We start from the raw sequence: 56,677 nt of genomic DNA, 5'->3' as shown, positions 1-56,677 counted from the left end.
CCGTCGGGCACGGCCGGGGACAGGTCGGCCAGGACGTCGACCGTCATGCGCCACGGGCCCGCGGCGGTGCGTTCGTGGCCGACGGCCAGCAACCTGCGGTTGCCGTCCGCGACCACGACCCGGTCCTGCTCGTCGAGGTAGCCGTAGACCCCGCCGAGCAGCGCACCCTTGGCCAACTGCACCTCGGCGAGCACCGCGGCGGTGTCGGGGTGGAAGAGCTTGACGGTCGGCGCGAGCGGGGTCGGCGGAGTGAGCCCGACGTACGAGGTGCACAGCGCGACGGGCATGCCGTCGGTCCCGATGAACACCGTCGAGCACGTGGCGCCGGTGAGCGCGCCGACGACGGCGGGGGTCGCCCCCGGCCCGCGGCCGGGCAGCGTGTCGGTCGAGGCCACGTCGCCGTGGACCGTAGCGGTGCCGGCGGGCCCGAGGCCGGGCGGGGACGCCGATCGAGCTGCCGCGGGGGCGGACGCCAGAACCGTGCTCGCGGCGAGGAGCACCGCCGCCGAGGCCATGACCGCCGTGGTGGGTCGGTTTGTCGAGCGCATGGGGCTGATTCCATCACCGCCGACCCCGCCGTGTCCCCGGATCCACGAGCCCGGCGAGCCGGCCGGGCGGTGCTGCGGGCCGGGATCGTCGTGAGACGATTCACCCCGTGACGCCGTCGCACGGGCAGGGATCGGGGTGGTCGGGCAGATGAACCGACCCACGGCCCCGCCGCGCACCCCGTCCCGCCGAGCGCCGAGCGTCGGCCAGGTCGCCGGTGAACTGCTGCTCACCCTCGGCGCGATCCTGCTGCTGTACGTGTTCTACGAGGCGTTCTGGACCAATCTGGCCTCGGACCGGCTGCAGGCGGACGCCACCGCCGGACTCGAAGAACTCTGGAATGGCGCCCCCTCCCCCGGCCCGGCCGACGCGGCGATACCACCGCCCGTGCCGACGCTCGGCCAACCCTTCGCCCGCATCCACCTGCCGACGCTCGGTGAGGACGCGGTCTACGCCGTGGTGGAGGGCGTCCGGGCCGAGGACCTGCGCACCGGCCCCGGCCACTACCCCGGAACCCAGATGCCCGGCCAACCGGGGAACACCGCGCTCGCGGGTCACCGCAACGGCTCGGGCGCCGTCTTCGAGCACCTCGACCGGCTGGACTCGTGCGATGCGATCGTCATCGAGACCGGGACCCAGTGGCAGACCTACCGACTCCTGCCGGTGGAGCCGGGCGGCCCGGAGCGGCTCGCGGCGGCTCGCGAGTGCCTCACCCCGCGGCAGGTCGAGCGCGCCACCGGCGGCGACTACGCCCACGTGGCGGGGCTGCACATCACGACGCCGGACGCGGTCGAGGTGATCGCCCCGGTGCCCGGGGCTGCGGACACCGGCGCGGCGAACACCGGCGAGGCCGGGGCCGCGACCGGCGGCGCGGGCGCAGGCGAGGCCCCCGAGCGGTTGCTCACCCTGACCACTTGCCACCCGATGTACTCCAACGCCGAGCGGCTCATCGTGCACGCCGCGCTCGTGGAGACCACCGCCAAGACCGCCGGCCGCCCGGCCGCACTGGAGGATTGACCAGATGTACGCCTACCTGTGGCGGTCGCTGCCCGGCCCCCGGCCGGTGAAGATCGTGCTCGTCCTCATCCTGCTGGCGGCGGTGTTCCTGCTGCTCATGGAGGTCGTGTTCCCGTGGGTGGCCGAGCAGCTGCCGAACACCGACGTCACCGTGTAGGCGGCGTCACCCCGGACCGCGCGGACCGCTGGCCCCGCCGGACGGATGCGACCGCCTAGATGTGGACGGTCACGTCCGCGCCGGAACGCAGCTTCTGCGACAGTTCCTCCATCGCACCGGCCTCCTTCTCGGCCCGTACCTGCTCGGCGACCTGGTCACGGACCTGCTCCAACGGCGGCACCCCGCCACCACCGGCCGCGCCGCCCCCGGACATGGCCTGCTGCTGGGCGACCTGCTCGTAGGCGGCCTCGACCTCGGCGTCGGACGCCTCGAACTCCCCGTACTCCTCAGCGATGAGCTTCTGTACGCGCAACTGCTTGTCGATCTGGTCCAGCACGGCCTCGCGGTCCAGGCCCTGTCCGCCCATCGACTCGATGAACTCGTCGGTGCTGACCTGGTTGCGCTCGGCGAACCCGGCGAGCTCGGCCTGGATCTCGTCGTCCGAGACCTCGATCCCGCGCTTGGTGGCCTCCTGCGTGAGCAGTTCGGTCCCGATCAGCCCGTCGGTGGTCAGCTTTCTCAGCTGTGCCTCGTCGACGGGCTGGCCCGTCATCTGGGCCTGCATGCTCATCTGTTGGTACTGGTTCTCGAACACCGACAGGAATTCGTCGCGCGAGATCTCGGTACCGTTCACCTCGGCCACCGGGTCGGGGATGTCGGACGTGTCGGGCCCGTCCGCGGACTGTTCACCGTCCGGTCCGGGCTCAGCCGACTGGCCTGACTGTTCGGCCGCCGCCTGCGTCTCCGCGGCGCCGCCCTCGTCGTCGTCGCCCCCGGCACCGCACCCCGCGAGCACCAGCACCGCTCCCGCGGCGGCGACCGCCGACCGCCATGCCGTCGGCCTCCTCGTCGCCGATCTCCCTGTCCCTGTGCGCACTCGATCTCCTCACGTTGTTCGTGTGCGTGAAGACGCCGACGGTACACACGTGAGTTAGGCGTGAGCTGTGCACGACGCGCGCGGGGGCGCGGGTGCGGCGCCGACGCGCGTCGCACCCGCCCGCTCCCGGCAGGTCAGAACCGCAGGATCGCGCCCTCCGCGACGTCCTTCGGCAGCGATTCCGCCACGATCACCGAGCCGGATGTGGCCAGCACGTGTCCGACCGCGGCGTCGAGATCGTCGGGCCCGTGATCGGCCGTGCAGCGGCGGCGGGAGACCAGCAGGGTGGCGACGCGTCCCTCTCGCGCGGCGCGCAGGATGTCCGACCCGCCGCCGGCCAGCCCGCGACCGGCACCGATCGCGTCACCGAAGCGCTCCGCGACCGCGGCGGCCCGCCGCTGCATCGCCGGCCGGACCACCGCCCACGCCCGCTCGTGCACTTCTGCGGGGGACAGCGCGTCCGGGTTGCCGGCGGCGACCTCGTCCACCAGGTGCTCGTAGTTCAGGTAGCCGCGGAACTGTGGGAGGTGCTCGCCCACCGCCGCGAGGACGAGGGGGCGCCGGTCGTTCGGCCGGAGCGCCTCCTGCAACCCCTGGGCGACCTGCCGCAGGAACTTCTCCAGCTGCACGTCTCCGACCTCGGCACCCGTGCCGTGACCGTGCACCACGCCCCCGCCACCACCGGTGCCCGGGCCCGCACTGAACCGCTGCTGCTGGTGCGGCGGCGGCTGCGTGTCGCCGGCCATGTCCTCGATCGAGGACGGGATCGACCCGAGGTCGAGTTCGCGGATGGTGGCGGCGGTGCCCTCGAAGAGGCGGACCTTGTTCTGACTGCCGGCGAGCACCACGAACTCGCCGTCGCCGACCGCGGCCGGGACGAGCGGCCGGACGGCGAACCGGTCGCTCACGTGGACGGCCTCGGGGAAGGCCGTGGCCACCCGGTACGCGCGCCAGAACCCGGCCGAGGCGAACAGCGCGAGACCGTCCGAGAGACGCTGCCAGTACGCGTCGTCCTCGAGCAGCGCGACCAGCGGGCCGAGGATCTCGTCGGACTCCCCCTGCCCCACGCCGTGTGCCCTGAGCTGGGCCTCGGCCTCCTTGATGAGGGACTTGACGCGGATGGGGTTCTCGCGGACCTCTGCGCCGGCGCGGGCGGTGGGCAGGAAGATCGACACGGCCCGGCCGGTGGCGGTTCCCAGCTCGGCGAGGTCGGTCATGGGGATCGGATCGACTTCTGCGGTTCGTGTGACATCAGCCATAGCCTGACGCTACTGATCGGGGCCGTCCCCGTATAGGCCGTGACGGGGTTGTTGCCGGGCCGTGACCTCGGCGCGGCTGCGGCGGACCGTGGATACCATCGCGGAAGTGACCGACGAGCCCCTGACCCCCGCGACGCCCCGGCCGGTGAGCACCGCCCGGGTCCTCACCACCCTGATGGTCCCGATGTTCATGGCGCTGCTCGCGCTGTCGGTGATCAACGTGGCGCTGCCGGTGATCGGCACCGCCCTGGACTCGGACTCGCGCGGGCTGCAGTGGGTGGTGTCCGGGTACGCGCTGGCGTTCGGGCTGCTACTCGTGCCGTCGGGGCGGCTGGGCGACGCGACCGGACGCAAGCGCCTGTTCCTGGCGGGCGTGGCGGTGTTCGTGGGCGGTGCGGTGGTCGCCGGCTTCGCCCAGTCGATCGAGATGCTCAACCTGGCGCGCCTCATCCAGGGCGTGGGGTCGGGGATGCTCAACCCGCAGACGTTCGGCCTCATCCAGAAGTACTTCCGCGGCGCGGCCCGGGCGCGGGCGTTCGCCACCCTGGCCACCACGGTCTCCATCGCCACCGCGTCCGGGCCCCTGGTGGGCGGGGTACTCATCGAGGTCCTCGGCGACGACCTCGGCTGGCGCGCGATGTTCCTGGTCAACGTGCCGCTCGGTGTGCTCGCGATGGTGCTGGGGCAGCGGTGGTTGCCCGACGACCGCCGCCTGCCGCCCGGTGAGGCCGGACCCGACGTGGGCGGGTCCGCCGCCCGTGCCGGCGACATGGCGCGCCTGGCCGCCGAGCGGGATGGTGGACAGTACGACGGTGGTGAGTACGACGGTGGTGAGTACGACGACGACGAGGCCTCCCGCGCCTCGCGGATCACTGCTGCGGTGAACGCAGCCCTGCCGAAGCCGCATCCGCGGCCCCGGCGGGCACGGTTGGACCTCGACCCGGTCGGCATCGTCCTGCTCGGCGTGGCCGTGCTGTCCCTGATGCTCCCCTTCCTCACCCGCGGCGGGAACCCCGCCTACTGGGCGCTGGTGCCGGTCGGGCTGGGTGTCCTGGCCGCGTTCGCGTGGTGGGAGCGGCGGTACGAGCGCATCGGGCGACCGCCGCTGGTCAACCCGGACATCTTCCGCGACCCGGCGTTCCGCAACGGCATGATCATCGTGTCGATCTACTTCGTCGGCGGCACCAGCCTGTGGATCGTCATGCCGATGTACCTGCAGTTCCACCTGGGCTACGCGCCCATCGACTCGGCGTTCGTCAGCCTGCCCGCCTCGATCTGCGCGGCCATCTCGGCGCAGGTCGCCGGGCGGTTCGTCCTCCAGCTCGGGCGGCGGATGGTCATCGGCGGGTTCTGCCTCACCATCACCGCCCTGCTGACGTTCATCCTGCTCGCGGGCGTCGTGGAGTCCGGGGCGGTGAGCTACCTGATCTTCATGGTCCCCGCCACGCTGATGGGCACCGCGCAGGGCATGACCATCTCCCCCAACCAGACGCTCACCCTGCGCGCGGTGGACCCGGCCTACGGCGGGGTCGCCGGCAGCATCATCTCGCTGGGCCAGCGCATGGGCACCGCGGTGGGTACGGCGATGGTGCCGGGCGTGCTGTTCTGGATCGTCGAGACGCAGGACGACTGGCTGCTGGCGTTCCGGGTGGCGCTCGGACTCATCGCGACCCTCGCCGCGGGAGCGTTGGCGTTCAGCATCGTCGACCGCCGCCGCGAGGTGCGCTGTGGCTGACCCCGCCCCCGCGGGCCGCGCGGCCGGGATCGCCGCACCCTAGAGCGCTGCCGCGAGCTCCACGCCCTGCTTGATCGCCCGCTTGGCGTCCAGCTCGGCGGCCACATCCGCGCCACCGATCACGTGGACCCGGCCGCCCACACCGGCCCCCGGCCGATCGGCCCGGCCGACCAGATCGCGCACCGACTCCTGGCCCGCGCACACCACCACCGAGTCCACCCGCACCACCTGCGGACGGCCGTCCGAGTCGAGGATGTGCAGCCCGTCGTCGTCGATCTCCTGGTAGGTCACCCCGGTGTACTGCCGGACGCCGCCGGCCTCGAGCTCGGCGCGATGCACCCAGCCGGTGGTCTTGCCCAGTCCCCGCCCGATGCGGGAGGTCTTGCGCTGGAGCAGGTGCACCTCGTGGGCGGGCTCGGCGTGCACGGCCGTCCCGAGACCCGCCCGCTCGAACGCCGGGTCCGCGACGCCCCAGTGGCGCCGCCACGCCTCGACATCGGTGGAGTGACCGCTCGGTTCGCGGCCGTCGACGGCGATCCCGGGCCCGCCGGCCAGCAGGAACTGGGAGACGTCCACACCGATCCCGCCGGCGCCGATCACCGCGACCCGGCGACCGGGGGTACGTGCGCCGGTGAGCAGCTCGGGGTAGGTCATCACCATGGGGTGATCGGCGCCGGGGATCGCGATCTCGCGCGGCCGGACCCCGGTGGCGATCACCACGTGGTCGAACCCGGTGAGATCGTCCGGGCGGGCGCGGCGACCGGTGTGGACGGGCACGCCGAGGACGTCCAGGCGACGGCTGAAGTAGGCGATCGACGCCGCGAACTCCTCCTTGCCCGGGACGCGCATCGCGTAGCGGAACTGCCCGCCGATCTCGTCGGAGGCCTCGAACACCTCCACCGCGAGCCCGCGGGACGCGGCGGCCTCCGCGCACGCCAGCCCCGCGGGTCCCGCGCCGACCACCGCCACCCGGTGCCGCGTGGGCGCCACGGTGAGCAGCAGCTCCGTCTCGCGGCCCGCGCGCGGGTTGACCAGGCAGGAGGCGCGCTTGTTCGCGAAGGAGTGGTCGAGGCAGGCCTGGTTGCAGGCGATGCAGAGGTTGACCTCGTCGGACCGCCCCTCGGCGACCTTGGCCGCGAACGCCGGGTCGGCCAGTAGCGGCCGCGCCATGGACACCAGGTCCGCCTGCCCGCCGGCGAGTATCTGCTCGGCGGTGTCCGGGGTGTTGATGCGGTTGGAGGCGATCACCGGGACACCGACGGTCTGCTTGAGCCGGGCGGTGAGGTCGACGAACCCGGCCCGCGGCACGGAGGTGACGATGGTCGGGATGCGTGACTCGTGCCAGCCGATGCCGGTGTTGAACACGTCGACTCCGGCGGACTCCAGGCGCTGCGCGAGCTCGGCGGTCTCCTCCCACGACTGGCCGCCGTCGACCAGGTCGAGCAGGCTGATCCGGTACTGCAGCAGGAAGTCGGGGCCCACCTCGGCGCGGATGCGGCGCACGATCTCCTCGGGGAACCGCATCCGCCTGCTCGCGGTGCCGCCCCAGGCGTCGGTGCGGTCGTTGGTCCGGGCGGCGAGGAACTGGTTGATGAGGTATCCCTCGGAGCCCATGACCTCGATACCGTCGTACCCCGCGCGCGCCGCCAGGCGGGCGGCGCGGACCCAGTCGTCGATGGTCCGCTCGATGCCCCGGGAGCTCAGGGCGCGCGCCCTGAACATGCTGATCGGTGACGTGGTCGACGCGGCCGAGCGGACGAACGGGTGGTACCCGTAGCGGCCGGCGTGGAGGACCTGCAGGAGGATGTGCGCGCCCTCGGCGTGGACGGCGTCGGTGAGCCCGCGGTGCTTGTCGGCCATCCGGCGGGAGGCCATCAGCGAGCCCGCCGGCAGCAGCCATCCCTCCACATTGGGCGCGTACCCGCCCGTGACCATGAGGGCGGCGCCGCCGCGCGCCCGCTCGGTGAAGTAGGCGGTGAGCTCGGGCAGGTGCCTGGACCGGTCTTCCATCCCGGTGTGCATGGACCCCATGACGATGCGGTTGCGCAGGGTGAGGTTTCCGACGGTGATCGGGCTGAGGAGGTGAGCATGACTGTGGCCCATGGGGCTGATTCTGCCTGGTGGGAATGTGCGGGCTCGCCGGTAGAGGAATTTTCGCTCACCGGTCGACCTCGGACGATCAGGGCGTGCGGGCCGATCAGGGGCACGACCATCCGCCGACCGGGCGGCATCGTGACGCTTAATGGACGGTTGTCTCTGTGACGAGTCAGCAAAGAAGTCGTGTGACCTGCTGATTTCGGGACCGGCGACGCCCGGCGACCGGGGTTGATAATGCGGCGATCTCGAAGAACCGACCTTATCCTCAAGTTCGTGGCTTCCCTCGGCCACATGTTCTCCCGACGTCCCCCGACCCCTCAGGAATCCCCTCAATGCGAACCATCGTCAGGCGGCGCATCGGCGCCGTCGCCGCCGCTGCGGCCACCTTCCTCGCCCTGACCGCCCCCGTCACCGCCGCCCAGTCCCTCAGCTTCACCGTGGGCGCGCCCGCCCCCTGCGAGCAGGCGACCCCGGCCGAGGTCGACCAGGTGATCTCGGACATCCACGAGCACACCAACCGCGAGCGCGCCGCCGCCAAGGTGGCTCCCGTCGCGCGACTCGACAGCCTGGACCGGATCGCCCAGAACTGGAGCGAGCGGATGGCGGCCGAGGACCGGATGTACCACAACCCGGACATCAAGGCCCAGGTCACCGCGACCTACACAGGCCAGTGGCGCAGCTACGGCGAGAACGTGCTGCAGAACTGGTGCGGCGCCTCCGGCGAGGCGCTCGTCCAGCAGTGGATGAACTCCCTGCCGCATCGCCTCAACCTGCTCAACCCGGCACACACCCACCTCGGCGTGGGCCTGGAGGTCGCGGACAGCCGGAAGCTGTACTCCACCCAGAACTTCGTCCGACTGAGCTGACCCGCCCCGGCCTCCTCGGTCGCCGCACCCATCTCGACTCCCCCGTCCCCGGTTCACACCGGCGGCGGGGGCGTCGTCGTCGTCAGGCGTACCCCGCCGCACGAATCGCACCGATGTAACGCGTGTGACTAGAGTGACGACAGAGGTAGGAGTGAACCCGCTTGGACGCTGTCCCGGCGGACCCTGCTCCACACGCAGGCCCCGGCGCGAGCCGCGGCCCGAGGAAAGGACCATCGCGTGCGTCATCCCCTTCGTTCCGCCGTCGCCACCGGGGCGGCCGCCCTCCTACTCGCCTCCGGTACGGGTACGGCGTCGGCGCAGGGTTCCCTGGAGCTCGCCCTGCCGTTCTTCGCCGCGACCCCCGGTCTATCCTCGCTCGCCGCGGGGACCCCGGGAGCAGCACCCGCCCCGGTGACCGACCCGGCGGCTGCCGGCGCCTCCGAGCTGCTGCCGGAGGAGGTCAGGCTGATGGCGTTCGAGGGCAGCGTGGTGGCGGCGGTCAACGAGGCCCGCCTCGTGGTGGGCGCCGACCGGCTCGTCACCGACCACGAGCTCGAGGCCTCGGCCCGCGAGCGCGCGGCGGAGCTCGCCGCCGGCGACCCCACGACCGGGGAGGTGACCGTCCCCGCGGACGCCCGGGTGGGTGCCGACCCCGACGCCCCCGACGCGGACGCGGACGCGGACGCCGACCGTGCCGACCGTGCGGGCGACCGGACCGTGTTGGCACTGCCCGCCGGCGCCAGCCCGCAGCAGGCACTCGCGGCACTCCTCGGCGACACCGGCATGCGTGAGCGGATGCTGGACGGCGAGTTCGTCCGAGTCGGCGTGGGGGTGGCCACCGCCGAGGACGGCACCGTGCACGTGGTGCAGGATTTCGCTCGCGACTGACTCGCGGACGCTCGTCCAGCGGGGGTGGCCGACGCCGACTCCGTGGCTGGTCACCAGGGTCACGGGGTGGTTACGGCTGGCTTAACGCGGTGATCGGTTCCTACCGTTGCGCCCGGCGACCCGAACGTCGGGTCGCGGCATGCGAAAGGTAACGACTCTCGTGACCCGAGCCCTCCATCACCTGCGGCGCGGCCTGCTCCTGGTCGCTGCGGCCTCCACCACCCTCGCGCTGGGCGCGGCCCCGCAGGCGTCGGCACAGGCGCCGCAGATCCAGCTTCCCCAGATCCACCTGCCGGGCCTGACGATCGGCTTCGCCGACCCCGCCCCCGCCGGTGCGGTGCCCGCGATCGATCCCGCCTCCGCCGAGTACCGCGCGCAGCTCGAGGGCGCGACCAACGCGGCCCGCGCCGCGCACGGCCTCGCCCCGCTCGCCGTCGACGGCGGTCTCACCCAGGTGGCCACCAACTGGAGCGGCACCCAGGCCGCGCAGAACCGGATGTTCCACAACCCGGACGTCGGCGCGCAGATCCCCGGCGGATGGGGCCACTACGGCGAGAACGTCCTGCAGAACTACGCCCACGCCACCCCGCAGCAGCTGGTGGACCAGTGGATGGCATCGCCCGGCCACCGGGTGAACCTGCTCAACCCGGGCCACACGTCGATGGGCGTCGGTGCCGCGGTGGCCGCGGACGGCAAGCTCTACGCCACCCAGGTCTTCGCCCGGTACTGACACCGCCGCCCCCACCCCGGGGCGGACAGCGCCATCGACAAGAGCGTTCGGCACACGTCTACTCGCCAGACGTGGGCCGGACGCTCTTCTCGATGGGAGTCGTCAGGCCTGGCCGCCGGCGAGCAGCGCGTCGAGCCCCTCCCGGAAGCGCGGGTCGAACTCGACCGCCGGAGTGGCGGGGTCGGCGACCGTGAGGTTGTGGTGGGTCTGTTCCTCGAGGCTCAGGCCCACCACGTACCCGGTCAGGGCCGTGGTCAACCCCGGCGCCCGGCCCTGAAGCCCGTGGCGGGCGCACGTCGCCTTCACCACCTCAGCAACCGGGTTCACCGCACCCGCGGCCAGACCCAGTGCCACGATCTCGGCGCCGTCCGGCACACCCGTGACGGCCGCACGCAGGGCCTTGCCGACCGCGCGGAGCTCGTCGGCGGCCGACCTCCCGGCACCGACCGGACCCATGGTCGCGAGGATGCGCTCGGCGACAACCGTGAGCAGGGCCTGCTTGGACGGGACGTGCCAGTACAACGCACTCGGCTGGACCCCCAGTCGGGTCGCCAGCGTGCGCATCGACATACCGGGAAGCCCCGACTCGCGGAGCAGTTCCAGGGCGGTGTCGACGACCGCCGTCTTAGTCAGGGCCACGAGCGCTGATCCTACCTTTGCCACCACATCCTCCTGAACGCTGTACAAGTCCGGCGCGCTGGGCTAGCTTGAACGGCGTTCAGTGAACGGCGTTCAGGAGGAACCATGGCCATCACGACCCCCCGCTGGCACGAGCTCGCGGATCACGTACTCGACGGCGGAGTCGTCACCGCGGCGGACGCCCTCGCCGTACTCGACTCGCCGGACGCCGAGCTCATGGAGGTGGTCGCGGCCGCGTCCCGGCTGCGGTTCGAGCACTTCGGCAACAAGGTCAAGGTCAACTACCTGGTCAACCTCAAGAGCGGCCTGTGCCCGGAGGACTGCTTCTACTGCTCGCAGCGGCTCAATTCCACCGCCGGCATCCTGCGCTACACCTGGCTGAACACCGACGAGGCCGTCACCGCGGCCAAAGCGGGCATCGCGGCCGGCGCCTCGCGCGTGTGCCTGGTCGCCAGCGGCACCGGCCCCAGCAACCGCGAGGTCGGCAAGGTCTCCGACATCATCGAGGCCATCAAGTCCGACACCCCGGGCGTCGAGGTGTGCGCCTGCCTGGGCGCACTGAAGGACGGCCAGGCCGAGAAGCTGTGCGCGAGCGGCGCCGACGCCTACAACCACAACCTCAACACGGCCGAGAGTCACTACGAGGACATCTGCACCACCCACACCTACGCCGACCGTGAGCACACGGTCGCCCAGGCGCACGGCGCCGGGCTCTCGGCGTGCTCGGGCTTCATCGCCGGCATGGGCGAGACGCACGACCAGCTCGTCGAGCTCGCCTTCGATCTGCGGGCCAAGGGCGTCGACTCGATCCCGGTCAACTTCCTGCTGCCGTTCGACGGCACCCCGCTCGAGGGCGTGGACACCCTCAACCCGCGCGACTGCCTGCGCATCCTCGCGATGGTCCGCTTCGTCGCCCCCGACACGGAGATCCGCGTGGCCGCCGGCCGGGAGCGCCACCTCGGCCACCTGCAGGGGATCGCCCTGTACGTCGCCAACTCGCTGTTCCTGGGCGACTACCTCACCAGCGAGGGCCAGCCCGGCGGCGAGGACCTGCAGATGATCGCCGACGCCGGGCTCGAGGTCCTCCAGATGGACCATCCGGCCGGGGTCGACGGGGACGAGGCCGCCGAGGCCTCCCCCGCCGCCGGCCCGGCCGCGCCTGCCACCGTCGCCGGGCGGGAGAAGAAGGTGGCCATCCGCACCCGCGGGGCCGGCACCAGCGAGCCCGCGAACGCCTGACATGTCCGCCTCGGTTCACTCTCCCGGTGTCGAGGACCTCGTCGCCGCCACCCCCGTCGGCCTCACCGCCACCCCGACCCCGCCTGACGCCGCCGCGATGCTCGCCGCCGACGCCGGGCAGGCCGCCACCGCCGCACTGTTGGCCGCCGACGCCGAGCACGTCTGGCACCCCTACGGCGGGTTCCCGGCGAGCACGCCGCCGCTGCCGGTCGTCGCCGCCGAGGGCGTCCGGCTGCGGCTGGCGGACGGGCGCGAGCTCATCGACGGCATGAGCTCGTGGTGGGCGGCGATCCACGGCTACCGGCACCCGCACCTCGACGCCGCCGCGCACCGTCAGGTCGACACGATGAGCCACGTGATGTTCGGCGGGCTCACGCACGCCCCGGCCGTCGAGCTGGCGAGCCGGCTCGCGCGGATGGCGCCGGGCGAGCTGAACAAGGTGTTCATCGCCGACTCGGGCTCTGTGTCCGTAGAGGTGGCTGCGAAGATGGCCATCCAGTACCAGCGCTCGCTCGGTCGTCCCGAGCGCACGCGGTTGGCCACGTGGCGCGGCGGCTACCACGGTGACACGCTTTCCCCGATGAGTGTGTGCGACCCCGACGGCGGCATGCACTCGATGTGGCGCGGCGTGGTGGCCGAGCAGGTGTTCGCGCCGCAGCCGCCCGCCGACTACTGCGCTGACTACGTCGCCGAGCTCGAGCGGGTGATCCGCGGGCACTCGGGCGAGCTGGCAGGGATCATCGTGGAGCCGGTGGTCCAGGGCGCGGGCGGGATGCGCTTCCACCATCCCGACTACCTGCGTGACCTGCGCCGGCTGGCCGACGAGACGGGCACGCTGCTCATCTTTGACGAGATCGCCACCGGCTTCGGCCGCACGGGCGAGCTGTGGGCGGCCGACCACGCGGGCGTCGCCCCGGACGTGATGTGCGTGGGCAAGGCCCTGACCGGCGGGTATCTCACACTCGCCGCGACCCTCACCACCGACCGGGTGGCCGAGGTCATCAGCGCCGGCGAGGCGGGGGGCCTGGCGCACGGGCCGACCTTCATGGGCAATCCGTTGGCGTGCGCGGTGGCGTGCGCGTCGTTGGATCTGGTGGCCGGCGGCGGGTGGCGGCGCGATGTGCCGCGCATCGAGGCGCGCCTGCGCCACGGGCTGGCGTCCGCGCTCGACGTACCCGGCGTGGTGGACGTGCGGGTACTGGGGGCGATCGGGGTGATCCAGGTGGCCGAGCCGGTGGAGATGACGACGACGACAACAGCGATCACCTCCCACGGCGTGTGGCTACGCCCCTTCCGGGATCTCATCTACACGATGCCGCCCTATGCCTCTACAGATGACGAGATCGACCGGATCTGTGCGGCGGCGGTGTCCGGAGCGAGAGCAGCAGCCGGGGCTGCGGCGGCGGGGGCGGGGGCGGGCCGATGACCGGGCGCAACTCCCCCGCGTTGGACTGGCTCGACGACGCCGCCGCCGACCGGACCGCCCGCCACGTCCGGCGGGTGCTGTCCCCGCGCGCGGCTGATGACGGCGTGATCGACCTCGCGTCCAACGACTACCTGGGCCTGGGCCGGCACCCCGAGGTCGTGGACGCGGCCGTGTCCGCGACGCGCCGCTGGGGTGCGGGCGCGACGGGATCGAGGCTGGTCACGGGCACTACCCAGGATCATCAGGCGTTGGAGGCCGAGCTCGCCGAGTTCTGCCACACGCCCGCTGCGCTCGTGTTCTCGTCCGGGTACACCGCCAACCTCGGGGCCGTGGTGGCGCTGTCCGGGCGGGGATCGCTCATCGTCTCCGACGGCGGCTCCCACGCCTCACTCGTGGACGCGTGCCGCCTGTCGAGGGCCCGAGTCGTCGTCGTCGACCGGGGTGACGTCGCCGCCGTGGCCCGGGCTTTGGCCGGGCGCACCGAGGAGCGCGCGCTGGTCGTCACCGACTCGGTGTACAGCGCCGACGGCGAGTTGGCTCCCCTGCTCGCGCTGCACGGGGCGAGCCGCGCGCACGGCGCCGTCCTGCTGGTCGACGAGGCCCACGGCCTCGGCGTGCGCGGCTACGGCGGCCGGGGACTCGTGCAGGAGCTGGGGCTCAGCGGGCACGAGGACGTGGTGGTCACGGCGACCCTGTCCAAGGCACTCGGGTCGCAGGGCGGGGTGGTGCTGACCTCGGAGCGGGTGCGCGAGCACCTCATCAGCAGTGCCCGCACCTTCATCTTTGACACCGGACTCGCCCCTTCCGCGGTGGGCGCGGCCCGCGCTGCGCTCGGCGTCCTGCGGCGCGACCCCGAGCTCGCCTCGCGCGTCGTGGAGGTCGCCGAGCACCTCGCCGCGGTGACCGGCGCCGAGCAGCCGCGGTCGGCGGTGGTGTCGGTGGTTCTGGGCGATCCCGCCCGCGCGGTCTCCGCGGCCTCGCGGTGCCTCGAGCTGGGCGTCCGCGTGGGGTGCTTCCGGCCGCCGTCGGTTCCCGAGGGCACCGCGCGGTTGCGCCTCACCGCCCGGGCGGACCTCTCCGACGCCGACCTGGCCCGCGCCTGCGACGTGCTCGCGCAGGTGTTGGCCGAGCACGGGCACCCGGTTGGCGCGGCCGCGCGGCTCGAGGGGGCCCGCGCATGACCACCTCGTCCGGCTCCGCGTCCCCGCCCGCCTCGCCCGACGCCGCGATCCCGCCCGCCCCGGCGCCGGTCATCATCACCGGTACCGGCACCGACGTGGGCAAGACCGTCGCCACCGCCGCGCTGGCCGCCCTCGGCCGGTCGGAGGACCTGGACGTGGGGATCTGCAAGCCGATCCAGACGGGGCTGGGCCCGGGCGAACCGGGCGACGCCCACGAGGCCGCGCGCCTGTCCGGGGTGCGGCGGGTGATGGAGGTCCGTCGGCTGCCCGATCCGCTGGCGCCCGAGACCGCCGCCCGCGTCGCCGGCCTGCCGCAGTCCACTCTTCCCGAGTTGATCGATCCGATCCGCGCGTGGCTCCGCGCCAGTGGTGGGTCGGCGCCCGACTCCGCGCCCGACTCCGCGGGGACCTCCGGACCTGCACGGGGGCGCCTGGATCTGGTCGAGGGCGCCGGCGGGGTGCTCGTCCGGCTCGGTACCGGCCTCACCGTCCTCGACCTCGCCCGGTCACTCGACGCCCCGGTCATCGTGGTCGCGAGGGCCGGACTGGGCACGCTGTCGGACACCGAGCTCACGGTCCGCGCGATCGAGGCGGCGGGTCTGCGGTGCGCGGGGATCGTCATCGGGTCCTGGCCGGCCGACCCGGACCTCGCCGAGCGGTGCAACCTCGAGGATCTACCCCGCCTGACCGGGGTTCCGGTGCTCGGCCGGGTGCCCGCGGGTGCCGGGGCGCTGTCGCCGGACGAGTTCGGGCGGCGCGCACCGGGGTGGTTCGAGTCGGGGCCGGTGACCGCCCTCCGGCGGGACGCCCCCAGCGCGGAGGTCACTCCTGCGGCCGGTACCTGACGGAGGCGGTGGTACTGGCGGAGGCGGGGCTGGCGGAGGCGTCGGGGATCGGGGTGACGAGGACGGCGGCAGCAACGACGCCGTCGACCATCAACCACAGCTCGAGCAGGTCCCCCGCGCGTCGGCGGCGGACGGTCATCGTCGCCCCCGGTGTCACGGGGCGGAGGTACTCGATGACGACCCGGTGACGGCGCTGCAGCAGGTCAGCGTGCTGCTGGAGCTCGTCTTCGACCACCGCCAGATACGCGGCGTTGTTGACATGCTGCAGCGGGTCGAAGTCGGTGCTGCGCAGGAGGTGCGGCCTGTCCTGCGGCTCGCCGGGCCGCTCAGGTGGGCAGTCCTGCGTCAGGCCGGCCCACCGGAGGCGGTGGATGTCGGTGGTGCCGGCCAGGCTGGCCATGCCGGAGTCGCTGATCCGGGCGGGCAACCCGGCCGCGGTGACGTTGATCCAGAACGCCTCGGTCTCCACCAGCCCGCCTCGGGGAGTCGGGGGGCCGGGTGCCGCGGTGCCGGGTGCTGGCATGCCGTCGGGGTCCCCAGGGTCCTCGGAGTCCTCGACGGTCAGCCGCACGCGCATGTTCGCCCACCGGCTGGACAGGCCGGAGCACCACCGCTGGAGTCCGACGGTGGCCGGCCACGAGATCGGTTCGATCACGTCGATCACGGTTCGGCGCACGATCCAGAACGGGTCGGTCCGGGCATGACCGGTGGCGTCGAGGTTGTCCACGGCGATGTCCTGGAGGTAGCGGGCGACGCTGTCCAGCCGGAGCCTGCGCTGGGGATCGACATCGCCCGTTCGTACCCGACGGCGAGTGGAGAATCCCGCCTCCGGCGAGGGCGGCGGTTCAAGGGCGCGCATCGACGCACCGCGACCGAGATCGTCCATTAGAGGGACCCCTTCCACACCGTCGAAAACCACAGCTCGCCGGCCACCGGGCACACAGGGCGGCGGACCGCTGTGCGGGTGAGCTCGGGCGGTGGTGGGAGCACAGTACCGATCAACGGGCCGTGGCGGGAGCGATCGCTCGCGCCGATCCGGGCTCGTCCGATCCGAGTGTTCTCAGTGAACCTCCCTAGGCTGGTCGGCGTGACGTCTGACAACACCGGCCCAGAAGTCGAGCCGGTGGCCGACCGGGGGACCGACCGGGACAAGAACCTCGTCGGCCGGAGCCTGGCGCGCAGATCGCTGTCGGCTCTCGCGGTGGCCGGGATCGCCTTCTTCGTCCCACTCCTGTTCTTCGTCCTGCTCGCGGAGGATGTGGCCGAGCAGGAGATCTTCCCCTTCGACCGACCGGTGATGCTGTGGCTCCACTCGGTGTCGACCCCCCGGCTCACGGCGGTAATGGAGGCGGTGACGCAGCTCGGGGGGATCGTCGTTGTCCCGGTGGCGGCGACCGGAGCGGCGGTGGCGCTATGGTTCCGCGGCTCCCGGCGGAACGCCACGCTGCTGGCGGCGGCGGTCGTCGGATCGACACTTCTCAACACCGCGCTTAAATCGGTCTTCCAGCGGTCCCGCCCCGATTTCTGGGAACACCTCGTCACGGAGAACTCCCACTCGTTCCCGAGCGGCCATGCGATGGCCAGCATGGCGCTCGCGGCGGTGCTGGTGGTCCTGGTCTGGCAAACGCGGTGGAGGTGGAGGGCCGTGGTCGCGGGGGCGGTGTACGTGCTCGCCGTCGGGGTCTCGCGGATGTACCTGGGAGTCCACTACCCGAGCGACGTGATCGCTGGCTGGTGCGTATCGGTGCTGTGGGTCGCGGTGGTCATCGTGGTCCTGGATCGCATCGAGGCGTGGCACCACCGGCGGGGCGGCACCGACCGGCTCGCCCGAACACGCCGTCGGGAGCGCTGAGTCCCGGCCCCCCATCACCGGGGCGGTCTCGCCGCACAGTTCGAGTCACAGATGCCCCTCTAGTGCCACTGAGCAGGTAGAATCGACTGCACGTCGACGCAAGGAGGACTGTTTGTCCACCCGTATCCGCCCGACCACCGACCAGGCACTAGCAGGAGCCGTCGCCGGCCACCGCATGGCAGGCATGGAGCCGTCGGCCGAGGCCGTCGAGATCACCCGCCGGTTCGCCGACGGACTTCTCACCCGCGATCAGGCTCTCTCCGAGATCCGCGCCGCGGTGCGTGAGCGCACCGCTCCCTGACCCTGCCCGCCTCGCATGAACCCCCGAGATCCGTACAAGGAGCCCTCGGGGGTTCTGCGTAACCGGCTGGGCATCACCGACCCCGCCGAGCTCACGGAGTACGAGCGTGACCTCGCCTTCTTCCGGGTCGTGGAACTGGAGCTCAGCCCGCTGGAGGGGCGATTCGACTTCGAGTACCTCCGCGCGATCCACCGCTACATCCTGCAGGACATCTTCGACTGGGCCGGCGAACTGCGCACCGTCGACACCCGGGCCCTCGGCATCCCGCACGCCCGACCGCAGTTCCTGCAGGATGAACTCGACCGGGTCTTCCACCAGATCGCCACCCGGCCACCCAGCACCACCGATCCCGACGCGGCCACCGACACCATCGCCTCGCACTGGTCCGAGCTCACGCTCGTGCATCCGTTCCGCGACGGGAACAGTCGCACGCAACGCGTCTTCTTCGATCAGATGTACCGTCACGCCGGGTGGGCCGTCGACTGGGCCGCGATCGACGCCTCAGCGGCCCACGCCGCGCGGCACATGTCGATCTACGGCCGGCCGGATTATCTCGCCGACCAGCTCAGGCACGCCGTCCACCCGGCCGCGGAACTCGCCGATGGTGGCCTGGCCACCACTCTGGGCAACCGCTCGCTACTCGAGTCGTCCGAACACTTCCGCGCCATGCGTGATCACCACAAGTCGGGAGCCACCACCCCCTACGGGCGGCCCGCACCGAAGCCCGGACGTCCTCTCGCGTAGTGCCGCTCCCGCCCCGGTTCAGCCGACGTGCCAGTGACGGCGGATGAGCTCCACCCGGTCTGCGTCGCCGTTTCCGGAGTCGCCCACCTCGTCGTCGTCGTCATCGTCGTCGCCGTCATCACCGCGTAGCCCCGCGAGCACCGAGTCGAGGAGCGCGGCGGGGAACACACCATCGGCCTCGAACATCTCCCGCTCGGCCTCCAGCACGTCGGCCGCTTCCGCGCACGAGGTGGGCAGGGACTCGAAGTCCTCGCCGTCAGCGGCGTCGAGGCGCTCGGCCTGCTCCAGGCTGCCCGGGTCGTCGAGCCCGCGCCTGGCCGCCACGGCCATCCCCGCCAGGAGCAGGTGCACGTCGGCTGAACCGTCGCCGAGCCGGAACTCGACGGTCTGGGGGTGCGTGCCGGGCTCGGGGATCGGCTCGGTGCTACCGGGGTTGGCGTGGGCGACCATGTCGGCCAGCACGTTGCCGCCCCAGACCAACGGGACCCGGACCAGGCCGGTCCGGTCCTGCATCCCCCAGCAGATGACCTCGGGCGACTCGTCGCCCTCGGCGAACCGCAGGTAGGAGGTGGGGACGGTGTTGCCGAACGCGGACAGTGCCCGGGCGGCCGAGAGGTAGCCGGCGATCAGCCTGCGCGCGGTGTCGGTGATGCCGGCGTCATCGACGATGACGTTGGCGCCGTCGCGCACCAGGCGGCTGTGGATGTGCAGGCCGTTGCCCGCGCCGTCGCCGCTCACCAGCGGGGCGAAGGTCGCCTCGAGGCCGTGGGCGTAGGCGACCTGACGCACCACCCACTTGGTCAGGACGATGGCGTCCGCGGCCTGCTCCAGGGGGACGGGCTGGAGTTCGATCTCGTGCTGGACCAGCTGTCGGTCGTCTTCCAGAATGTTGCCGACCTCGCCGTGGACGTACTTCATCGCGACCCCCATCTCGCGCAGGTGCCCCAGCACCTGCTCGCGGACCCGCTCGTGCTTGGAGAAGGGCGCCGACTCCTGGTAGCCGCGTTCGGACTCGACGGGGTAGATCGGCTCGGGCTCGGCGGCGAGGTAGTACTCCAGCTCACCGAACGCCTCGAGGGTCATGCCGGTCTCCCGCGTCAGCATCTCGGCGGCGCGGCGCACGACCTGCTCGCGCGCGTAGGGCAGCGGCGTGCCGTCGGGTGCGTAGAACGAGCAGAGCACGTCGAGTGAGGTGCGTTTCCCGAAGGGGTTGAGGAAGGCGGTGCGGTGGCGCGGGACGATGTAGACGTCACTGGCCTCGGTGTCGGTGCCGGGGAAGACGCTCGAGCCGTCCACCCGCTCGCCGCGGGTGAGCACCTCGTGCAGGTGCTCGCGCGAGTTGATGGGGAAGGCGAGGGTCTTGAGCCGGCCGTCGCCGCCGACGTAGCGCAAGTTGACCTGGCTCAGCTCCAGCTGTTCGGCGGCCCGGACGAGGTCGGCGGCGGTGAAGTCGGCCGAGGGCGTGCCGAGCAGGCGGACGAGCGGGTGCGGTTCGAGCGAGTCGATGGCCATGCCCCGTTCTACCAGCGGCGGGGCCGGCCCGCTTCCGGTCGACCGGGGGTCCGCGGTGTCAGTCCAGGTCCTCCGACGAGCCGCGGATACTCCAGCGATGCCGACGACGTCCACGTGGACGGCGCTCGGTCTCCTGGTAGTAGTCGAACACCGGTAGACCGAGCTTGAAGCGGATCGCCGCCACTCGAAGACCGAACCCCACGACCAGGGTGATCGCCGCGCCCCAGTTCTCCGGGACGCCCGCAGCCATGAGGCCCACGAAGACGAGCGCGGCCAGGATCGCGACACTGGCGTACAGCTCCTGCCGGAACACGAGTGGTACCCGGTCGCACAGCAGGTCACGCATGACTCCCCCGAATACGCCCGTGATGACCGCGGCGGCGACGGCGATGATGACGCCGTGCCCCATCTCGAGGGCGATCCGGGCACCGAAGATCGCGAAGACGGTCAGGCCGAGTGCGTCGAGCCCCAGGAAGAGCACCCTGAAGTGCCGCATGATCGGGGCGACGACCACGGTGACGACCGCGGCCAGCGCGACCAGTGCGAGGTAGGACGGGTGCTCCACCCAGATGAGCGGATAGTGGCCCAGCAGGACGTCCCGGATCGAGCCACCGCCGATGGCGGTGACGCACGCGACGATCACCACCCCGAACAGGTCCATGCGCTCGCGACCGGCGGCCAGCGCGCCGGTCATCGCCTCGGCGGTGATACCGATGAGGAACAGTATGGTGAGGAATTCCATGGGTTCGACGCGCGACTAGAACCAGAGGTCTGCCAGCAACTCGATCGATCGGTTCCGCACGGCCGGGTCGTAGGCGTAGGTGACGGTGATGAGCTCGTCGGCGTCGGTGCGCTCGACGAACTCCTCGAGCTGCGCCTTGACCGTCGCGGGCGAGCCCACGGCGCTGATCTCGAGCATCGCGGGGGTGCTGCCTGCGAACTCGGACGGGTCGACGGGCGGCTGGATCTTGCGGCTGCGCCCGGCCCGCAGGTCGAGGAACATCTGCTGCAGGGTGGTGAACTGCCGCTGCGCCTCCTCGTCCGTGTCGGCCACGACCACGTTGATGCCGGCCATCACCTGGGGCTTGTCGATCCGCGCGGTGGGCGCTTCGGTGCTGAACGAGTCGCGGTAGACGCGGATGGCGTCGTCGATCTGGTCGGGCGCGAAATGGGAGGCCAGCGAGAACGGCAGTCCCAGCTGCCCGGCGATCGACGCACCGTTGACGGTGGAGCCGAGCACCCAGATCGGCACCTCCGTGTTCTGCGAGACCGACGACAGGATCGGGGTGCTGCGCGCCGTGCCCTCCTCTCCGAACCAGCCCTGCAGGTCGTAGATGTGCCGGGCGAAGGCCTGCGGCTCCGCGGACGAGCGGCTCAACGCCTGGGCGGTCATGCCGTCGGTGCCGGGCGCGCGGCCGAGGCCCAGGTCGATGCGGTCGCCGTGGATGTTGGCCAGCGTGCCGTACTGCTCGGCCACCATGAGCGGCGCGTGGTTGGGCAGCATGACGCCGCCGGAGCCGACGCGGATCCGCTCGGTCACCGACGCGGCCTGGGAGATGAGCAGCGCCGTGGCGCTGGAGGCGAGGTTGGGGGTGTTGTGGTGCTCGGCGAACCACAGGCGCGAGTAGCCCAGCCGGTCGGCGAGCTGCGCGGACTCCATCGAGGCGGCGATGCCCTCACGCGCGGTGGAGCCCTCCGAGATGGAGACCAGGTCGAGGATGCTCAAGGGGACCGACACAACACACCTCTTTCTACGTTCACCGTTGCATTAAGGGCCATGGTGGCCACGCCCAGAGGCTACCGATCCGAGTATGTCGGTGACGGATCACCGATCCTCCCCACCCCCTGTCGGTCCAGGGAACTACCGCGACGCACTGCGACGAAGTACGGCGACAAAGTACGACGACGACGAGGTCCACCGCCCCAGAACGCGTGGGCGACTGCGGGGATGCGCGTTTCGGATCCCCTGGATTGTGCATCACACTGGGCTGGGTGCGGGTCCCGCCCGCGCATCAGGTCCGTACGAAGGGTCCGAACCACATGACGACGATCGCATGACCACCGCACGCTCCGACGAACCACTCCACCAACGGGTGACCTCGGGCGAGGCCGACCTGGACGAGTTCCGCGAGCGCCTCGCCGCCTGGCTCGCGGCCCGCGACGAGGTCGACGCCTCCGCAGGTGTCGAGGTCTCGGCGGTGAGCAGGCCGGAGAGTTCGGGGATGTCCAACATCTCGGTTCTCTTCGATGCCACCTGGACCCCGGCCGGCCCGGCCTCGACAGGGGGCGCGGCCGAGCCGCAGTCGGCGCAGCTGGTCGCCCGGATGTGCCCGGAGGACGACGCGTTCCCGGTGTTTCCCGTCTACGACCTGGCCAAGCAGTTCGACGTGATGCGGGTGGTCGGCGAGAACACCGAGCTGCCGGTCCCCGGGGTCCGCTGGCTCGAGCAGGATCCGGCCATCCTCGGCACGCCCTTCCTGGTGATGGACTGCGCCACGGGCCGCGCGCCGGTCGACAATCCCCCGTACGTCTTCGACGGCTGGTTGCTGGAGATGGCCCCCGAGCGACGGCGGGAGTTCCAGCGCGAGTCCGTCGCGGTGCTGGCGGCGATCCACCAGATCCCGCAGCCGGCCGAGTTGGTGTCGTCGCTCGCGCCCGCGCCGGGCATGAGTTCCCTGCGCGCGCACGTGGACGAGCAGCGCGCGTACTACGAGTGGACGACCCGCGAGGACGGGCTGCGGATCCCGGTGATCGAGCGGGCCTTCGACTGGGTCGAGGCGCACTGGCCCGACGAGACCGGGCCGGACGTACTGAGCTGGGGCGATGCCCGGATCGGCAACATCCTCTACGAGGGCACCACCCCGACGGCCGTGCTGGACTGGGAGATGGCGGCCATCGCTCCGGCTGAGGTCGACCTCGGGTGGTTCCTGTACTTCCACGACCTGTTCCAGGAGCTCGCGGTCGCCTTCGACTTCCCCGGCATTCCGGAGCTGTTTGACCACGGCGAGGTCGTCGAGCAGTACGAGCAACTCACCGGCTCCACCGTCCGAGATCTCCCGTTCTATCACGTGTACGCCGGGCTGCGGCAGGCCATCATCCTGTCGCGGATCACTCGTCGTCGTATCCACTTCGGGGAGCAGGAGGCGCCCGTCCACCCGGACGGTTACGTCCTGCACCACGCCATGCTCGCTCGGCTCATCGCCGACTGACTAGGGACCCCGATCTGATGAAGCCCGTTCCCCTCGACGAGTTCCCCGTCCACCAGATGCCGCAATCCATGGCGCGGGTGGGTACGAGTGACCGCAACTTCTACGACCGCTACTACTTCAACGCGCATGACCGCACCGGGGATGTCTTCCTCGTGTCCGGGTTCGGGGTGTATCCCAACCTCGGCGTGCTGGAAGCGTTCGTCACGGTCCGCCACGGGGACACGAAGCGCTCGGTGCGGCTCTCCGACGCACTGGGAGACAGATCCCTGGAGCCGGCCGTCGGGGACTACCGGATCGAGGTGATCGACCCGCAGCGGCGGCTCCGAAGGGGCTGCGAGCACCCGGAGCTGTCGATGGACATGAGCTGGGAGGGCACGTTCGACGCGGTGCTCGAGGAGCGGCACGTCCTCCTGGAAGGCACGCGGGCGATGCTCGACGCCAGCCAGTTCGCTCAGGTGGGGAGCTGGTCGGGGATGCTGTCGGTCGACGGCCGTGACTTCGCCGTCGACCCCGCGATATGGCTCGACACCCGCGACCGGTCGGGGGGATCCGCCCGAGTGGCGAGTCGGATCCGCCGGGGCGGTGGGCCGCGGAGCCGCGAGAGGGGTTCTGGTGGACGTACATCCCGCTGCGCTTCGACGACTACGCGATGGTCATCATCCTGCAAGAGAGCCCCGACGGGCACCGCACGCTGAACCACGCTGAGCATGGGCTCGGGTTACGTGGCTCACGGACTGGGGTGATATGGCGGGGTGAGGTACAGCTTCACCCCGTTCCCTCTCCTCTCCAGCTGCAGACAGCTTAGTGGAATCATGAAATGGACAAGTTTTCGCCCTTGACACTGGCGCAGGATTGCCGCCTACAGTTGTGCAACCGAGCGGAGGGCGCCACCGCCCCGGATACGCCGAGATATTGGCCGCTCGTGAGCGATTGAGAAGCGGATCAGCACCTGCCATGAGCGAACTCAGCCAGCCAACATGCAGCGCCCCGTCAACCGCGACGAGTTCACGAATGAGACGCCAAAAAACCTCTGGGACCCAATGCGAGCTACAAGTAAGGCGAGCCTTACACGCTCGCGGATCACGGTTCAGGGTCGACTTCCGGCCGCTTCCGGCAGCAACGACCCGGGTGGATATCGGCTGGAGGGGCGTGAAGCTCGCCGTATTCATCGATGGCTGTTTCTGGCACCGATGCCCCGAACACTTCGTAATGCCAAAAACCAATGCAGCGTGGTGGCATAATAAACTCCAGAAAAATACTGAACGAGATCGAAGGATCGATGGGCAACTGAGACAAGCCGGATGGACAGTACTGCGCTTCTGGGAGCACGAGCCCCCAAACGAAGTCGCCGCCACGATTCTAGAAGCGCGCCAATCTCTCGGCGCTCGTGGCATGTCCTAGCTGGCAACCAACGCCCACGCCGGAAATGGGGAGCGAACACCTGAGGCAAGATCACCCTTACCCAAATTGGGTAGAGAACCGACGAAGGCAGCGACTAGCCGTTAAGGGAGCTGGATAGTGGCACAGTGGGACATCGCCGAGCCCCGCGCAGCGGCCCTTATTGAATCACTCAGAGCATTCGGGTACACTCCCGAAACCGCAGTAGCGGACCTCGTGGACAACAGCGTGTCAGCGGGCGCTGCCACTATCGACATCAAGTTCCACTGGAACGGCCGGCAGTCGTTTGTCGCCATCGTCGACGACGGGCGAGGCATGACCGAAACCGAACTGGTTAACGCGATGCGCCCAGGAAGTGTAAGCCCCCTCGACGAGCGCTCCCAGAAAGACCTCGGACGGTTTGGTCTAGGCCTCAAAACCGCATCGTTTTCGCAGGCCCGGGAGCTCACAGTCCAAACAAGATCGGCCGAAAATACAGCGATGTATGTACGTCGATGGGACCTCGACACCGTGGAGCAGGTTAATCAGTGGAGGCTCTTGCGCGAGGCGCCGCCCAGCCGAGTAGTGCCAACTGTCGAGGCTCCTACCGGTACCGCTATAACCTGGACCAAGTGCGACCGGCTCGTCGGCGACGTCGATCCAGATGACAGACGTGCCCAGGATCGCTTCAATGCGACCATCGACAGGATCGCCAACCACCTTTCGGTAGTTTTTCACCGATTTCTAACCGGCTCTGCCAAAATCGTCATGCGCGTAAACGGCAAGCCCCTGCGGCCTTGGGACCCGTTCCTCGAGACCCACTCGGCAACCCAATGCTTGGGCACCGAGACACTTGGCTTCCAGGGACAACGGGTACTCGTAACCCCTTACGTTCTGCCGCACCGAGATAAACTCACAGATGAGGAGCGGGTGATCGGGGCCGGCGCCACCGGATGGAACCAACTACAAGGTTTCTATCTATACCGCGGTAACCGCCTGCTGGTCGAGGGAAGTTGGCTAAACCTCGGGTTTGCCAAAGACGAACATACGAAGTTGGCCCGCATTCGTATCGACATCCCCACGACCATGGACCATCTGTGGCAAGTCGACGTCAAAAAGGCATCCGCAAGAGCACCCGGCCCCTTACAGCCCGACTTGAAACGCATAGCAAAAAGTACTCGAAGGAAAGCCGAAGAAGTCTACCGTTTCCGCGGTAAAGCCACGTCCAGAAAACGCTCAGCAGCCCACGTTCATTCATGGCAGCAAATTAACGTACGCGACGGTGTGAAGTACCGCATCAATCGCCAGCATCCAATAATCGGATCACTGCTTGAAAAGCCAAAGAAGGACCGCGAAGAGATCGAAAAGGCACTCCGATTAATTGAAGAGACAATACCCATACCACTGATAGGTTTAGCGCTTGCCAAATCTATTGACGAACCACAACAGCCTTTCGCTCACGATGCAAGTGAAGTCGAATCGATGTTTCGGGTAATGATTGAACAGGCTATACAGCGTGGAACCGCCCCGCACGAAGCGATCGACCGATTTGCGACAGCCGAGCCGTTCGTCGATCACCCGCATATAGTTCAAGCCGTAACGGAGGAGTTCACATGACCAAAGGAGTAGAAGGGTCGCCCGACGTTGCCCGAACACTAAGAAAAATCCGGACGATGACAACTGTCAATCTCGAAGGCCGCTCCCCGGTCACCAAAGAAACAATCGCGGAAGAAGTGCATCTTTTCGCCACGGCCCTTAAGCTCGATGTAATCGAGCACTCTGCCGAACTCGAGCAACTGGTTAGAGAGCTAGAGGCAGAGTTCAACGTTTACATAGGTAACTCTTCCTCGCTTTCAGACGACAGCGACCACGTTCCTTGGCTCGAAAGCGAACGGGACTCAATCGCATGGGACTTCTGGGACAGATACAAGCTGTATCTCCAGTATGAGTCCGGACTGCCGGAAAAAGCGATTCAGAGTATCGACGAAACAACCACGGATATCCTATCTCGTCTAGAACACAGCAAGCGACCGGGGAAGTGGGACCGCCGAGGTCTCGTCGTCGGGCAAGTCCAATCTGGGAAGACCGCAAATTACACCGGCCTGGTTGCCAAAGCCTTGGATTCCGGATACAAGCTAGTTGTCATACTGGCGGGTATCCACAATAGCCTTCGTAGCCAGACTCAGATTCGAATAGACCAAGGAATCCTAGGGTTCGACACCAGGGACACCCTCCGATCAGACGTGGTCCAGAACAGCGGACCAATCGGCGCAGGGAAGTTAGGCAAAAGGTTTCTTCCGGTCAACTCCTTCACTTCATCGAAAGAGAAGGGGGATTTCAGCCGCAATGTCGCCGATAACATCGGGGTAATCGTAGGGGGAAACGACCCAACCGTTCTTGTCATTAAGAAAAACGCTCACATTTTGAACAATCTGTACAGCTGGGCCACCGAACTTCGTAAAGAAGAAGACCCTGAAACCGGCCGACGCACAGTTCGAAACGTACCCGTCCTGGTGATTGACGATGAGGCCGACCACGCGAGTGTGGACACCAGCGCCCCAAAACGTGGGCAAAATGAGGACGACATCGACCCGACAACCATCAACGGTCTCATAAGGAAATTTCTCGACACCTTTGAGAAGTCGGCGTACGTTGCCTATACCGCCACCCCTTTTGCCAACATATTTATTTCACCCGATAAAACTCATTCGGACTCTGGCATAGATCTTTTCCCACGAAGCTTCATCGTTAATCTCCCTGCGCCCTCCACCTACATCGGGCCCACCCGAGTCTTCGGAATGTCGGCTTCAGTCGGCACGGTCGCCGAAGCCGTCGACCCACTCCCCATAACTAGGCCTGTAGCTGACTACGACCTCTGGGTACCCGACGGCCACAAGGTTGACCACCACATCTCCGAGCCTCTGCCAGCAAGCCTGAACGAAGCCATGCTCTCGTTCCTAATTGGCGGAGCCCTCCGCTCGCTGCGCGGACAAGGGACGAAGCACCACTCGATGCTCGTTCACGTCACGAGGTTCATCAAAGTCCAAGCGCAAGTAGCGTCGCAAATAAGCGAACAGCTCGAGAGCATTAAGAACCGCCTACTCTACGGGGAGGGTGACAACCCCGAACTTAGACAGCAGATTATTCGGCTTTACGAAACTGACTTCAAGTCAACGCATTCGAAGCTTATCAACACAACCGACGTCTCTGCGTTGGTGGGCGAAATGTTCACCATTACGGAGCTCCTTAGTGCCATAGGTGACGTAGCAGCCAAGACCAAAGTATACGAAATGCATGGGGATTCAGACGACGCATTAAACTACGACCGGGCCAAGGACGGTCTGTCCGTAATCGCAGTAGGCGGAAATAAGCTCTCGCGGGGCCTGACACTCGAAGGTCTGTCCGTAAGTTATTACCTCAGGGCAAGCAAGATGTACGACACCCTCATGCAGATGGGACGGTGGTTCGGGTACCGGCATGGGTATCTTGATGTCTGCAGGCTCTATACCACCAGAGAGCTTATTAGCTGGTACGGCGCGATCACGTACGCGACCGAAGAGTTACAAGCCGAGTTCGATGCGATGGCCGCAATGGGACGTACGCCTATAGATTTCGGCCTGAAAGTTCGACATCACCCTGACGGGTTGCTGGTAACAAGTCCGACAAAGCTCCGTCATGCGCGAAAGGTGGACATAAGCTTTTCAGGAACGATAACCGAAACCACCTCCATCCTAGAAAGCTCGCGTGAAACAAACTGGCCCCAACTCGAATCACTCATCGACGGGATGGGGAATCCCGTTCGAGATGCATCCGGCCTAAAAGTTTGGCGAAACGCGCCGGCCGACAAGATCTTGTCATTTCTATCGGGTTATAGCAGCGACCCCGCAGCTATCCACAGCCAGCCGTCGATACTCACCGATTACATTAAGTCAAGGAACGCCGACAATGAACTGCTGCGTTGGACAGTCGCGGTCGCAGACGTCAAAGCAAATTCGGACCGAGCGTTCACGGCAGGACAGTTTAGCTTTGGACCAACTTATCGGACACCCCTCGCCAAGGCCCCTTACCAAGGGACGACACGGTACACCTTCCGACGCATCGGATCCCCTTCGCACGAAATCGTCGACTTGAGAAGAGACGATGACCCGACGACGTGGGAGCGTCTCCTGGATGAGACCACGAAGGACTGGCAGACTAGTTCGCGTAAGAATAAAGCCGACAAAGCTCCCACCCGCCCCTCAGGCTTACGCGAGCGGGCCGCTCGCGATCCCAAGAAGGGGCTCATCATCGTATACCCCATCCAACTAAAGCCCCGCGAGGACGAAGAAGGAGAATCGCAATCCCTCAAACCCGACGAGAACCCTGTCCCCCTACTAGGTTACGCGATCTCATTTCCGTCTTCGGCGAACGCCAAACCGGTTGCATTCCAAGTTAATACCATATTCCGCATGCTCGAGTTCGGCGAAGATTTCTACGACGGAGACGCCCAGTGACAGACCTATCAAGCATATGGGCCGATTTGCGAAGGGAACCTCATGCGAATGGGTCCGTATACCGCAGGGTGCTCCCCCTCCATCCCCACGACATCTACTTTCACAGAGAGAAACCGTCGGAGCGCCGTCGAGTACACATATCCGTATCGGGTGCGGCCATCGGTAATCCTGTGGTCAATCACCTTTCGTCCGCCGGTATTGAGCTAACTGTTCAATACAAAACTCCCGAATCCGCTTCGCTTACCTTGTTGGAACTGACCCCTGATGACTCGCCCCAGTTCGACGACTTGATTTCGGACTTGTTGGAGACCCTCAGCACCGACCCTGGCGATGGCGCAATCGGACGAATGATTAGTCGGACGCAGGCTTGGTTCCGATTCTTTGAGCTGACTCGTGGCGCACTAGGGCCCAGCCTTGCCGCCGGCTTATTCGCAGAGCTGCTAGTTGTGCGCACCCTGTTGACTAGGGGCGTTCCGCCGAGCGAAGCAGTCGCGAGCTGGGTGGGTCCCGACCGCGCTTCCCAAGATTTCCATTTTTGTGGAGGAGCGCTTGAGATCAAATCAGATCGCACTACAGGACCGGGCAAGCTTGTCATCAGTTCTGAGCTGCAGTTAGACCTGACTTCGGTTGAGCGCTTGTTCGTAGCGCTTTTCCAACTCGACCAACGAACCATCGGTTCCGGCATGGGTCTGTCCGAACTCGCCAAAGAATGCCTGCATCTTATCGGGAGCGATACGTCAACGGTTCTCGAATTCCAATCCAAGTTGCTGGCTTCCGGATTGGATGTCGGCTCCCCCGAGGCTCCTCACCGCTTCACCGTCCGAGAAGCTCGGTTTTACGAGGTTACCTCGGAGTTTCCGCGGCTGACGCCCGGAGGAATTCCGCAAGCCGTCTCCGACGTTAGTTACACAATCGACTGTGCCGCAATCGCCGAGTACGAGGTCAGCGAAGATGCGGCCTTTTCACTATTAGGAGTCTAAAATGGCGGTAGATGTTTCCTCGTACTACGAAGATCTCCGCCGATCGGTCGCGCTCGTCGCCGAGGAAGAAGAAAACGAAACGACCCTAAGCGAAGCGTTTGCTCAAGTCGTTTTCGAAATTCTAATCGAGGCTGGGGAACTTGATACTCCACAATACGCTGTATACCAGGCGCGCGGCATGCGCGCTTCCGGATACGAGATGAACGATGATGGGTCCAGGTTGACACTGGTCTACATCCATTACAGTGCGACAGAAGCTATTGAACGCTTCGGAAAGACGGATCTCCAGAACGCCGTCAAGTGGATGCGCCGGTTTATCGAGGCTTCCGTGGCCGGGCTGTACAAGAGCCTCGAGGAATCATCCGAGAGCTGGGATATGGCGCAGCGCATTTTTGAATCGTGGAGCGACGTATCAAATGTCAATCTCGTCATCGCAACCAACTGTGAACTTCGAACTGACAATCCAGATTTGGACCCCCTCGACGACCGAAGCCTGCGACTGTCCGTCTGGGATTTGACTCGGCTCCACCGGCTCAGTTCGAGTGGACAACCTCAGGAACCTATCGTAGTTGATATCAATAGGTTTACCGCGGCCCCTTTGCCCTGCCTCGGTCCACATGGCGACGCTGAGAGCTACAATTCCTATCTATTAGCGCTGCCCGGTGATTTTCTGGCTCGTGTTTACGAAGAGTTTGGTCCTCGACTCCTCGAGCTTAATGTCCGCTCTTTCCTACAGGCTCGCGGCAAGGTGAACCGCGGGATTCAGAACACTCTTCGGGATGAGCCGGGCCGCTTCTTCGCGTACAACAACGGAATTTCCGTGACTGCTTCGTCGGTTGAAGTGGGTGAACTCCCAGGCGGTAATGGTATAGGGATTAGTCGAATCGTGGGAATGCAAATCGTGAACGGAGGACAAACGACGGCCTCCCTTCACTATGCAATGACGAAGCACAAAGTCGGTTTGTCTAACGTTATGGTGCAGGCAAAACTGTCAGTTGTCGACCCGGGCGAGATCGATACTCTAGTACCCAAGATTAGCGAGTACGCGAACAGTCAGAATCGAGTGAATTCCGCCGACTTCACTTCCAACGACCCCTTCCACGTCCAGGTTGAGAACCTGTCAAGGACTATCTGGGCGCCGAACCCAGACGGCACTCACCAGCTCACACGTTGGTTTTATGAACGTGCCCGAGGACAGTACGCCGATGCATACGGGCGCGAGCGCACTCCCGCAAGGCAGCGCGAGTTCAAGAAGCTTCATCCGACTGCCCAAAAATTTACAAAGACTGACCTTGCAAAGTTTGAGAACACCTGGGATCTTCGCCCTTGGGTCGTTTCGTTCGGCGCCGAGAAGAACTTTCGTGACTTCATGCTCCGCCTAGACGGGCGAGGTAGATTCGAACCAGATCAGTCGTACTTTGAGAGCCTTATCGCAAAGGCGATCATTTTCAGAAGCGCCGAGAAACTGGTGACGTCCCTGGGCCTCGGTGGCTACCGGTCGCAAACAGTCACCTACACATTGAGTCGCGTCTTCAAGGGAACTGCGCAAATGATCGACCTTCAAGACATATGGCGCAAGCAGCGCATTTCGAGCGCATTAGAGAACGCTATTCTAGAACTCGCCCCGCGGATCCACTCGGAGCTGATTTCGAGTGCAGGCAACCGCAACGTGGGCGAGTGGGCCAAGAAGGAGGAGTGCTGGAAGCGACTTCAGGCAATCGAGTGGGATCCAAACACTTCCCTTAAGAATCTACTGCTGAAGACCGGAAAGTCCCGTGCCGGGAGTGCGCCGAACAGCGTCGATGATGTCCTCAGCGACGCCGATCGGGCTGCGATTGCATTTATCAGCCCCTTGTCCGAAGCGGACTGGTTTGAGTTGAGCTCGTGGGCGAAGCAGACGGGAAACCTGCAAAGTTGGCAGCGTAGTCTCGCGTTTAGCCTGAGCCGTAACGTAGCGAATTCTCGGGAGCATTCACGCAAGCAAGCCCTTCACGGCGAAAAAATACTTCGCGAGGCCATGAGACTCGGCTTCGCTCCTCCAAGTGGCGTTGCTATATCGGTTTAGCATGCATCGGCGTAGGCCCCCCGCCCCCTTCGTCGGCGCACTGGTTTTGGGGGTCGATCGGAGCGGTATAGCATGGTCAACGTGAGCGCCACCGGAGGACCCCAAAAGGTGGTTTCGCCCTACGGGGTGAAGCTCATCCGCGGACCGTTCCTCGACCTTCCGCCAAATCAGCACCACGTGTCCGAGGTCGGTGAGTTCGAGAGACTTGCTCGCGCCCTTCGTCGTCAGGGTGCACATCTGGCCGCTGATCTATTCTCGGGCGCCGGCGGGATCAGCCTCGGTCTAGAAGAGGCCGGCTACAACGTGGTGATCGGGGCCGATCACTACGACGCCGCAGTAGCCACACACGCGCACCACTTCGCAGGCCTATCTCTCGACTGGGATCTAGCGGACCCGGATGTTGTAGAGCGAGTCGCACGTCTTGTCAGAGAGGCCCAGATAGAAATACTTGCCGGCGGGCCTCCTTGTCAGCCCTTCTCGAAGGCCGGCCGGTCAATGATCCGGCACCGGGTCGAACTTGGGGAAAGAGACCCCCACGATGAGCGGCGCGATCTTTGGCGGTCATTTCTCGAAATCGCGACCAGTGCACGCCCCCGGGCAATCCTCATGGAGAACGTCCCCGACTTGGCGCTCGACCGCGAGATGTTCATTTTTCGCTCGATAGTAGAGGAGCTGGAGCAAGACGGGTACTCGGTCCATACTCGGATCGTGGAATCGTGGCGCTACGGCGTGCCCCAAATGCGGCAGCGACTCCTCGTTGTCGCGCTTCGGGACGGGGTGGCTTTCGAGTGGCCGTCCGATGCCCCGGACAAGACAACATTGTGGAATGCGATCGGTGACCTCCCTGAGGTCGAGGGCGGTTGGCGACCCCAGGGCGGTGCGCACGGATGGGCGGACTATGAGGGCCCCGTGACCGGTTATCAGCACAGGATGCGTGAGGGGGTTGCACCGGGCGACGAGAGCAAGATCTTTGATCACATCACCCGTCCGGTCCGAGATGACGACCGGGCCGCTTTCGAGTCGATGACCCACAAGACGAAGTACTCGGACCTGGCTCCCGAGCATCAGCGCTACCGAAATGACATCTTCGACGACAAGTACAAGCGTCTTGATGAGAACGATCTGTCAAGAACGATTACCGCACACATCGCTAAGGATGGCTACTGGTACATTCACCCTCGCCAGCCTAGGACACTGACCGTCCGCGAAGCGGCTCGCATCCAGTCCTTCCCCGATCATTTCCGCTTCTCGGGCCCCCCGTCTGCGGCGTTCAAGCAAATCGGTAACGCGGTACCCCCGATGGTCGCCGCCGCGGTGGGCAAGTCGATTAGATCGGCGCTCGCGGCCGGTTACACGGTTCCGTTTACCACCCGAGAGATTGGGACCCTGCTTGCCGATTGGTTCCAGGCGCGACGTGACGGTGAACTGGCGTTACCTTGGCTTCGATCCGACTCGCGCTGGGTCTTCGTCGCCAGCGAAGTACTGGGCACCAGAGCCTCCCCGACGACCGCCATCTCTTTCTACTCTGTCCTGAAGGACTTCGACATCGAAGAGGGATCTCTGCCCAGTGCCCCCCTGATTGATCGTCTCGGCTACATGGCAGACGGAGTGGGCAGGTCAGCCCGAGTGCAACAGCTCCGGGAACTAACAGCTCAAATGGCAGACCATCCGCTCGCGCTGTGGGCCCCGACCATTGATCGCACGAAGCTTCCCGCGATTCCGGTCGCTGTGGCAGATCTTGCCGAGCTCGCGCTACCGACCGTCGACGCCGAAGGTCAAGGTGAAGGTTCCGAGGAACCCGTCCTCACCGGCAGGGGCGTGCTCCGAGTTGCGAGCCGATTCTTAGGAAACGACGTCGACAAGCGGAATAAACTGACAGATGGCCGATTGGCGGTGGCTAGGTTGATCGGTCTCGGCGAGGCTTCACGTCATGCCCAGCTAGGGCTCGTCGAGCTAGCTGCTTCGGTCTGTCTGGCCGACAACCCGGTCTGCGAGTTCTGCCCACTGCGCGACCACTGCCTCTACGCCAACGGCGTGAACGAGACGCCTACTTCCCTATTCTGAACTTTTCAGAACCCGAGCGCCCGAGCTAGGTCCGGTGACTCCTTCTTAAGTAGTTGCGCGATCGCTGTCAGCGCCTCATAGTTGTCAGTCCGTATGAGGGCCGTCTTAATCGCTAACCCGATCTCGGCCCCTTTAGGCACCTCGGGCGACGCCCCCGCAGGCCCGTTGTTACGGCGCTTCGGCGCGTCCACTCGGTAGGCATTGTTAGCCAAAATGCACAGTTCCGCAACCGGGCGACTCAACATCTGCTTCAGCTGTGGGGGAAGGGCGACGCGCATCTTGGCGACATTGATGTTGAACGCCGCATCAAGATCGGTGTCGAAATCGATCGACGCTCGCGCCAGTTTCGTGTGCTCGTCTACTGCGCGGGTGCCCGCCCAGCCGCCCCACTGAACGAGCCGGTTGGCTCGGTAGATGTACAAACCCTGCTGTCGGTTCCACTTGGCCGGACCGGAGGCCGCGTCGAATGCCTCCTGCGACGAGAACGCATTCCGTGACGGCAGAATGAAGCGGCGCAATTTGACCTTGCCCACCTGCTCACCCACCACCACCTCAAATGACTGGGCGCCGAGTTCCTGGGTCTCTGGCTCCTGTCGTTGGAAGGGATCCCACGCAGTCAACTCCTCATCGTCAACCCAGATCTCCAGCTTCCGGACGTCTCCCTCGCCGGTGAGGAACCGGTGAAAGACCATCGACAGGTGGGTCTTGAGCTTCTCACGCAAGCCGTCGAATCGCCGCTTCGCCCAACCACCGGTTGCCTGCTTCGCGGGCAAGATACGGTCCAGCTTCTCCCACACGACCACCGTGCCCGGATCGCCCGCGAGCAGTTCCCTTGCCCGCACCACGGACGCATCCGGCGACGGCACCACTACTATCCAGTCGTCATACTCTGCGATGAGGTCTAAGTCCAGCCGCTGGACTTGGAGCTTCACGCCCGGGGCACGGCTCACCACCGTGACTGAACGGCCCTGTGAGAGCGAGGCGGTCTTCAAACCCAAGCCGTATCTGCCAAGGTCACCAAGTTCGTATTCTCGTCGGCTACCGAAGCGGAGGGCTTCCTTCACTCTTTTGACGCCCATCCCCGCCCCGTCATCGGCGATGAAAACCCGAGAATCCTCGCCATCAAACTCCATGTACACACGAATTTTCTCGGCATCCGCGCTGATTGAGTTATCGATCAGGTCCGCAACCGCGGAACTAAAGTCGTAACCGATGTCCCTCAGCGACTCGGTCAGCCTTGCAGCTGACGGGGTGACTGAGGTGACGGCAATACCGGGATTCACTTGGGGAGTTCTCTCTTTTCCGTCAGGACTGCAGATCGAGTGGGTCCACCCAAACCATAGTTGCCGAGGGGTACGACACTCCGAGCTGGCCCGCGACACAAATCAGTCAGGCACGGGGGACCAGACGACACGACCTGCTTCTGTGCCCGATGTTGATCGGCTGCTACTGAGCTGGAAGGTTTTCGAGCCCTCCGTCCATTCGATTTGCCGGCGACGTGCCCCTAACACCATTGCGTGACCTCGACCAGCTCCCACTGCCTCACGGGGCCGGGGGCGTGGGCGCGGCACATCGTGAAGATCGGCTCCGAGTAGGTCTCGCGCAGCCACACCTCGACCGGGCCGCGCGGGCCCTCCAGCGTCACCTCGACGTGCTCGTCCCGTTCGACCACGCGGACCGGGGCGAAGGCGTCGATGCGGTCGTCGGGCACCACGGCGCGGGCGTGGTGCTGGGCGCTCTGCACGGCCGCCGAATGACTGCTGCGTCCGCGCAGGTACCGCTCGTCGACCCGGCCCTCGGTGTAGCGGGTGACGATGTCGGCCGGGTCCTCCGCCTGGTCGACGCGGCCGTAGAACAGGCCGTGCGGCAGGACGAGCATCGTCGCGGCAAAGCGGTCGCCGCCCGGCTACTGAGCCGGATGCGTGGTCCTCGGCCGGTGCTCACGGACCGGGAGTCCGAGGTACTGCGCGCCGTGGCCGAGGGGGCTCGAGCAACCGGCAGCCCGCCGAGTCGCTGCACCTGTCCGAAGGCACGGTCAAGACCCATCTCGTGCATGTCTTGAGAGAGGGTGCTGTGAGACCGGTGCCGTCATCGTCCGGCGCAAGAACTCGGCCGTGATCCTGCCGGCGTGGCGGCTGTGCGGGGTCAGGCCGGCGAGCACCGGGAACGCGTGGACTGCCGAGTACCACCGATGGGTCTCGACGGGCCGCCCGGCCGCGTGGAGGTGTTCGGTCAGCTGGAGCGCGGCCGGTTCCACGAGTTCGCCCGCGGCCAGGGTGATCAGCGTCGGCGGGAACACCTCCGGATCGCAGGTGAGCATCGAGCGGCTGCTCTCCAGCCCGTCGGCGTGGTGCTGCCACAGCCTCTGGAACCGTTGCACCGTGACGGCCGGTTGGTAGGAGTCGCGCGTGGCCCACGGCCCCTCACGCACCTCGCCATCGACGTCGAGCAGCGGCGAGTACCCCACCATCGCGGCGGGCCGGCGGACGCCGTCGCGGGCGGCCAACTCGCAGATCGCTGCGGCCAGGTACCCGCCCGCCGAGTCCCCGGCCACCACGATCCGGTGATCCGCGGGCAGCCGCTCGGACAAAGCGCGATACCCGGCGTAGGCGTCCGCGACCACGGTCGCCAGGTCAACCTCCGGCAGCATCCGGTAGTCCAGCGAGTGCACGGTCACGCCGAGGTCCATCGCCAGCCGGCCGCAGAGCCCGCGGTGGGTGCCGGGGCCGCAGAAGAGGAACGCGCCGCCGTGGAGGTAGAGCACGGTCACGCCGGCGAGCGCGTCCGGGCCGACGGAATCGGGGGTCGAGGTCTCGGCCGCGGTGCCGCCGAGCACGGTCCGTTCCACTCGCACTCCGGCGGGACCCGTCAGTCGCGAGAACCCGCGCTCGACCGCGGCCAGCCCCCGGATCCCGGCGCCGGTCATGGGCCAGAAGCGGTACACCTGACGGAGCGTCGCCCGCCCGGCCCAGTAGAGCAACCGGGACTGCAGGTCGACCTCACGGTGAGTGGTCACGAAGGGGTGGGTCTGTGTGGTCACGAGCGGGACGATCCTTGCGTTCGTAGGAGAGCGCGCTGCTTCCGGCGACCCTTGGCGGCCATCAGCGGCAGGAGCGCGGACGCCAGGCGGGGGAACGCCGCGCCCACCCGGGCCAGCGCCCCGCGCCGAGCCGGGACGGCCGTGACCGGGCGCGGCGACTCCAGCACCCTGCCCACCGCGCGCACCACGTCCGCCGGCTGCAGGAGGACCCCCGAGAACGACAGCGCCGCCTGCGGGTCCTCGAGTTTGTCGAAGAGCATCGGGGTCCAGATGCCGTCCGGGCAGATGCACGAGATGTCGATGTCGTCCACCCCGGCCAGCCGCAGGTCGGCGGCCGTGCTGGAACTGAAGCCCATCACCGCGTGTTTGGACGCCGCGTAGACGGCCTCGCCCGGGACCGCGGAGATCCCCGCCAGCGAGACGATGTTGACGATGTGCCCGCCGCTGCCGGTCGCGCCGGTGCCCGGGATACCAGTACTGCGGCCGCGCATGGCCTCGATCGCGGCGACCGTGCCGTTGATCGTCCCCAGCGCGTTGACGTCCAGCATGAGCCGCCGCTGGTCGTCGGTCTGCTCCCACGCCGGGCCTGTGAGCAGGACGCCGGCGTTGTTGACCCACACGTCCACGCCCCCGGTCTCCGCGACCAGCCGGTCCCGGGCCTCGTCGACCTGCCCGCGATCGCGGACGTCGACAGCGGCCCAGAGCGCGCCCCGCCCGATCTCCGCGGCCGCCGTCCGGGACGACTGTTCGTCCAGATCGGTGATCATGACGCGATATCCGCGGTCGGCCAGCAGGCCCGCGATATCTCGGCCCAGGCCGCGACCGGCCCCGGTCACGAGCGCGCTGCGGGTCCTCGTCGTCGTCACTTCCCGTCCCTCAGTCCGGCACGGATCTCGCCGTAGGAGATTCCACCGTGGCAGTACGTCGGCACGACCGGCCAGAAACGCTTCCACGGCGCCAGTTCGGTGGAGGGCAGGATCTGGAGCCAGCGCGGGTCGGCCGGGCACGGGTCGGCGAGGGTCTTCTCCTTGATCATGGAGTCGTACTGGTCCAGCGCGTCCTCGAGGGTGTTGGCGTTGGGGCAGATCTCGCGGCCGTACTCGCGGTGGTAGCGGCGCACGCCGGGGATCTTCGACAGCTCCGGCTGCCAGTTGTCCAGGGAAATGCCGTTCTCGGAGGACACCCACACGCCGTCCGGGGTGTTGATGACCAGCGAGTGGTTGCCGTCCGTGTGGCCGGGCGTCCACAGCAGGGCGATGCCGGGGCCGAGCTCGATGTCGCCGTCGAACACGGCGAACCTGTCCCGGGGGACGCCGTCGAGGCCGTCCTCGACGTACCAGGCCCACTGCATGGGGTGCAGGTCCTCCAGGGTGGCCAGTTCGCGGCGATGCACGAGCAACTGCGCGTCGCCGAACAGGGCGGTGCGCGGCGCCGACTCGTCCGCGATCACCTCACTCGAGCCGAGAATCATCCGGGGATCCTGCACGTGCAGGTGGTCGAACGTGAGGAAGTCCACGTCCCGCGGCCGCAGTCCCACCTTGGCCAGCGCCTCGCCGGGCTCGTTGAAGTACTTGAGGATCGCCTTGCTGGCCAGGCGGCCGCCGGGGACGGCGTCGACCAGCCTCTCCAGATTGGCGTAGAACGGCGCCTTGGCGGAACCGGCGGGGACGGTCGGCTCGAACACCAGGGTGCGGGGCCGACCGTTCCAGTCGTCGTACTGGACCACCACCATGCGGTTGATCATGGTGACCAGCGGCAGGCTGGGCACCGACACCGCGTTGTCGAAGGCGTACTTGACCGGGTACGGCGCCCCGGCCACGTCGACTGACCGCACCGCCCGCACCTGCCCCTGCTGCACGAACCGCTTCTTGTACTCGGCGGCCGCCGAGCGCACCGCCGTCAGCCGCTCGCCCCGCGGCCACACGTCGTGGACGCCGTCGAATTCGGGGATCGGCCGCGCGCCGATCTGCTCGAGCATGGGTCCGGACACCTGGTCCGAACGCGGTGGATCTTCGCGCAGCATCGTTCGCTCCTCCTCGCCGATGGGGTGGCCGCCCGGGGGGCGCCGGTCGTTCCCGCGGTCGACACCAGCATCCGGTGTCCGGCGGCGGGAAACTTGTGTCAGGGCGACAGGTTGGTGGTCCGCCTCAGCTCCCCGGGGGACATACCGAACCACCGGCGCGCCGCGTGGCTGAGCGTGGCCTGCTCGGCGAAACCGACCAGGTCGGCGATCTGGGTGAAGGACAGGTCGCTGGTCGTGATGAACCGGTGCGCGCGATCCCGACGCAGGTCGTCGACGACCCGGCCGTAGGTGGTGTCGACGGCGGCGAGGCGACGTTGCAGCGTCCGCGGGTGGAGCAGGAGCGCCCCGGCCACCTCGACGAGGGTGGGGACGCGGCCGGGAAGGCGCTCCCCCACGAGGCGGCGCACCTGGTGAGCCACCGAGTCCGACGGGTCGGAGTACGAGCCCGTCAGGTGATCGAGGGCCGCGCGACGGAGATCCTCATCCGCGGAGGCGAACGTGGCATCCAACATCCGACGGTCGACGCACAGCGCGGCCGCGGGCCGGTCGAACTTCACGTCGACGCCGAAGAAGCCCAGATACCGGCCGACCGGCGAGAGTGGTCCGTGCGGCACCTCCACCGACCGCAACCCGGTGGACTGCCCGACCAGATGCACGGCCACCCGGTAGAACACCCCCAGCCCCAACTCGGCGGCCTGCGGCGAGTACGGCGACTCGGTCAGTTCCTTGCGGTACGTCAGGGCGATCACGCCGCGCCGGCCCCACGGGTCGTCGGCGACCTCGATCCTCAGCGCGGGGCTGTGCACGAACATGAACCGAGCCGCGCACTCCAGTGCCTCCGCGGGGGTCTGCGACGATCCGATCGCGCGCGCGATGGGGCCGAGAATCGTCACGTCCTGCCGTTCGGCCAGCCGCAGACCGAGGTCCGGGCAGCGCAGGTGGGCTGCCGCCACATCGAGCATCCGGTCGTGGTCGGTGATCGACAGCAGCCCGTCCTCGTCCGCCAACGTCTCTGGCTCGATGCCGAACCGCGCGAGCAGCCGATCCGGATCCCCGCCGAGTTCGGTGACGAGCTCAGCGAATCCGCGCAGGCTCGCGGCGCGGATCAACGGCTGCATCGACGTCGCCTGTCCTTTCGCGTGCGGAGTCCCCGAGGAGCCGCGGTCGAGTACGTCTCCGCGGAGCCACACGTGGTTCGACCATCCTCGCTCCACCTCGCCCCGCCGTCCGGCCCTACTCGCCGCCCCTGACCTCGACCAGCTCCCACTGCCGGACCGGGCCGGGGGCGTGGGCCCGGCACATCGTGAAGATCGGCTCGGAGTAGGTCTCCCGCAGCCACACCTCGACCGGACCGCGCGGGCCGGCGAGCGTCACCTCGACGTGCTCGTCCCTTTCGACCACGCGCACCGGGGCGAAGGCGTCGATGCGGTCGTCGGGCATCACCGCACGGGCATGATGCTGCGCGCTCTGCACGGCCGCCGAATGACTACTGCGCCCGCGCAGGTACCGCTCGTCGACGCGGCCCTCGGTGTAGCGGGTGACGATGTCGGCCGGGTCCTCCGCCTGGTCGACGCGGCCGTAGAAGAGGCCGTGCGGCAGGACGAGCATCGTCGCGGCAAAGCGGTCGCCGCCCAAGTGCGAGCACTCCCAGGTCGCCTCCGGGTACCGCTCGGCGATCCGCGCCGCGGCACTGCGCCCCCGCACCGCGCAGCACTGATCGTGCTTCCCGTGCGCGCACACGGCGACCAGCGGGTCCGCTGACGGGGTGCCGGCGGAACCGTCGAGGGGGATCTCTGCGTACCCGACCGGGCCGTCGACCTCGCCCCACCGCAGCGACTCATGCCCGGGCCGGGCGTCGGCGAGCGCCCACCGCCAGCGTTGATCCTCTGTATGACGACGACGACCCGGCCTGCGGATCGCGGCAACCCGGACATCAGCCTCCTGGGCACGCCCGGCGATCTCGCGGCCCAGCTCCGGCGGAAGGAGACCCGGCGAGTCGAGTAACGCCGAATAGCCCCACGGGCCGGACAACTCGACCATCAGCCATCGCAACCCCCGCGAGCCCGACCCGTCCAGGGGATCGCCGCGGCGCAACGACGAGTCGCTGCACGGCTCCCAGTCCGCAGGCCTGCTCACAGCGCCATCACCCTCACTGCGCCACCACCACGCCCTCCCGCAGCAGCCGGCGCAGGACCACCAGGCCGTCGTCGGCATCGAGGCCGGGCAGCGAACCAGCGCTCACGGGTGCGCCCTCGAGGACAGCGCGCAGGGCGGGCGCGCATACCGCCGGGAAGGTCACCGACTTGGTGGGCAGCCTCAGCACCACCGTGCCGGGATTGGCGGCGGCGGAGTCGGCGTCGGAGTCGGAGTCGGAGTCGGTGCAGTCCACCCGTGCGTGGAGTCCCTCGCGCAGCCGCAGCCGGGTGTCGGGCTCGAGGGACGCGACGGCATCGAGTGTGGCCAACGGGCGAATCGCGGCGGGTCGCGTGAGGTCGAGGTACTTTTCGGCGAGCGCGTCGCCGGCGAGAGCGCTGAGCTGCTCCTGCTTCTCGGCGATCAGCCTGGCCAGCACGTCGAGGACCTCGCGGGTGTGGGGCTCGGCGCGCGCGGCATCGGCTGGGGCGAGCCCGAACGGCAACGACGCCCGCAGCTCCTCCTCCGAGGCCAGTGCCTCGATCATCGCCGTGGCGACGTCATGCCCGGTCAAGGGGGCCACGCCCACCGTGAGGTGTATGGACGTATCGCCCTGTGCCTCGGCCGAGTGGACCCAGCCGCGCGGCAGATAGAGACAGTCCCCCGGCTCGAGCACGGTGTCGATTACCGGCTCGTTCTTCGCCCGTTCGGTGATCGTTTCGCGGTGCTCGGTCCACGGCTGGTCGGGCAGCGGGTGGTGGTGGACGGGCTCGTGCACCCGCCACCGCTTGGTGCCGGACACCTGGAGCACAAAGACGTCGTGGACGTCGTAGTGCGGATCGAATCCGCGATTCGCGGGCGGGGTGATGTACGCGTTGGTCTGCACCGGATGGCCGATGTCCGAGGTCATGCCGCGGACGAAGTCGATGATCGGCGGCCAGAACCGGTGCAGACCCTGCAGGACCAGCGTCGCCCCGGCGGCATACTGCGTGAGCACGCCGTCGGGGTCGAGCTGATCGGCGATCTGCGCTCCGAAACCCGCGGAGCGGGTGAAGCACGTCCGGTCGACGAGCGTGCCCTCCCGCGCCATCCGGACGAACGGCGTGCGCACCCCGCGCTCGGCGACGATCTCGTCGACCATCCCGGGTGTGAGCAGGTCGGAGTAGTCGCGTGGCAGCTCGGCCGCCCGGGTCAGCAGGGGCCGCTGCCCCCACACCTGAGCCGCGAACTCATCCGAGCTGCACGCGACGCACCGATGAAGCGCCCGCAATTACTGCGTGCCGTCAGCGCCGCCGTCGGCACCATCCGGGTTGGAACCGCCGTCGGCCACCCCTTCGCCGGTGTTCGCGGAGCCATCTGCGGAACCGTCCGCGCCGCCGTCGTGGCCGTCCGGGTTCGAACCGCCGTCGGCCAGGCCCTCGCCTTCGCCCTTCATGTGGTGGGCGGATCCGTCGGCGCCGCCGTCGTGGCCGCCCGGGTTGGAACCGCCGTCGGCGATGCCCTCGCCCTGAGCGCCGGACGTGGTGATGTCGTCGTCGTTGATAGCCATCTGCGTTCCTCTCGTCGGTGCAGGTGCGAACCTGCAGGGAGTCGTGCGATCTGGCCACGTGTTCCAGCAGCAGGCCGGGACACGAGGGGCGTGCAGTTCCACTATGGCACTGGACCGGCCTCGATACGACCGAAGCCGCCGCCGGTTCGGCGTGACCGGGCGGCCGCATCGTTTCCGGGCGGCGGCGGTCCTCGTCATCGTCGTCGTCGTCGAGCTATCCCCGCGCTACCCCGAGCTCGCGGTCAACCCGGGACGGGTGGGCATCAGAGGCTCACGCCGCCGGGGCCCCGGCCCAGCGCCTCGGTGACGGAGGCGAACATCGTGGACTTGATGGCGCCGAGAGTGGTGCGGTCCTTGCCGAGGATCGGCTGGAGGCGCCCGAGCGCCGCGGCGACGATCTCGGCCTCCGCAGCGGTCGCGTCGACGAGGCCCGCCTCCTTCGCCTCGGCCCCGGGGTAGCGGTGGCCCGTGCTCATCGCGGTCATGGCGGTCTGCGGGGTCGTCTTGGCCTGGATCAGCGCCGCCATGCCGGGAGTGAACGGGATGTTGATGTCCACCTCGGGGAAACAGAAGTAGCCGCGATCGTCGCGCATCACCCGGTAGTCGTGGGCCATCGCGAGCATCGCGCCGCCGCCGAACGCGTGCCCGTTGACCGCGGCGGCCGTCGGCAGGGGGAACGTCAGGACGCGCGAGAACAGCTCCTGGATCCGGCCGACATACCAGTCGAGGCGGTCGGAGTTGGCCATGAGCCAGTCGAGGTCGAGACCGTTGGAATAGAACTTGCCCGACCCCACGGTGACGAGCCCCTTCGCGGACTGCTCGACCTCATCGAGGTGGGCGTTGATCGCGTCGAGCCGGTCCGGGGAGAAGCGGTTCTCGTCGCTGCCGAGCGTGAGGACGGCGATGTCCTCGTGGTGGGTCAAGGTCGGGGTCATGGGTGGTCCTCTCGGGTGGTGGGGTTGTGGGGTGCGGGTGGGTCGGTCGGCGGCGGGGCGGTCGGTGGTGGGCTGGCTGGCGGCGTGTCGGTCGGCGGCGGGCCGAGGGCGAGTACGGCGCGGACGGAGGCCGCGATGCGCTCGCGGACGGCAGGGGTCGGGGTTCGGCGCCCGCGGAGCAGCAGGGCGTTCGGCAACTCGACCACGCAGTCCCGGATGACGTCGACGGCCGCACGGTCAGCGCGGCTCCACAGGGCCCGCGACAGCTTGACGAACAGGTCCGTGAGGCCGTGGTCGAGGTCGTGCAGTTCCGCTGCCACGTCCGCGGGGAGATCTGCGGAACCGAGGAGCTCGGATCGTCGCACCGTGAGCAGGAACCGCCCCGACGACGGGTGGTCCAGGACGAACTGCGCGGGCGCGTCCGCGGCGGCGACGACGGCGTCGGCGACTGACTCCGATCCGTGACCGCCGGCGAGGGCGGCCTCGACCATGTCCCGCTGCAGGTCGAGGAAGCGGCGGGCGGCGCGGAGCCAGGCCCGGCCGACCAGCCCCGCGCGGGAGCCGAACGCGTGGTAGATCGCGCCGTTGGAGACGGCCGCCAGCTCGGACAGAGCGCGCACGGTGACCGCGGCGGCGCCGGACTCCACCGCCAACCTCTCTGCTGCGTCGAGCAGCAGATCGAGGTCGTGGACCCGCGGGCGAGGCATGCGTCCGACAGTAACAGAGCAACCGCTCTTGTATCCCGACTGGCGGCCCGGTCGCAGTTCCTGCCGCATTGAGGTGCAACCGTTACGGACCCCTCCCGCATCAGGCGTGACGCAGGTCACAGTCTCGGACGCATGGTATTTCCGCCGCCCAGTCGCCTGTCGGGGTCGATTCTCCGGTCGCCGCCGCCCGTGAAGGCTCTTAGCGTGACTAAACAGCACGATCCGACGACGTAAGGAGTCTGAAATGATCGGCAAGGAGTCACTCCAGAATCTCAGCGGCGCGACCGCATACGACAGCGCCGGGGACAAGATCGGCAAGATCGGGACGCTCTACCTCGACGACGACAGCGACGAGCCCAAGTTCGCGACCGTCTCGACCGGCCTGTTCGGGATGTCCGAGAGCTTCGTCCCGTTGCAGGGCGCACGCATGGAAGGTGACGACCTCCACGTCGCGTACACCAAGACCCAGGTCAAGGACGCACCCCGCGTGGACGCCGGCGGCCACCTCTCCCCGGACGAGGAGAACCGCCTGTACGAGCACTACGAACTCGACGACGGAGGTCGGCGCGGCAGGACGGACACCCACGCCGACCGAGGCGATGATCGCGCGGCGGGTGCCGGAGGTGCCGCCGGCGCAGCGGGTGCGGCAGGTGCCGCCGGCGCAGCGGGTGCGGCAGGTGCCGCCGGCGCAGCGGGGGCCGACGACACGCGCGACCGGGACCGCGGCCACGAGGGCACCGAGACCGTCACCGCCCACGAAGAACGCCTCAACGTGGGTACCCGCGAAGAGGAGGCCGGCCGAGCCCGGCTCCGCAAGCACACGACCACCGAGAAGGAGACAGTCGAAGTCCCGGTCTCCAAGGAGAAGCTCGTGGTCGAGCGCGAGGACGTCGACGGCAAGGCCCGGAAGGGCGGCCTCGACGACACCGCCGACGGCGACCGTGATGAGGAGATCGTCCTCCGCGAGGAGCGGCCCGTGGTGGAGAAGGAGACCGTCGAGCGCGAGCGCGTCAACGTGGGCAAGGAGAAGGTCACCGACACCGAGACCGTGTCCGACGAACTCCGCACCGAACACATCGACGTCGAAGGCGATGCGGCGGAGGACCGCCGGGGCCGCGACGGCGGGACGAACAAGCCGGGCGGCCGCTGACCCGGCGGGTCCGTCCGGAGAGACAGAAAGCCGCCGCCCGGCCTGCATGACCGGGCGGCGGCTCTCGCCGGTGTGCGACTGCGGGGCCTCGTCGTCGTCGGGTGTTCTACGACCCAGCCCGCGTGAGAAACTCCCGTGCCTGGCGCTCGAACGCGTCCTTCTGCTCGATCATCACCCAGTGGCCGCAGTTCGGCAGGATGTGCACCTCCACGTCCGGCATGAGTCGCATCGGCATGATCGCCATATCCACCGGGGAGACACGATCGTCGCGGCCCCAGAACAGCAGAGTCGGGGCGGCCACGTCGGCCAGGTCGAAGGAGACCTCGCCGCGCGAGACCTTTGCGATCGCGGCAGGGTTGTAGAGGTCCTTCATCGACTCGATCACGCCCGGCTCGGTGACCTGGGCCCACCGCTCCTCGAGCAGCTGATCGGTCACAAGAGCCTGGTCGTAGACCATCGACCGCAGCCAACGACGCAGTGCCGGCCGATCCGGCTCGGCCAGGAAATCCATGAGCAACCCGATGCCCTCTGCAGGCCCCGGACTGAACAATGTGGTCCCCACCCCACCGATGCCGATGAGCCGATCCACTCTCTCCGGCTGCTTGGCCGCCAGACCCGCACCCACGATCGCGCCCATCGAATTGCCGATGATGCTCGCGCTCGCCATCCCCAGGTGATCGAGGATCTCCACGCAACTGTCGCGTGCGTCCACCACAGGGTGGCCACCGCGCGCATCGCTGATCCCGAAACCGGGGAACTCCAGCACGATGCAACGGAACTCGCCGGCGAACGCATCCACGCTCCCCGAGTAGTTCCGCCACCCCGTTACGCCAGGCCCGGACCCGTGCAGGAAGAGCAGGGGCCGACCGTCGGGATCGCCGAGGTCCCGGTAGCCGAGCCGGCCACCGGGAGTGTCGACGAACAGGAGGTCGTTGCTGGTCATAAGGTCTCCACGCTTCCGAGGGGAACGACGGATTATTGAGGGGCGTCATCGCATCCTCGATCCCGGCTCCGTGGAGCGCCCCGGGGTTTCCGCTCATCGGAAACCCCGGCGCCCGAACCTCCCACTGAGCGGGATATGGTGACCTTCGTCACATCGTGGCCGGCCCCTCGGCCGCATCACGTGAATGGAGACCCCTCGATGACCGCCACCGCCATGCCCAACCCCGACTCCCTGTCCGGGATCCTCGACCGCGTGGACTCCATCCTCGACGCCATCGCCGCCGAGGGCGCCATGAACCTCACCCAGATCGCCAGAGCGACCTCCCTGCCCCGCACCACTGTCCACCGGCTGCTCGAACAGATGGTGGCCAAGCGGTGGGTGCTGCGCATACGCAACGAGTACGAGATCGGAGTCCGGCCCTTCCATCTGGGCACCATGGCCCGCCAGGGTCACTGGTACTTCCGACTCGCCCGACCGCATCTGGAGTCCCTGCGCGAGCGCACCCGCCTGGTGGTGCACATGGGCTATCTCGACGGCACCGACGTGGTGTGGTGGGACAAGGTCGGCGACGCCCGGTTGAGCGTGGTGCCCACCTACGTCGGCGGACGCCACCCGGCATTCCGGACCGCCGCGGGAAAGGCGCTGCTCGCCTCCGAGGGACCGGATTACATCGGCGCGCACTTTCCGCAGGAGCTCGAGCACGCCACCCGCGAGAGCCTCCAGACGCGGGACGCGCTCCTCGAGGAGGTCGAAAAGGTCTCCGGCGAGGGCCTGGCCTACTCCCGCGGCGAGCTGCTACCCCACCTGGCCTGCGTGTCCACACCGGTCACAGTGCGGCCGGTGAGCACGAGTGACGGCCACCAGACCGCCACCGCGGTGTCGGTGTGCGGGCCGGTCGAACGGGTCGTGGACGACAAGTCCCTCGCTCAGGCGCTGCGGTCGTGCGCGATGGGCATTCTCGCGGACATCTCCCATTCACCGTGGTCGCCGAAAGACTGAATGAGCCCTTTCCGGCCACCGGAAACCCCGCCCCGCCGATCCGGCGGACCTCCCTACGGTGTGGCCACGGTCACATCACGAAGGGAGCCCCTGATGACCCTGACCCCCACTTCCCCCTCGTCCGCCACCGACGCCGCCGCACCGATCCGCGAGATCGAGAGCGCCGGCAACCCGACCCGCTTCGCACGCGGATGGCACTGCCTCGGTCTCATCGACCAGTTCCGCGACGGCAAGCCCCACCAGGTGAAGGTGTTCGGAACCAGCCTCGTCGTCTTCGACACCTCCGACGGCCTGAAGATCCTTGACGCCTACTGCCGGCACATGGGTGGCAACCTCGCCAAGGGCACCATCAAGGACGACTCGATCGCCTGCCCGTTCCACGACTGGCGCTGGGGAGGAAACGGCAAGTGCACGGCCATCCCCTACGCCAAGCGCGTGCCCGTCGCCGCCAAGACCCGGGCGTGGCCGGCCATGGAGCGAAACGGCCAGCTTTTCGTCTGGCACGATCCGCAGAAGTCCCAGCCCACCGAGGACGTCACGATCCCGGAGATCGAGGGCTGGGAAGACGGCGAGTGGAGTGACTGGTCGTGGCAGACGTACCTCGTCGAGGGAGCTCACTGTCGCGAGATGATCGACAACGTCGTCGACATGGCGCACTTCTTCTACGTGCACCTGGTCTCGCCCAAGTACTTCCGGAACGTCTTCGAGGGCCATATCGCCACCCAGTACATGCACAGCCAGACACGGCCGGACATCGACCCGGACCATTCGTACGGCGACTCGGACACGTATCTGAAGTCCGAGGCCAGCTACTTCGGGCCGTCCTACATGATCAACCCGCAGCAGCTCACCCTGGGAGGCAAGGACGTCGAGGCGGTGCTCATCAACAGCCATTACCCCATCGACAACAACTCGTTCCTCATCAACTTCGGGATCGCCACCAAACACCGACCGGGCGTCGACCCCGCGGAGGCGAAGGCTGCCGCCGAGGCCATGACCAACGGATTGGCCTACGGGTTCGGCCAGGATGTGGAGATCTGGCGCGACAAGGCGCGCATCGACAACCCGCTGCTCACCGAGCAGGACGGGCCCGTCTACCAACTGCGTCGATGGTACGAGCAGTTCTACGTGGACGTAGAGGACATCGAGCCCGACATGGTGCACCGCGTCGAGGTCGAGATCGACACCGACCACGCCGTGGCGCACTGGGACTCCGAGATCGCCGAGAACCTGGCCGCGATGGGTCGGGGCTGATGACCACATCGGTGTCGGCGGCCACGCCGTTCACCTGCCCACGGTGCGACACGTGCGTGGAGGTGACGAAGTTCTCGAGGGAACACACCCTCACCCGGTGGGTCGACGGGCACGCAGCGTGCCCCGAACTCGATGACGAGCCGGTGCGCTTCGGCACCGGTCGGTGCGAGACCTTGACCGCGGCGGTCCGGGCGGCGTTCGATGTCGGCCTGATCAACGCCGGCGAGCGCGCACCGGGGACCTGAGCACGGGCCCCGGGAAAGACCACCGATGCCCCCGCCCCTTCCGGGCGGGGGCATCGGCTGTCGCGGGGCGCCCTACTGCGGGGTGCCCTACTGCAGACGTGCCCGCACCTGCTCCCAGATCTCCTCCTGCGCTCGCCGCGCCACGCCCAGGGCGGCGATGGTGGCGAACCCGTGGAAGGTGCTCGCGTAGTCGCGGTACCAGCAGTCCACGCCGGCCTCGCCGAGCCGACGGGCATACATCTCGCCGTCGTCGTGGAGCGGATCGCACTCGGCGGTGATCACCACTGCGGACGGCAACCCCGCGAGGTCGCCGGAGACCGGGGAGACACAGGGGTCGGTCGCCCGACCCGCCGCGCCGGCGTGGTCCACTCCCCCGGCCAGGTACTGCTCCCAGTACCAGTCCGTGGCGGCGGCGGTGTTGGCGTAGCCCTCGGCGAACCGGTGGTGGGAGTCCCCGCGGTGGCCGGGCAGGATCATCGGATAGATCAGCAATTGCACGCGCACGGCCGGGCCGCCGGTCTCGCGCGCGAGTACCGCGGCGCAGGCGGCGAGATTGCCGCCCGCGCTGTCACCGGCGAGGACCAGCCGAGAGGCGTCCGCGCCCCACTCGTCGGCGTGGTCGGCCACCCATCGCGCCACCGTGTGGACGTCCTCGAGCGCGGCCGGGTACGGGTGCTCGGGCGCCAGCCGGTAGTCCACCGCGACCACCACTGCGTCCAGACCTCGTGACATGCGTCGACAGAAGTCGTCGTGGCTGTCGAGGGTGCCGAAGACGAAGCCGCCGCCATGCGCGAACACCACGACCGGCACGGGGCCACCGTCCACCGGATCGAGCGGTCGATACACGCGGACGGGGATCGCATGGGAGCCCGCGCAGTAGTCGGCCGCCGGCACGACGCGATCGTCGACTCGGCCCACCTCGACCGGCTCCGCGGGCCTCTTCTCGCGGGCCCGGAACGCGGCGCGCACGTCGGCGGCGGGCATCGTCTCGACCTGCGGGTAGCCCTGCGCGACCAACTCCAACAGGGCGGCCACCTCGGGATCGGTGATCATGTTCGGTCCTTTCCGTGGACGATTGCGGCCTCGACTACGCGACGTAGCGCTCAGGCCGTGGTCAGGCCGGCATCCACCGCGAGTTGCTGCCCGGTGATGTAGCGGGATTCGGGACAGGCGAGGAACAGCACCGTGTCGCTCACGTCCCGGGGCTCGACCCACGGCACGGGCATGAGGTTCCTCGCCGCGAGCGCCTCGGCTGCGTCCTCGCGCGTCGGGTTCTCGAGGTCCGGCCGCAGCCGCCGGTAGATGCGGTCGTTGAGGATCATCGGCGTGGCCACCGAGCCGGGGTGCACGGTGTTGACGCGGATCGACCGGGGTGCCAGTTCCATCGCCAGCGTCCGCGCCAGGCCGACCAGCCCGTGCTTGGCCGCGACGTACTGCCCGGCGCCGCGGACGCCCTTGAGTCCGGCGGTCGAACTGACCATCACCACGGAGGCGCCCTCAGCCAGATGGCCCTCGGTGGCGCGGACCGTGTTCCAGGCCCCGGTGAGGTTGATGTCCAACGAGCGGTGCCACACCTCGTCGTCGACCTCCCACACCGGCCCGGGGGCGTCGTACACGCCGGCGTTGACCACCACCGCGTCGACACGGGGCGGTGCGTGCGGGTCGTCGCGCAGGTCGGCGAGGCCGTCCGTGACGGCCGTCCGCAGCGCCGCTACGTCCCTGATGTCGGCGGTCCGCCACACCGCGCGACCCCCCTCGGCGTTGATGGCCCCGATGGTCTCGGCGAGCCGCGCCGTGGTGTCGGGCGCATCGAGGTCCAGAGCCAGGACGCGGGCACCCTCCGCGGCGAGTCGCCGGCAGTGGGAGTCGCCCATGCCCCCTGCGGCGCCGGTGACGACGACGACGAGGTCCTCCATCCGTCCACGTCCGCTCATCGCAGCGAGAACCCTTCGTAGCCGGCCTCGGTGAGCTCACTCGTGACCTTGCGGTAGGTGCCGAACCCGCCGGGATACAGCATGAACACGCGCGGTTTGCCGGGGATGTTGGCCCCGACGTACCACGAGTCGGCCTTCGGGAAGAGAGTCGCGTCGGCCAGGCGGGCGCACTCGTCCATCCACTCGTCCTGAGCCTTCTCCTCCGGCTCGATCGCCCCGTGGCCGCCGCCGTCGAGGTGGGCGATGGTGTCGGCGATCCAGTCCACGTGATGCTCGGACGTGAGCACCATGTTGGCCAGCACGCCCGGGCTGCCGGGGCCGTTGACCATGAACAGGTTGGGGAAGCCCGCGACCATGAGGCCCAGATAGCTGCGTACCCCGCCGGCCCAAGCGTCGGCGAGCGTCCGGCCGCCGCGCCCGCGGATGTCCATCGCACCCATCGCGCCGGTGACCGCGTCGAAGCCCGTCGCGAAGATCAGCACGTCCAGTTCACGCAGCTCGGGCCCGTCGGGGCCGACGATCTCCACGCCACCCGTCGTGATCCGCTCGATCGGGGTGCGGCGCAGGTTGACTAGGTCCACGTGCTCGGAGTTGAACGTCCGGAAGTACCCGGAGTCGGTGACGATGCGCTTGGTCCCGATCGGATGGTCGGTGGGGATGAGCTGGTCCGCGACCGCCCGGTCCTCGACCTCCGCGCGGATCTTGCGTTCGGCGAAGGCCCGGGCCAACCGGTTGGCGTCCTCATTGCGCATCTGGTCCGGGAACGCCTTGGAGAACAGGACGCCGCCCAGATTCCAGTAGTGCTCGTACACGCGCTCGCGCTCGGCCTCGTCCACCTCGAGGGTGTTCTTCTCATGCGGGACGAACGGGGAGCCGCCGCCGGAGAGCCGCGACTTGCGGCGGCGGTCGTCGTACGTGGCCTTCTGCTCGCGGCGCTCGGCGTCGTCGATCGGTCGGTTGGCGGCGGGAATCGAGTAGTTGGGCGTGCGCTGGAAGACCGTCACCGACGCGGCGTCGCGCGCGACCTCCGGCACCAGTTGGATGCCGGAGGACCCGGTGCCGATCACACCGACCCGCAGACCCGCGAGGTCGACCGGCTCGTGCGGCCACTGCGCCGTGTGCAGGACCCGGCCGCCGAACTCGTCCCGGCCGGGGATGTCGGGGAAGTTGGGCACCGACAGGGCACCGGTCGCGAACACGCAGTAGCGGCACGTGAGGGTGCGGATGCCGGCCGCTGACTCGGCGGTGAGGGTCCACAGGCCGGACTGCTCGTCGAGGTGCGCGGCGGTGACCCGGGTGTCGAACGCGAAGCTGCGCCGCAGGTCGAAGCGGTCCGCGACGTGGCCCAGGTAGGCGAGGATCTCGGGTTGGGTGGCGTAGCGCTCGGACCAGTCCCACTCCTGCTGGAGCTCGTCGGAGAACGAGTACGAGTAGTCCACGCTCTCCACGTCGCACCGCGCTCCCGGGTAGCGGTTGTGGAACCAGGTGCCGCCCACGTCGGACGCGGCTTCGACGCCCTGCACCGAGAGGCCGTCCGCGCGGAGGCGGTGGACCGCGTACAGTCCGGCGATCCCGGCTCCGATCACCACTACGTCGACCGCCTCCGCGGCCATCGACTCCACGCCCCCCGCCATCAGAACCACGTCCCCGGGCCGGTGGCGGTCAGCAGGCTCGACAGGTCCGCCGAGACGGGCACCACCGACTCGTTCACCAGGGACGCGTACCTACCACCGTGGAACAGCAGGGGCCGCCGGTCGCTACCGGCCGGGCCCGCCTCGAGAACGCGGCCGATGAGCAGGTCGTGGTCACCCGCCTCGACCCATGCCTCGAGTTCGCACGCGAACCACGCCGGCGCCCCCTTGACGACCTGCTGTCCGTGGCTCGTCGTCGTCAATGGGATCTGCTCGAACTTGTCCGCGGCCTTGCTCCCCGCCATCGCCGACACCGCCTCGTCCCCCTCGCCCAGCACGCTCACAGCGAAGCCGGCGTCCGACTTGAGGTGCGGCAGGGTTCGCGAGGTCTTCATCACCGAGACGAGTACCAGCGGCGGGTCGAGCGAGACGCCCATGAACGACTGGCAGGTCATCCCCACCGTCCCCCCGGCCGCATCCCGGCCCGTCACCACGCACACGCCGGTGCCGAATCGGCCCAGTACATCCCGTAATGCGCGGGTGTCCGTCAGATCAATCGTCGCGTTCATGACCCCAGAGGTACCGGGGCAGGTGGCCTACGCCGAGCGGCGATTTCCGATCACCGGAAATGCGGAGTGATGTACGCCACATGTCGCGTGCACAGTGAGTCCACCAACTCCCGGCGGCCGCTGACCGCCCAGTTCGAAAGGCCCCTCACGATGACCGGAACGCTGATCTCTCCCGACTCGGTATTGCCCGCGGTCACCGCCGACCGCGATGCCCTGTTCGCTGAGGGCCTCGAGGCGGACACCCTCGGAAAGCTCCCCGACAGCACCGTCACCCGCATGAAGGACGCCGGCGTGATCCGCCTGCTCCAGCCCGTCGACTACGGCGGGATGGAGGCCACCCCCCGGCAGTTCGCCGAGACCGTCATGGGCATCGCCCGGATCAACCCCAGCGCCGGTTGGGTCGCCGGCATCGTCGGCGTGCACCCGTGGCAGCTCGCCATGGCCGACAAGAGCGTCCAGGACGACGTCTGGGGCACCGACCCCGACACCTGGATGGCGTCCCCGTACATGCCCAACGGGGTCGCGGTCCGGGTCGACGGCGGCTACCGCATGTCCGGACGATGGAGCTTCTCCTCCGGCACCGACCACTGCACATGGGCGTTCCTCGGCGCCATGGCCCACGACGCCGACGGAAACATGGAACTGCCCCCGCGAATGCTGCACGTGGTCATCCCGCGTACCGACTACGAGATCATCGAGGACTCCTGGGACGTGGTGGGCCTGAAGGGCACCGGGTCCAAGGACCTCGTGGTGGAGAACGCGTTCATCCCCGACGAGCGCGTCATGGAGTACGACCATCTCATCGATGGCTCCCAGGTCGCGCGAGCCGGTCTCGAGCAAACGGTCTACCGCATGCCGTGGTCCTGCGTGTTCCCCCTCGGCATCACCGCTGCCACCGTCGGCATCGGCGAAGGCCTTCTCGACACCGCGCGCGAGTACCTCGAGGACCGCATCGGTGCCCAGGGAACCGCTATCAAGGACGACCCCTACGTCCTCTACCAGCTCGGCGAGTCCGAGGCGAAGATCTACCAGGCCCGCCAGGCCCTCATCGCCAACGCCGAGGAGATCCACGACATCGTCGACCGCGGTGACGAGGTGTCGTTCGCCCGCCGCGCCCAGGGCCGACGCACCCAGGCAGAAGCCGCCTGGACCGCCGTCCGCGCCGTCGACAACATCTACGCCCGCTGTGGTGGCACGGCCCTGCGGATGGACAAGCCGATGCAGCGCTTCTGGCGCGACGCCCACGCGGGACTCCACCACGCCATCCACGTACCGAGCACCGTGTTCCACGCCTCCGCACTGTCGAGCCTCGGCGTGGATCCCGAGGGCCCGCTGCGGGCCATGATCTGACCTCCGACAGCCACCTGACACCACCTTTGCGAAAGGACCCCCCCATGGGCGACATCCGAGCCCTCGGTTACCTCACCATCGACACCACCGACCTCGACCGCTGGCGCACTCTCGCGTTTGACGTCCTCGACCTGGGCGAAGGCGCCGACTCCGACGACGACACTCTGTACCTGCGGCTCGACGAGCGGGCCCACCGCCTGGTCATCCGCCGCGGCGAGACCGACAAGCTCACCGCGATGGGCTGGGAGGTCCGTGACGAGCTCGCCCTCGACCGGGTCCGCGTCTCGCTCCGCGAGCACGGGGTCGACTACCGCGACCTGTCCATCGACGAGGCCCGCGCCCGCAAGGTCGACGGTCTGATCGCCCTCGACGATCCCACCGGCCAGCCGCTGGAGATCTTCCACGGCGCCGGCCTCGACCACTCCGCGGTCTCCACCAAGTTCCGCACCGAGTTCATCAGCGACGAACTGGGCCTCGGCCACATCGTCGTCCCGTCCACGGACCACGAGGCCACCATCGCCTTCTACCGCGACGTACTGGGCTTCCACACCCGCGGCGCGTTCCCGTTCCCGCCGATGCCCGGCATGCCGCCCCTGCGCATCCAGTTCATGGGAGTCAACCCCCGCCACCACAGCTTCGCCGTGATGCCCGCCCCGCAGATGGGCCCCGGAATCGTCCACATCATGCTCGAGGTCGCCGAAATGGATCAGGTCGCCCAGGCCATGGAGCGCACTCTCGAGCACGGCTTCAAGATCTCCTCCACCCTCGGCAGGCACACCAACGACAAGATGGTGTCCTACTACCTGCGCGCGCCGGGCGGCTGGGACATCGAGTACGGCTACGACGGACTCACCGTCGAGGAGGGCCAGTACCTGCCCCAGCTCATCGCCTCGGACAGCTACTGGGGCCACGACTGGTCCGGCAGCGAGCCGCTCGCCTGCACGATCCCGCTCGACGAACCTGCCGCAGAGGCCGTAGCCGACGACTTGTCCGAGCCGGTCGTCGATCAGAACGCAGCAACCGCAGTCTGATCCGGCGGCCTCGGCATCCCCTCGCATCACGAGACCAGAGCCGCCGCCCGGTCTGCATGACCGGGCGGCGGCTCTCATCTTTGTGCGACTGCGGGGCCTCGTCGTCGTCGTCGTACTCCCGACCGGCTCAGCCCGCGACTGGCCACTCGACCAGCAGTTGCGCTACTTGACCAGCAGCTCCGCGATCTGGATGGTGTTGAGCGCCGCACCCTTGCGCAGGTTGTCGCCCGCCACCATGAGGTTGAGGCCCTTGTTGCCCTCGATCGACTGGTCCTGGCGGATCCGGCCCACCAGCGACTCGTCGATGCCCGCCGCATCAAGCGGGGTCGGCACGTCCACGACCTTGACGCCCGGCGCCTTCGACAGCAGCTCGCGCGCCTGTTCCGGCGTGATGTCGCGCTCGAACTCGGCGTTGATGCTCAGCGTGTGACCGGTGAACACCGGAACGCGCACGCAGGTACCGGCGACCCGCAGCTCCGGCAGGTCGAGGATCTTGCGCGACTCGTTGCGCAGCTTCTGCTCCTCGTCCGTCTCCTCGGACCCGTCGTCGACGAGCCCACCAGCGAGCGGCAGCACGTTGAACGCGATCGGCGCGACGTACGGGCCGTGGTCGTCGACCTTCAGCGCCGACCCGTCGTGCACCAGCTCGTGGCCCGCGCCGACGTTGCCGGTGATCTGATCGTTCAGCGTGTCCACGCCGGCGAGCCCGGAACCGGAGACCGCCTGGTACGTCGACACGACCAGACGCTTGAGACCGGCCGCGTCGTGCAGCGCCTTGAGCACCGGCATCGCGGCCATCGTGGTGCAGTTGGGGTTGGCGATGATGCCCTTGGGCGGGTTCTTCGCCGCATCCGGGTTCACCTCGGAGACGACGAGGGGGACGTCGGGGTCCTTGCGCCACGCGCTGGAGTTGTCGACGACGACGGCGCCGGCCGCGGCGAACCTGGGGGCCTGCTCCTTCGACATCGTGCCTCCGGCCGAGAACAGGGCGATGTCGATGCCCTCCAGCTCCTCGTCGGGCGTGTTGGCGGTGTCCTCGACGACGATGTCCTCACCGCGGAACGGCAGCGTGGTGCCGGCGGACC

General features: G+C 68.2%; 53 protein-coding genes (2 of these 53 cut by a window edge). 27 read left to right on the top strand and 26 right to left on the bottom strand.

Features of this window, described 5'->3' with window-relative positions; genetic code table 11:
- On the bottom strand, positions 1–548 hold the beginning of the coding sequence (locus AC3DE3_RS11135) for a hypothetical protein (RefSeq protein WP_488370005.1). It extends 1,054 nt beyond the left edge of the window; 548 of the gene's 1,602 nt are visible here — the first part of the coding sequence; it begins with the start codon at positions 546–548; its stop codon lies off the left edge, out of view.
- Between the two features lie 148 nt (positions 549–696).
- Between AC3DE3_RS11135 and AC3DE3_RS11130 the strand changes: the two genes are divergently transcribed.
- Together AC3DE3_RS11130 and AC3DE3_RS11125 are read left to right on the top strand one after the other, a co-directional pair.
- Positions 697–1,563: a class E sortase gene (locus tag AC3DE3_RS11130; protein WP_488370004.1), complete on the top strand. Its 867-nt coding sequence runs from the start codon at positions 697–699 to the stop codon at positions 1,561–1,563.
- A 4-nt stretch (positions 1,564–1,567) separates the two neighbouring features.
- On the top strand, positions 1,568–1,720 hold the full coding sequence (locus tag AC3DE3_RS11125; RefSeq protein ID WP_488370003.1) for a hypothetical protein: 153 nt from the start codon (positions 1,568–1,570) through the stop codon (positions 1,718–1,720).
- 55 nt (positions 1,721–1,775) lie between these two features.
- On the opposite strand, the gene AC3DE3_RS11120 is transcribed toward AC3DE3_RS11125, so the two are convergent.
- Both AC3DE3_RS11120 and AC3DE3_RS11115 read right to left on the bottom strand, forming a co-directional pair.
- Positions 1,776–2,597, bottom strand: a complete 822-nt coding sequence (locus AC3DE3_RS11120) for a SurA N-terminal domain-containing protein (protein ID WP_488370002.1) — start codon at positions 2,595–2,597, stop codon at positions 1,776–1,778.
- Between the two features lie 134 nt (positions 2,598–2,731).
- Positions 2,732–3,856, bottom strand: coding sequence for a baeRF3 domain-containing protein (locus tag AC3DE3_RS11115; protein WP_488370001.1), 1,125 nt, complete (start codon positions 3,854–3,856; stop codon positions 2,732–2,734).
- Between the two features lie 106 nt (positions 3,857–3,962).
- Here AC3DE3_RS11115 and AC3DE3_RS11110 point away from each other — a divergent pair, with 106 nt between their 5' ends.
- Complete coding sequence (locus AC3DE3_RS11110) at positions 3,963–5,591, top strand: MFS transporter (protein ID WP_488370000.1); 1,629 nt, start codon at positions 3,963–3,965, stop codon at positions 5,589–5,591.
- Positions 5,592–5,630: 39 nt separating this feature from the next.
- Here the strand turns inward: AC3DE3_RS11110 and AC3DE3_RS11105 are convergent, their stop codons facing one another.
- Positions 5,631–7,694 carry an oxidoreductase gene (locus tag AC3DE3_RS11105; protein WP_488369999.1) on the bottom strand — a complete coding sequence of 688 codons (2,064 nt, stop codon included), beginning with the start codon at positions 7,692–7,694 and terminating at the stop codon, positions 5,631–5,633.
- A gap of 326 nt (positions 7,695–8,020) precedes the next feature.
- Between AC3DE3_RS11105 and AC3DE3_RS11100 the strand changes: the two genes are divergently transcribed.
- From AC3DE3_RS11100 to AC3DE3_RS11090, 3 genes are all read left to right on the top strand, one after another.
- The gene (locus tag AC3DE3_RS11100) at positions 8,021–8,554 is read left to right on the top strand and encodes a CAP domain-containing protein (protein ID WP_260486526.1); all 534 of its coding nucleotides are present in this window, start codon (positions 8,021–8,023) and stop codon (positions 8,552–8,554) included.
- Between the two features lie 237 nt (positions 8,555–8,791).
- A complete protein-coding gene (locus tag AC3DE3_RS11095; protein WP_488369998.1) occupies positions 8,792–9,442 on the top strand; it encodes a CAP domain-containing protein in 651 nt (216 codons plus the stop codon).
- A gap of 160 nt (positions 9,443–9,602) precedes the next feature.
- Positions 9,603–10,172 carry a CAP domain-containing protein gene (locus AC3DE3_RS11090; protein ID WP_488369997.1) on the top strand — a complete coding sequence of 190 codons (570 nt, stop codon included), beginning with the start codon at positions 9,603–9,605 and terminating at the stop codon, positions 10,170–10,172.
- Positions 10,173–10,274: 102 nt separating this feature from the next.
- Here the strand turns inward: AC3DE3_RS11090 and AC3DE3_RS11085 are convergent, their stop codons facing one another.
- Entirely contained in the window at positions 10,275–10,811 is a 537-nt protein-coding gene (locus AC3DE3_RS11085; protein WP_488369996.1) for a TetR family transcriptional regulator, read from the bottom strand.
- Between the two features lie 105 nt (positions 10,812–10,916).
- Here AC3DE3_RS11085 and bioB point away from each other — a divergent pair, with 105 nt between their 5' ends.
- The 4 genes from bioB (at position 10,917) to bioD (ending at position 15,502) form a co-directional block, all read left to right on the top strand.
- Positions 10,917–12,050 (top strand): biotin synthase BioB, encoded by a 1,134-nt coding sequence (gene bioB / locus AC3DE3_RS11080; protein ID WP_260486522.1) that lies wholly within the window; start codon positions 10,917–10,919, stop codon positions 12,048–12,050.
- Positions 12,051–12,147: 97 nt separating this feature from the next.
- On the top strand, positions 12,148–13,476 hold the full coding sequence (locus AC3DE3_RS11075) for an adenosylmethionine--8-amino-7-oxononanoate transaminase (protein ID WP_488370045.1): 1,329 nt from the start codon (positions 12,148–12,150) through the stop codon (positions 13,474–13,476).
- A complete protein-coding gene (locus AC3DE3_RS11070; RefSeq protein WP_260486521.1) occupies positions 13,473–14,657 on the top strand; it encodes an 8-amino-7-oxononanoate synthase in 1,185 nt (394 codons plus the stop codon). Before AC3DE3_RS11075 ends, AC3DE3_RS11070 begins: the two co-directional genes overlap by 4 nt.
- Positions 14,654–15,502, top strand: coding sequence for an ATP-dependent dethiobiotin synthetase BioD (bioD, locus tag AC3DE3_RS11065; RefSeq protein WP_488369995.1), 849 nt, complete (start codon positions 14,654–14,656; stop codon positions 15,500–15,502). Before AC3DE3_RS11070 ends, bioD begins: the two co-directional genes overlap by 4 nt.
- On the opposite strand, the gene AC3DE3_RS11060 is transcribed toward bioD, so the two are convergent.
- A complete protein-coding gene (locus AC3DE3_RS11060) occupies positions 15,480–16,388 on the bottom strand; it encodes an acyl-[acyl-carrier-protein] thioesterase (protein ID WP_488369993.1) in 909 nt (302 codons plus the stop codon). The genes bioD and AC3DE3_RS11060 overlap by 23 nt on opposite strands.
- A 201-nt stretch (positions 16,389–16,589) precedes the next feature.
- Between AC3DE3_RS11060 and AC3DE3_RS11055 the strand changes: the two genes are divergently transcribed.
- The 3 genes from AC3DE3_RS11055 (at position 16,590) to AC3DE3_RS11045 (ending at position 18,399) form a co-directional block, all read left to right on the top strand.
- Positions 16,590–17,354: a phosphatase PAP2 family protein gene (locus AC3DE3_RS11055; RefSeq protein WP_488369992.1), complete on the top strand. Its 765-nt coding sequence runs from the start codon at positions 16,590–16,592 to the stop codon at positions 17,352–17,354.
- Positions 17,355–17,466: 112 nt separating this feature from the next.
- Complete coding sequence (locus AC3DE3_RS11050; protein ID WP_260486517.1) at positions 17,467–17,655, top strand: antitoxin VbhA family protein; 189 nt, start codon at positions 17,467–17,469, stop codon at positions 17,653–17,655.
- A gap of 15 nt (positions 17,656–17,670) precedes the next feature.
- A complete protein-coding gene (locus AC3DE3_RS11045; RefSeq protein WP_488369991.1) occupies positions 17,671–18,399 on the top strand; it encodes a Fic/DOC family protein in 729 nt (242 codons plus the stop codon).
- Positions 18,400–18,417: 18 nt separating this feature from the next.
- On the opposite strand, the gene AC3DE3_RS11040 is transcribed toward AC3DE3_RS11045, so the two are convergent.
- Genes AC3DE3_RS11040 through AC3DE3_RS11030 form a run of 3 tightly spaced genes read right to left on the bottom strand, consistent with a single transcriptional unit; the run spans position 18,418 to position 21,649 of the window.
- Positions 18,418–19,911 carry a glutamine synthetase beta-grasp domain-containing protein gene (locus tag AC3DE3_RS11040; RefSeq protein ID WP_488369990.1) on the bottom strand — a complete coding sequence of 498 codons (1,494 nt, stop codon included), beginning with the start codon at positions 19,909–19,911 and terminating at the stop codon, positions 18,418–18,420.
- A gap of 58 nt (positions 19,912–19,969) precedes the next feature.
- The gene (locus AC3DE3_RS11035; RefSeq protein WP_488369989.1) at positions 19,970–20,653 is read right to left on the bottom strand and encodes a trimeric intracellular cation channel family protein; all 684 of its coding nucleotides are present in this window, start codon (positions 20,651–20,653) and stop codon (positions 19,970–19,972) included.
- 15 nt (positions 20,654–20,668) lie between these two features.
- Positions 20,669–21,649: an LLM class flavin-dependent oxidoreductase gene (locus tag AC3DE3_RS11030; RefSeq protein ID WP_260486513.1), complete on the bottom strand. Its 981-nt coding sequence runs from the start codon at positions 21,647–21,649 to the stop codon at positions 20,669–20,671.
- A gap of 316 nt (positions 21,650–21,965) precedes the next feature.
- Between AC3DE3_RS11030 and AC3DE3_RS11025 the strand changes: the two genes are divergently transcribed.
- From AC3DE3_RS11025 to AC3DE3_RS10990, 8 genes are all read left to right on the top strand, one after another.
- Positions 21,966–23,120 carry a phosphotransferase family protein gene (locus tag AC3DE3_RS11025; protein WP_488369988.1) on the top strand — a complete coding sequence of 385 codons (1,155 nt, stop codon included), beginning with the start codon at positions 21,966–21,968 and terminating at the stop codon, positions 23,118–23,120.
- Between the two features lie 17 nt (positions 23,121–23,137).
- Positions 23,138–23,815, top strand: coding sequence for an Rv3169 family protein (locus AC3DE3_RS11020; protein ID WP_488369987.1), 678 nt, complete (start codon positions 23,138–23,140; stop codon positions 23,813–23,815).
- 259 nt (positions 23,816–24,074) lie between these two features.
- The gene (locus AC3DE3_RS11015) at positions 24,075–24,521 is read left to right on the top strand and encodes a very short patch repair endonuclease (protein ID WP_488369986.1); all 447 of its coding nucleotides are present in this window, start codon (positions 24,075–24,077) and stop codon (positions 24,519–24,521) included.
- A gap of 117 nt (positions 24,522–24,638) precedes the next feature.
- Positions 24,639–26,114: an ATP-binding protein gene (locus AC3DE3_RS11010; RefSeq protein ID WP_488369985.1), complete on the top strand. Its 1,476-nt coding sequence runs from the start codon at positions 24,639–24,641 to the stop codon at positions 26,112–26,114.
- The gene (locus AC3DE3_RS11005) at positions 26,111–28,990 is read left to right on the top strand and encodes a Z1 domain-containing protein (RefSeq protein WP_488369984.1); all 2,880 of its coding nucleotides are present in this window, start codon (positions 26,111–26,113) and stop codon (positions 28,988–28,990) included. Before AC3DE3_RS11010 ends, AC3DE3_RS11005 begins: the two co-directional genes overlap by 4 nt.
- The gene (locus AC3DE3_RS11000; protein WP_488369983.1) at positions 28,987–29,970 is read left to right on the top strand and encodes a PD-(D/E)XK motif protein; all 984 of its coding nucleotides are present in this window, start codon (positions 28,987–28,989) and stop codon (positions 29,968–29,970) included. Before AC3DE3_RS11005 ends, AC3DE3_RS11000 begins: the two co-directional genes overlap by 4 nt.
- Before the next feature lies 1 nt (position 29,971).
- Positions 29,972–32,035: an AIPR family protein gene (locus AC3DE3_RS10995; RefSeq protein WP_488369982.1), complete on the top strand. Its 2,064-nt coding sequence runs from the start codon at positions 29,972–29,974 to the stop codon at positions 32,033–32,035.
- An 81-nt stretch (positions 32,036–32,116) separates the two neighbouring features.
- A complete protein-coding gene (locus AC3DE3_RS10990) occupies positions 32,117–34,099 on the top strand; it encodes a DNA cytosine methyltransferase (RefSeq protein WP_488369981.1) in 1,983 nt (660 codons plus the stop codon).
- Between the two features lie 5 nt (positions 34,100–34,104).
- On the opposite strand, the gene AC3DE3_RS10985 is transcribed toward AC3DE3_RS10990, so the two are convergent.
- The 11 genes from AC3DE3_RS10985 to AC3DE3_RS10935 all read right to left on the bottom strand — a co-directional run bounded on the left by AC3DE3_RS10985 (position 34,105) and on the right by AC3DE3_RS10935 (position 44,486).
- Entirely contained in the window at positions 34,105–35,382 is a 1,278-nt protein-coding gene (locus AC3DE3_RS10985; protein WP_488369980.1) for an ATP-binding protein, read from the bottom strand.
- A 221-nt stretch (positions 35,383–35,603) separates the two neighbouring features.
- Positions 35,604–35,978, bottom strand: coding sequence for a hypothetical protein (locus tag AC3DE3_RS10980; RefSeq protein WP_488369979.1), 375 nt, complete (start codon positions 35,976–35,978; stop codon positions 35,604–35,606).
- Between the two features lie 156 nt (positions 35,979–36,134).
- Entirely contained in the window at positions 36,135–37,139 is a 1,005-nt protein-coding gene (locus tag AC3DE3_RS10975; protein ID WP_488369978.1) for an alpha/beta hydrolase, read from the bottom strand.
- Positions 37,136–38,005 carry an SDR family oxidoreductase gene (locus AC3DE3_RS10970; protein ID WP_488369977.1) on the bottom strand — a complete coding sequence of 290 codons (870 nt, stop codon included), beginning with the start codon at positions 38,003–38,005 and terminating at the stop codon, positions 37,136–37,138. Before AC3DE3_RS10970 ends, AC3DE3_RS10975 begins: the two co-directional genes overlap by 4 nt.
- On the bottom strand, positions 38,002–39,162 hold the full coding sequence (locus AC3DE3_RS10965; RefSeq protein ID WP_488369976.1) for an MBL fold metallo-hydrolase: 1,161 nt from the start codon (positions 39,160–39,162) through the stop codon (positions 38,002–38,004). The genes AC3DE3_RS10970 and AC3DE3_RS10965 overlap by 4 nt, the downstream gene beginning before the upstream one ends.
- Before the next feature lie 98 nt (positions 39,163–39,260).
- Positions 39,261–40,280: an AraC family transcriptional regulator gene (locus AC3DE3_RS10960; RefSeq protein ID WP_067714565.1), complete on the bottom strand. Its 1,020-nt coding sequence runs from the start codon at positions 40,278–40,280 to the stop codon at positions 39,261–39,263.
- A gap of 115 nt (positions 40,281–40,395) precedes the next feature.
- Positions 40,396–41,202: a ferredoxin family protein gene (locus tag AC3DE3_RS10955; protein ID WP_488370044.1), complete on the bottom strand. Its 807-nt coding sequence runs from the start codon at positions 41,200–41,202 to the stop codon at positions 40,396–40,398.
- Positions 41,203–41,311: 109 nt separating this feature from the next.
- Positions 41,312–42,565, bottom strand: coding sequence for a cupin domain-containing protein (locus tag AC3DE3_RS10950; protein ID WP_488369975.1), 1,254 nt, complete (start codon positions 42,563–42,565; stop codon positions 41,312–41,314).
- Positions 42,566–42,844: a hypothetical protein gene (locus AC3DE3_RS10945; RefSeq protein ID WP_061917080.1), complete on the bottom strand. Its 279-nt coding sequence runs from the start codon at positions 42,842–42,844 to the stop codon at positions 42,566–42,568. It lies immediately after the preceding gene.
- A 263-nt stretch (positions 42,845–43,107) separates the two neighbouring features.
- Complete coding sequence (locus tag AC3DE3_RS10940; RefSeq protein WP_488369974.1) at positions 43,108–43,779, bottom strand: enoyl-CoA hydratase/isomerase family protein; 672 nt, start codon at positions 43,777–43,779, stop codon at positions 43,108–43,110.
- The gene (locus AC3DE3_RS10935; protein WP_488369973.1) at positions 43,776–44,486 is read right to left on the bottom strand and encodes a TetR/AcrR family transcriptional regulator; all 711 of its coding nucleotides are present in this window, start codon (positions 44,484–44,486) and stop codon (positions 43,776–43,778) included. Before AC3DE3_RS10935 ends, AC3DE3_RS10940 begins: the two co-directional genes overlap by 4 nt.
- Before the next feature lie 244 nt (positions 44,487–44,730).
- Between AC3DE3_RS10935 and AC3DE3_RS10930 the strand changes: the two genes are divergently transcribed.
- Positions 44,731–45,636 carry a YsnF/AvaK domain-containing protein gene (locus AC3DE3_RS10930; RefSeq protein ID WP_488369972.1) on the top strand — a complete coding sequence of 302 codons (906 nt, stop codon included), beginning with the start codon at positions 44,731–44,733 and terminating at the stop codon, positions 45,634–45,636.
- A gap of 106 nt (positions 45,637–45,742) precedes the next feature.
- On the opposite strand, the gene AC3DE3_RS10925 is transcribed toward AC3DE3_RS10930, so the two are convergent.
- The gene (locus AC3DE3_RS10925; protein WP_488369971.1) at positions 45,743–46,579 is read right to left on the bottom strand and encodes an alpha/beta fold hydrolase; all 837 of its coding nucleotides are present in this window, start codon (positions 46,577–46,579) and stop codon (positions 45,743–45,745) included.
- 198 nt (positions 46,580–46,777) lie between these two features.
- Between AC3DE3_RS10925 and AC3DE3_RS10920 the strand changes: the two genes are divergently transcribed.
- From AC3DE3_RS10920 to AC3DE3_RS10910, 3 genes are all read left to right on the top strand, one after another.
- Positions 46,778–47,578 (top strand): IclR family transcriptional regulator, encoded by an 801-nt coding sequence (locus AC3DE3_RS10920; RefSeq protein WP_488369970.1) that lies wholly within the window; start codon positions 46,778–46,780, stop codon positions 47,576–47,578.
- 93 nt (positions 47,579–47,671) lie between these two features.
- Positions 47,672–48,832 (top strand): 3-ketosteroid-9-alpha-monooxygenase, oxygenase component, encoded by a 1,161-nt coding sequence (locus AC3DE3_RS10915; RefSeq protein ID WP_488369969.1) that lies wholly within the window; start codon positions 47,672–47,674, stop codon positions 48,830–48,832.
- Positions 48,832–49,077 carry a hypothetical protein gene (locus AC3DE3_RS10910; protein WP_488369968.1) on the top strand — a complete coding sequence of 82 codons (246 nt, stop codon included), beginning with the start codon at positions 48,832–48,834 and terminating at the stop codon, positions 49,075–49,077. Before AC3DE3_RS10915 ends, AC3DE3_RS10910 begins: the two co-directional genes overlap by 1 nt.
- Before the next feature lie 87 nt (positions 49,078–49,164).
- On the opposite strand, the gene AC3DE3_RS10905 is transcribed toward AC3DE3_RS10910, so the two are convergent.
- Genes AC3DE3_RS10905 through AC3DE3_RS10890 form a run of 4 tightly spaced genes read right to left on the bottom strand, consistent with a single transcriptional unit; the run spans position 49,165 to position 53,211 of the window.
- Entirely contained in the window at positions 49,165–50,130 is a 966-nt protein-coding gene (locus tag AC3DE3_RS10905) for an alpha/beta hydrolase (protein ID WP_488369967.1), read from the bottom strand.
- A 50-nt stretch (positions 50,131–50,180) separates the two neighbouring features.
- The gene (locus tag AC3DE3_RS10900; protein WP_488369966.1) at positions 50,181–51,011 is read right to left on the bottom strand and encodes an SDR family oxidoreductase; all 831 of its coding nucleotides are present in this window, start codon (positions 51,009–51,011) and stop codon (positions 50,181–50,183) included.
- Positions 51,008–52,645 (bottom strand): flavin-containing monooxygenase, encoded by a 1,638-nt coding sequence (locus tag AC3DE3_RS10895; RefSeq protein ID WP_488369965.1) that lies wholly within the window; start codon positions 52,643–52,645, stop codon positions 51,008–51,010. Before AC3DE3_RS10895 ends, AC3DE3_RS10900 begins: the two co-directional genes overlap by 4 nt.
- Complete coding sequence (locus tag AC3DE3_RS10890) at positions 52,645–53,211, bottom strand: flavin reductase family protein (protein WP_488369964.1); 567 nt, start codon at positions 53,209–53,211, stop codon at positions 52,645–52,647. Before AC3DE3_RS10890 ends, AC3DE3_RS10895 begins: the two co-directional genes overlap by 1 nt.
- A gap of 150 nt (positions 53,212–53,361) precedes the next feature.
- On the opposite strand from AC3DE3_RS10890, the gene AC3DE3_RS10885 reads away from it, so the two are divergent.
- Together AC3DE3_RS10885 and AC3DE3_RS10880 are read left to right on the top strand one after the other, a co-directional pair.
- Complete coding sequence (locus AC3DE3_RS10885) at positions 53,362–54,561, top strand: acyl-CoA dehydrogenase family protein (protein ID WP_488369963.1); 1,200 nt, start codon at positions 53,362–53,364, stop codon at positions 54,559–54,561.
- A 44-nt stretch (positions 54,562–54,605) separates the two neighbouring features.
- Positions 54,606–55,592 (top strand): VOC family protein, encoded by a 987-nt coding sequence (locus AC3DE3_RS10880; RefSeq protein ID WP_488369962.1) that lies wholly within the window; start codon positions 54,606–54,608, stop codon positions 55,590–55,592.
- Between the two features lie 162 nt (positions 55,593–55,754).
- Here the strand turns inward: AC3DE3_RS10880 and AC3DE3_RS10875 are convergent, their stop codons facing one another.
- Positions 55,755–56,677, bottom strand: the 3' portion of a protein-coding gene (locus AC3DE3_RS10875) for an aspartate-semialdehyde dehydrogenase (protein WP_488369961.1). Its footprint extends 112 nt past the window's final position; only the last 923 of its 1,035 coding nucleotides appear in the window; the start codon falls outside the window, past its right edge; it ends in the stop codon at positions 55,755–55,757.

It is taken from the genome of Dietzia sp. IBK-p2-16D (assembly GCF_057773085.1).
Note: the sequence above shows the minus strand (reverse complement) of the source record. Positions and strands in the feature narration are given on the sequence as shown.

What these genes read in the sequence shown, in the direction of transcription:
- AC3DE3_RS11020 (WP_488369987.1), top strand. Translation starts at nt 23,138, where the DNA reads ATGAAGCCCGTTCCCCTCGACGAGTTCCCCGTCCACCAGATGCCGCAA.
- AC3DE3_RS11045 (WP_488369991.1), top strand. Translation starts at nt 17,671, where the DNA reads ATGAACCCCCGAGATCCGTACAAGGAGCCCTCGGGGGTTCTGCGTAAC.
- AC3DE3_RS10945 (WP_061917080.1), bottom strand. Translation starts at nt 42,844, where the DNA reads ATGGCTATCAACGACGACGACATCACCACGTCCGGCGCTCAGGGCGAG.
- AC3DE3_RS11105 (WP_488369999.1), bottom strand. Translation starts at nt 7,694, where the DNA reads ATGGGCCACAGTCATGCTCACCTCCTCAGCCCGATCACCGTCGGAAAC.
- AC3DE3_RS11115 (WP_488370001.1), bottom strand. Translation starts at nt 3,856, where the DNA reads ATGGCTGATGTCACACGAACCGCAGAAGTCGATCCGATCCCCATGACC.
- AC3DE3_RS10920 (WP_488369970.1), top strand. Translation starts at nt 46,778, where the DNA reads ATGACCGCCACCGCCATGCCCAACCCCGACTCCCTGTCCGGGATCCTC.
- AC3DE3_RS10890 (WP_488369964.1), bottom strand. Translation starts at nt 53,211, where the DNA reads ATGAACGCGACGATTGATCTGACGGACACCCGCGCATTACGGGATGTA.
- bioD (WP_488369995.1), top strand. Translation starts at nt 14,654, where the DNA reads ATGACCACCTCGTCCGGCTCCGCGTCCCCGCCCGCCTCGCCCGACGCC.
- AC3DE3_RS10880 (WP_488369962.1), top strand. Translation starts at nt 54,606, where the DNA reads ATGGGCGACATCCGAGCCCTCGGTTACCTCACCATCGACACCACCGAC.
- AC3DE3_RS10980 (WP_488369979.1), bottom strand. Translation starts at nt 35,978, where the DNA reads ATGCTCGTCCTGCCGCACGGCCTGTTCTACGGCCGCGTCGACCAGGCG.
- AC3DE3_RS11125 (WP_488370003.1), top strand. Translation starts at nt 1,568, where the DNA reads ATGTACGCCTACCTGTGGCGGTCGCTGCCCGGCCCCCGGCCGGTGAAG.
- AC3DE3_RS11060 (WP_488369993.1), bottom strand. Translation starts at nt 16,388, where the DNA reads ATGGACGATCTCGGTCGCGGTGCGTCGATGCGCGCCCTTGAACCGCCG.
- AC3DE3_RS10965 (WP_488369976.1), bottom strand. Translation starts at nt 39,162, where the DNA reads ATGCTGCGCGAAGATCCACCGCGTTCGGACCAGGTGTCCGGACCCATG.
- AC3DE3_RS10925 (WP_488369971.1), bottom strand. Translation starts at nt 46,579, where the DNA reads ATGACCAGCAACGACCTCCTGTTCGTCGACACTCCCGGTGGCCGGCTC.
- AC3DE3_RS10935 (WP_488369973.1), bottom strand. Translation starts at nt 44,486, where the DNA reads ATGCCTCGCCCGCGGGTCCACGACCTCGATCTGCTGCTCGACGCAGCA.
- AC3DE3_RS11070 (WP_260486521.1), top strand. Translation starts at nt 13,473, where the DNA reads ATGACCGGGCGCAACTCCCCCGCGTTGGACTGGCTCGACGACGCCGCC.
- AC3DE3_RS11100 (WP_260486526.1), top strand. Translation starts at nt 8,021, where the DNA reads ATGCGAACCATCGTCAGGCGGCGCATCGGCGCCGTCGCCGCCGCTGCG.
- AC3DE3_RS10955 (WP_488370044.1), bottom strand. Translation starts at nt 41,202, where the DNA reads ATGGTCGAGTTGTCCGGCCCGTGGGGCTATTCGGCGTTACTCGACTCG.
- AC3DE3_RS10930 (WP_488369972.1), top strand. Translation starts at nt 44,731, where the DNA reads ATGATCGGCAAGGAGTCACTCCAGAATCTCAGCGGCGCGACCGCATAC.
- AC3DE3_RS11005 (WP_488369984.1), top strand. Translation starts at nt 26,111, where the DNA reads ATGACCAAAGGAGTAGAAGGGTCGCCCGACGTTGCCCGAACACTAAGA.
- AC3DE3_RS11035 (WP_488369989.1), bottom strand. Translation starts at nt 20,653, where the DNA reads ATGGAATTCCTCACCATACTGTTCCTCATCGGTATCACCGCCGAGGCG.
- AC3DE3_RS10900 (WP_488369966.1), bottom strand. Translation starts at nt 51,011, where the DNA reads ATGAGCGGACGTGGACGGATGGAGGACCTCGTCGTCGTCGTCACCGGC.
- AC3DE3_RS11015 (WP_488369986.1), top strand. Translation starts at nt 24,075, where the DNA reads ATGAGCGAACTCAGCCAGCCAACATGCAGCGCCCCGTCAACCGCGACG.
- AC3DE3_RS10910 (WP_488369968.1), top strand. Translation starts at nt 48,832, where the DNA reads ATGACCACATCGGTGTCGGCGGCCACGCCGTTCACCTGCCCACGGTGC.
- AC3DE3_RS10960 (WP_067714565.1), bottom strand. Translation starts at nt 40,280, where the DNA reads ATGCAGCCGTTGATCCGCGCCGCGAGCCTGCGCGGATTCGCTGAGCTC.
- AC3DE3_RS10995 (WP_488369982.1), top strand. Translation starts at nt 29,972, where the DNA reads ATGGCGGTAGATGTTTCCTCGTACTACGAAGATCTCCGCCGATCGGTC.
- AC3DE3_RS10885 (WP_488369963.1), top strand. Translation starts at nt 53,362, where the DNA reads ATGACCGGAACGCTGATCTCTCCCGACTCGGTATTGCCCGCGGTCACC.
- bioB (WP_260486522.1), top strand. Translation starts at nt 10,917, where the DNA reads ATGGCCATCACGACCCCCCGCTGGCACGAGCTCGCGGATCACGTACTC.
- AC3DE3_RS10940 (WP_488369974.1), bottom strand. Translation starts at nt 43,779, where the DNA reads ATGACCCCGACCTTGACCCACCACGAGGACATCGCCGTCCTCACGCTC.
- AC3DE3_RS11025 (WP_488369988.1), top strand. Translation starts at nt 21,966, where the DNA reads ATGACCACCGCACGCTCCGACGAACCACTCCACCAACGGGTGACCTCG.
- AC3DE3_RS11130 (WP_488370004.1), top strand. Translation starts at nt 697, where the DNA reads ATGAACCGACCCACGGCCCCGCCGCGCACCCCGTCCCGCCGAGCGCCG.
- AC3DE3_RS10905 (WP_488369967.1), bottom strand. Translation starts at nt 50,130, where the DNA reads ATGATCACCGATCCCGAGGTGGCCGCCCTGTTGGAGTTGGTCGCGCAG.
- AC3DE3_RS10915 (WP_488369969.1), top strand. Translation starts at nt 47,672, where the DNA reads ATGACCCTGACCCCCACTTCCCCCTCGTCCGCCACCGACGCCGCCGCA.
- AC3DE3_RS10895 (WP_488369965.1), bottom strand. Translation starts at nt 52,645, where the DNA reads ATGGCGGGGGGCGTGGAGTCGATGGCCGCGGAGGCGGTCGACGTAGTG.
- AC3DE3_RS11075 (WP_488370045.1), top strand. Translation starts at nt 12,148, where the DNA reads ATGCTCGCCGCCGACGCCGGGCAGGCCGCCACCGCCGCACTGTTGGCC.
- AC3DE3_RS11040 (WP_488369990.1), bottom strand. Translation starts at nt 19,911, where the DNA reads ATGGCCATCGACTCGCTCGAACCGCACCCGCTCGTCCGCCTGCTCGGC.